Source organism: Paenibacillus sp. FSL R5-0912 (assembly GCF_000758605.1).
Taxonomy (GTDB): domain Bacteria; phylum Bacillota; class Bacilli; order Paenibacillales; family Paenibacillaceae; genus Paenibacillus_AQ.
On record NZ_CP009282.1, the window covers coordinates 5,534,951 to 5,592,621 of the forward strand.

57 protein-coding genes and 1 riboswitch (2 of these 58 running past the window's edge) are annotated in these 57,671 nt (G+C 49.1%); of the genes, 17 read left to right on the forward strand and 40 right to left on the reverse strand.

Annotated elements, in window-relative coordinates; genetic code table 11:
• From R50912_RS23470 to R50912_RS23480, 3 genes are all read right to left on the reverse strand, one after another.
• Positions 1-209 carry the start of an ABC transporter permease gene (locus R50912_RS23470; protein WP_042238291.1) on the reverse strand. The gene continues 682 nt to the left of window position 1, outside the view, so the window shows 209 of its 891 coding nt (coding positions 1-209); its start codon is at positions 207-209; its stop codon lies off the left edge, out of view.
• Positions 206-1,903, reverse strand: a complete 1,698-nt coding sequence (locus R50912_RS23475; protein WP_042238293.1) for an extracellular solute-binding protein — start codon at positions 1,901-1,903, stop codon at positions 206-208. Before R50912_RS23475 ends, R50912_RS23470 begins: the two co-directional genes overlap by 4 nt.
• A 211-nt stretch (positions 1,904-2,114) precedes the next feature.
• Positions 2,115-3,647, reverse strand: a complete 1,533-nt coding sequence (locus R50912_RS23480; RefSeq protein WP_042238294.1) for a response regulator transcription factor — start codon at positions 3,645-3,647, stop codon at positions 2,115-2,117.
• Between the two features lie 82 nt (positions 3,648-3,729).
• Here R50912_RS23480 and R50912_RS23485 point away from each other — a divergent pair, with 82 nt between their 5' ends.
• The 3 genes from R50912_RS23485 (at position 3,730) to R50912_RS23495 (ending at position 7,492) form a co-directional block, all read left to right on the forward strand.
• Positions 3,730-4,626, forward strand: coding sequence for an AraC family transcriptional regulator (locus R50912_RS23485; RefSeq protein WP_042238296.1), 897 nt, complete (start codon positions 3,730-3,732; stop codon positions 4,624-4,626).
• A gap of 111 nt (positions 4,627-4,737) precedes the next feature.
• Positions 4,738-6,564 carry a class I mannose-6-phosphate isomerase gene (locus R50912_RS23490; protein ID WP_042238297.1) on the forward strand — a complete coding sequence of 609 codons (1,827 nt, stop codon included), beginning with the start codon at positions 4,738-4,740 and terminating at the stop codon, positions 6,562-6,564.
• A complete protein-coding gene (locus R50912_RS23495; protein ID WP_052416647.1) occupies positions 6,554-7,492 on the forward strand; it encodes an ROK family protein in 939 nt (312 codons plus the stop codon). The genes R50912_RS23490 and R50912_RS23495 overlap by 11 nt, the downstream gene beginning before the upstream one ends.
• Before the next feature lie 363 nt (positions 7,493-7,855).
• Here R50912_RS23495 and R50912_RS23500 read toward each other — a convergent pair whose 3' ends face one another.
• From R50912_RS23500 to R50912_RS23570, 15 genes are all read right to left on the reverse strand, one after another.
• Positions 7,856-9,409 carry a response regulator transcription factor gene (locus tag R50912_RS23500; protein ID WP_042238298.1) on the reverse strand — a complete coding sequence of 518 codons (1,554 nt, stop codon included), beginning with the start codon at positions 9,407-9,409 and terminating at the stop codon, positions 7,856-7,858.
• A 327-nt stretch (positions 9,410-9,736) separates the two neighbouring features.
• On the reverse strand, positions 9,737-12,181 hold the full coding sequence (locus R50912_RS23505) for a glycoside hydrolase family 38 N-terminal domain-containing protein (RefSeq protein WP_042238299.1): 2,445 nt from the start codon (positions 12,179-12,181) through the stop codon (positions 9,737-9,739).
• 95 nt (positions 12,182-12,276) lie between these two features.
• Entirely contained in the window at positions 12,277-13,794 is a 1,518-nt protein-coding gene (locus R50912_RS23510; RefSeq protein ID WP_042238300.1) for a discoidin domain-containing protein, read from the reverse strand.
• On the reverse strand, positions 13,788-14,039 hold the full coding sequence (locus R50912_RS23515) for an acyl carrier protein (RefSeq protein WP_042238301.1): 252 nt from the start codon (positions 14,037-14,039) through the stop codon (positions 13,788-13,790). The genes R50912_RS23510 and R50912_RS23515 overlap by 7 nt, the downstream gene beginning before the upstream one ends.
• Entirely contained in the window at positions 14,032-15,090 is a 1,059-nt protein-coding gene (locus tag R50912_RS23520; protein WP_042238302.1) for a Gfo/Idh/MocA family protein, read from the reverse strand. The genes R50912_RS23515 and R50912_RS23520 overlap by 8 nt, the downstream gene beginning before the upstream one ends.
• A gap of 27 nt (positions 15,091-15,117) precedes the next feature.
• Positions 15,118-15,921 carry an ABC transporter permease gene (locus R50912_RS23525; protein WP_042243090.1) on the reverse strand — a complete coding sequence of 268 codons (804 nt, stop codon included), beginning with the start codon at positions 15,919-15,921 and terminating at the stop codon, positions 15,118-15,120.
• 9 nt (positions 15,922-15,930) lie between these two features.
• Entirely contained in the window at positions 15,931-16,734 is an 804-nt protein-coding gene (locus tag R50912_RS23530) for an ABC transporter permease (RefSeq protein ID WP_042238303.1), read from the reverse strand.
• Positions 16,731-17,714 carry an ABC transporter ATP-binding protein gene (locus tag R50912_RS23535; protein WP_042238304.1) on the reverse strand — a complete coding sequence of 328 codons (984 nt, stop codon included), beginning with the start codon at positions 17,712-17,714 and terminating at the stop codon, positions 16,731-16,733. The genes R50912_RS23530 and R50912_RS23535 overlap by 4 nt, the downstream gene beginning before the upstream one ends.
• Before the next feature lie 10 nt (positions 17,715-17,724).
• On the reverse strand, positions 17,725-18,636 hold the full coding sequence (locus tag R50912_RS33495) for an FkbM family methyltransferase (protein WP_052416648.1): 912 nt from the start codon (positions 18,634-18,636) through the stop codon (positions 17,725-17,727).
• The gene (locus tag R50912_RS23545) at positions 18,636-19,523 is read right to left on the reverse strand and encodes a hypothetical protein (protein ID WP_042238306.1); all 888 of its coding nucleotides are present in this window, start codon (positions 19,521-19,523) and stop codon (positions 18,636-18,638) included. Before R50912_RS23545 ends, R50912_RS33495 begins: the two co-directional genes overlap by 1 nt.
• Before the next feature lie 2 nt (positions 19,524-19,525).
• A complete protein-coding gene (locus R50912_RS23550) occupies positions 19,526-20,704 on the reverse strand; it encodes a radical SAM protein (protein WP_042238309.1) in 1,179 nt (392 codons plus the stop codon).
• Complete coding sequence (locus tag R50912_RS23555; protein WP_042238311.1) at positions 20,658-21,767, reverse strand: hypothetical protein; 1,110 nt, start codon at positions 21,765-21,767, stop codon at positions 20,658-20,660. The genes R50912_RS23550 and R50912_RS23555 overlap by 47 nt, the downstream gene beginning before the upstream one ends.
• 33 nt (positions 21,768-21,800) lie before the next feature.
• Positions 21,801-23,129 (reverse strand): ATP-grasp domain-containing protein, encoded by a 1,329-nt coding sequence (locus tag R50912_RS23560; RefSeq protein ID WP_052416649.1) that lies wholly within the window; start codon positions 23,127-23,129, stop codon positions 21,801-21,803.
• A 13-nt stretch (positions 23,130-23,142) separates the two neighbouring features.
• A complete protein-coding gene (locus tag R50912_RS23565) occupies positions 23,143-23,388 on the reverse strand; it encodes an acyl carrier protein (protein WP_042238312.1) in 246 nt (81 codons plus the stop codon).
• Positions 23,389-23,574: 186 nt separating this feature from the next.
• Entirely contained in the window at positions 23,575-24,843 is a 1,269-nt protein-coding gene (locus tag R50912_RS23570) for an anaerobic sulfatase maturase (protein ID WP_042238314.1), read from the reverse strand.
• 122 nt (positions 24,844-24,965) lie between these two features.
• On the opposite strand from R50912_RS23570, the gene R50912_RS23575 reads away from it, so the two are divergent.
• Together R50912_RS23575 and R50912_RS23580 are read left to right on the forward strand one after the other, a co-directional pair.
• The gene (locus R50912_RS23575; protein WP_042238315.1) at positions 24,966-25,307 is read left to right on the forward strand and encodes a permease; all 342 of its coding nucleotides are present in this window, start codon (positions 24,966-24,968) and stop codon (positions 25,305-25,307) included.
• 55 nt (positions 25,308-25,362) lie between these two features.
• Positions 25,363-25,590 carry a thioredoxin family protein gene (locus R50912_RS23580; RefSeq protein ID WP_042238317.1) on the forward strand — a complete coding sequence of 76 codons (228 nt, stop codon included), beginning with the start codon at positions 25,363-25,365 and terminating at the stop codon, positions 25,588-25,590.
• Positions 25,591-25,664: 74 nt separating this feature from the next.
• Here R50912_RS23580 and R50912_RS23585 read toward each other — a convergent pair whose 3' ends face one another.
• The 8 genes from R50912_RS23585 to R50912_RS23620 all read right to left on the reverse strand — a co-directional run bounded on the left by R50912_RS23585 (position 25,665) and on the right by R50912_RS23620 (position 31,379).
• A complete protein-coding gene (locus tag R50912_RS23585; RefSeq protein WP_042238320.1) occupies positions 25,665-26,096 on the reverse strand; it encodes a protein-tyrosine phosphatase family protein in 432 nt (143 codons plus the stop codon).
• A gap of 18 nt (positions 26,097-26,114) precedes the next feature.
• Complete coding sequence (gene arsA, locus R50912_RS23590) at positions 26,115-27,902, reverse strand: arsenical pump-driving ATPase (RefSeq protein WP_042238322.1); 1,788 nt, start codon at positions 27,900-27,902, stop codon at positions 26,115-26,117.
• A gap of 20 nt (positions 27,903-27,922) precedes the next feature.
• Positions 27,923-28,282 (reverse strand): arsenite efflux transporter metallochaperone ArsD, encoded by a 360-nt coding sequence (gene arsD, locus R50912_RS23595; protein WP_042238324.1) that lies wholly within the window; start codon positions 28,280-28,282, stop codon positions 27,923-27,925.
• A 55-nt stretch (positions 28,283-28,337) separates the two neighbouring features.
• Positions 28,338-28,757, reverse strand: a complete 420-nt coding sequence (arsC, locus tag R50912_RS23600) for an arsenate reductase (thioredoxin) (protein WP_042238326.1) — start codon at positions 28,755-28,757, stop codon at positions 28,338-28,340.
• 21 nt (positions 28,758-28,778) lie between these two features.
• On the reverse strand, positions 28,779-30,089 hold the full coding sequence (locus tag R50912_RS23605) for an arsenical efflux pump membrane protein ArsB (RefSeq protein WP_042238328.1): 1,311 nt from the start codon (positions 30,087-30,089) through the stop codon (positions 28,779-28,781).
• Complete coding sequence (locus tag R50912_RS23610) at positions 30,090-30,434, reverse strand: ArsR/SmtB family transcription factor (RefSeq protein ID WP_042238330.1); 345 nt, start codon at positions 30,432-30,434, stop codon at positions 30,090-30,092.
• An 83-nt stretch (positions 30,435-30,517) separates the two neighbouring features.
• Positions 30,518-30,841 (reverse strand): ArsR/SmtB family transcription factor, encoded by a 324-nt coding sequence (locus tag R50912_RS23615; protein ID WP_042238333.1) that lies wholly within the window; start codon positions 30,839-30,841, stop codon positions 30,518-30,520.
• A gap of 112 nt (positions 30,842-30,953) precedes the next feature.
• Positions 30,954-31,379 (reverse strand): arsenate reductase ArsC, encoded by a 426-nt coding sequence (locus R50912_RS23620; RefSeq protein WP_042238335.1) that lies wholly within the window; start codon positions 31,377-31,379, stop codon positions 30,954-30,956.
• A 157-nt stretch (positions 31,380-31,536) separates the two neighbouring features.
• Between R50912_RS23620 and R50912_RS23625 the strand changes: the two genes are divergently transcribed.
• From R50912_RS23625 to R50912_RS23635, 3 genes are read left to right on the forward strand one after another with little or no spacing between them, the layout of a single operon-like run.
• The gene (locus R50912_RS23625) at positions 31,537-31,986 is read left to right on the forward strand and encodes a MarR family winged helix-turn-helix transcriptional regulator (protein WP_042238337.1); all 450 of its coding nucleotides are present in this window, start codon (positions 31,537-31,539) and stop codon (positions 31,984-31,986) included.
• A 60-nt stretch (positions 31,987-32,046) separates the two neighbouring features.
• Positions 32,047-32,853, forward strand: coding sequence for an arsenite methyltransferase (locus R50912_RS23630; protein WP_042238339.1), 807 nt, complete (start codon positions 32,047-32,049; stop codon positions 32,851-32,853).
• A gap of 22 nt (positions 32,854-32,875) precedes the next feature.
• Positions 32,876-33,370 carry an arsinothricin resistance N-acetyltransferase ArsN1 family A gene (locus R50912_RS23635; protein WP_156123491.1) on the forward strand — a complete coding sequence of 165 codons (495 nt, stop codon included), beginning with the start codon at positions 32,876-32,878 and terminating at the stop codon, positions 33,368-33,370.
• Positions 33,371-33,448: 78 nt separating this feature from the next.
• On the opposite strand, the gene R50912_RS23640 is transcribed toward R50912_RS23635, so the two are convergent.
• The 9 genes from R50912_RS23640 to R50912_RS23680 all read right to left on the reverse strand — a co-directional run bounded on the left by R50912_RS23640 (position 33,449) and on the right by R50912_RS23680 (position 42,197).
• Entirely contained in the window at positions 33,449-34,681 is a 1,233-nt protein-coding gene (locus tag R50912_RS23640; RefSeq protein WP_042238345.1) for a cation:proton antiporter, read from the reverse strand.
• 108 nt (positions 34,682-34,789) lie between these two features.
• A complete protein-coding gene (locus R50912_RS33500; RefSeq protein WP_052416650.1) occupies positions 34,790-35,605 on the reverse strand; it encodes an alpha/beta fold hydrolase in 816 nt (271 codons plus the stop codon).
• Positions 35,606-35,612: 7 nt separating this feature from the next.
• Positions 35,613-35,746, reverse strand: a riboswitch (cyclic di-AMP (ydaO/yuaA leader).
• Positions 35,745-36,104: a monovalent cation/H(+) antiporter subunit G gene (mnhG, locus tag R50912_RS23650; RefSeq protein WP_081956623.1), complete on the reverse strand. Its 360-nt coding sequence runs from the start codon at positions 36,102-36,104 to the stop codon at positions 35,745-35,747. It overlaps the preceding riboswitch by 2 nt.
• Entirely contained in the window at positions 36,094-36,387 is a 294-nt protein-coding gene (locus tag R50912_RS23655; protein ID WP_042238350.1) for a Na(+)/H(+) antiporter subunit F1, read from the reverse strand. The genes mnhG and R50912_RS23655 overlap by 11 nt, the downstream gene beginning before the upstream one ends.
• On the reverse strand, positions 36,387-36,869 hold the full coding sequence (locus R50912_RS23660; RefSeq protein WP_042238352.1) for a Na+/H+ antiporter subunit E: 483 nt from the start codon (positions 36,867-36,869) through the stop codon (positions 36,387-36,389). The genes R50912_RS23655 and R50912_RS23660 overlap by 1 nt, the downstream gene beginning before the upstream one ends.
• Positions 36,870-36,874: 5 nt before the next feature.
• Entirely contained in the window at positions 36,875-38,350 is a 1,476-nt protein-coding gene (locus R50912_RS23665; protein ID WP_042238356.1) for a Na+/H+ antiporter subunit D, read from the reverse strand.
• Positions 38,347-38,679 (reverse strand): Na(+)/H(+) antiporter subunit C, encoded by a 333-nt coding sequence (locus tag R50912_RS23670; protein ID WP_042238359.1) that lies wholly within the window; start codon positions 38,677-38,679, stop codon positions 38,347-38,349. The genes R50912_RS23665 and R50912_RS23670 overlap by 4 nt, the downstream gene beginning before the upstream one ends.
• Entirely contained in the window at positions 38,667-41,519 is a 2,853-nt protein-coding gene (locus R50912_RS23675; RefSeq protein WP_042243101.1) for a Na+/H+ antiporter subunit A, read from the reverse strand. Before R50912_RS23675 ends, R50912_RS23670 begins: the two co-directional genes overlap by 13 nt.
• Before the next feature lie 45 nt (positions 41,520-41,564).
• Positions 41,565-42,197, reverse strand: a complete 633-nt coding sequence (locus tag R50912_RS23680; protein ID WP_052416651.1) for a universal stress protein — start codon at positions 42,195-42,197, stop codon at positions 41,565-41,567.
• 192 nt (positions 42,198-42,389) lie between these two features.
• On the opposite strand from R50912_RS23680, the gene R50912_RS35245 reads away from it, so the two are divergent.
• The 5 genes from R50912_RS35245 (at position 42,390) to R50912_RS34480 (ending at position 45,789) form a co-directional block, all read left to right on the forward strand.
• Positions 42,390-42,614, forward strand: coding sequence for a hypothetical protein (locus R50912_RS35245; RefSeq protein ID WP_156123285.1), 225 nt, complete (start codon positions 42,390-42,392; stop codon positions 42,612-42,614).
• A gap of 81 nt (positions 42,615-42,695) precedes the next feature.
• Positions 42,696-43,565: an alpha/beta fold hydrolase gene (locus R50912_RS23685; RefSeq protein ID WP_042243108.1), complete on the forward strand. Its 870-nt coding sequence runs from the start codon at positions 42,696-42,698 to the stop codon at positions 43,563-43,565.
• Between the two features lie 138 nt (positions 43,566-43,703).
• The gene (locus tag R50912_RS23690; RefSeq protein ID WP_042238363.1) at positions 43,704-44,183 is read left to right on the forward strand and encodes a cupin domain-containing protein; all 480 of its coding nucleotides are present in this window, start codon (positions 43,704-43,706) and stop codon (positions 44,181-44,183) included.
• A 294-nt stretch (positions 44,184-44,477) separates the two neighbouring features.
• Positions 44,478-45,428 carry a hypothetical protein gene (locus R50912_RS23695; protein WP_042238366.1) on the forward strand — a complete coding sequence of 317 codons (951 nt, stop codon included), beginning with the start codon at positions 44,478-44,480 and terminating at the stop codon, positions 45,426-45,428.
• 133 nt (positions 45,429-45,561) lie between these two features.
• The gene (locus tag R50912_RS34480; RefSeq protein WP_331281931.1) at positions 45,562-45,789 is read left to right on the forward strand and encodes an aldo/keto reductase; all 228 of its coding nucleotides are present in this window, start codon (positions 45,562-45,564) and stop codon (positions 45,787-45,789) included.
• A gap of 269 nt (positions 45,790-46,058) precedes the next feature.
• Here R50912_RS34480 and R50912_RS23700 read toward each other — a convergent pair whose 3' ends face one another.
• Positions 46,059-46,742: a DUF8580 domain-containing lipoprotein gene (locus R50912_RS23700; protein WP_042238368.1), complete on the reverse strand. Its 684-nt coding sequence runs from the start codon at positions 46,740-46,742 to the stop codon at positions 46,059-46,061.
• A gap of 193 nt (positions 46,743-46,935) precedes the next feature.
• Between R50912_RS23700 and R50912_RS23705 the strand changes: the two genes are divergently transcribed.
• From R50912_RS23705 to R50912_RS23715, 3 genes are all read left to right on the forward strand, one after another.
• The gene (locus R50912_RS23705; RefSeq protein ID WP_042238370.1) at positions 46,936-47,691 is read left to right on the forward strand and encodes a LytR/AlgR family response regulator transcription factor; all 756 of its coding nucleotides are present in this window, start codon (positions 46,936-46,938) and stop codon (positions 47,689-47,691) included.
• A complete protein-coding gene (locus R50912_RS23710) occupies positions 47,678-48,976 on the forward strand; it encodes an ATP-binding protein (RefSeq protein ID WP_042238372.1) in 1,299 nt (432 codons plus the stop codon). The genes R50912_RS23705 and R50912_RS23710 overlap by 14 nt, the downstream gene beginning before the upstream one ends.
• A gap of 123 nt (positions 48,977-49,099) precedes the next feature.
• The gene (locus R50912_RS23715; protein ID WP_042238373.1) at positions 49,100-51,139 is read left to right on the forward strand and encodes a serine hydrolase domain-containing protein; all 2,040 of its coding nucleotides are present in this window, start codon (positions 49,100-49,102) and stop codon (positions 51,137-51,139) included.
• A 78-nt stretch (positions 51,140-51,217) separates the two neighbouring features.
• Here the strand turns inward: R50912_RS23715 and R50912_RS23720 are convergent, their stop codons facing one another.
• A complete protein-coding gene (locus R50912_RS23720) occupies positions 51,218-52,387 on the reverse strand; it encodes a hypothetical protein (protein WP_042238375.1) in 1,170 nt (389 codons plus the stop codon).
• Between the two features lie 194 nt (positions 52,388-52,581).
• Between R50912_RS23720 and R50912_RS23725 the strand changes: the two genes are divergently transcribed.
• Positions 52,582-53,115 carry a cupin domain-containing protein gene (locus R50912_RS23725; RefSeq protein ID WP_231637701.1) on the forward strand — a complete coding sequence of 178 codons (534 nt, stop codon included), beginning with the start codon at positions 52,582-52,584 and terminating at the stop codon, positions 53,113-53,115.
• Positions 53,116-53,193: 78 nt separating this feature from the next.
• Here the strand turns inward: R50912_RS23725 and R50912_RS23730 are convergent, their stop codons facing one another.
• From R50912_RS23730 to R50912_RS23740, 3 genes are all read right to left on the reverse strand, one after another.
• On the reverse strand, positions 53,194-55,311 hold the full coding sequence (locus R50912_RS23730) for a serine hydrolase domain-containing protein (protein ID WP_231637702.1): 2,118 nt from the start codon (positions 55,309-55,311) through the stop codon (positions 53,194-53,196).
• Positions 55,312-55,390: 79 nt separating this feature from the next.
• Positions 55,391-56,761, reverse strand: coding sequence for a 3-phosphoshikimate 1-carboxyvinyltransferase (gene aroA / locus R50912_RS23735; RefSeq protein ID WP_081956625.1), 1,371 nt, complete (start codon positions 56,759-56,761; stop codon positions 55,391-55,393).
• Positions 56,718-57,671, reverse strand: partial view of a Coenzyme F420 hydrogenase/dehydrogenase, beta subunit C-terminal domain gene (locus R50912_RS23740; protein WP_042238379.1) — the 3' portion only. The gene runs 285 nt beyond the window's last position; the window shows 954 of its 1,239 coding nt (coding positions 286-1,239); its start codon lies off the right edge, out of view — the gene reads right to left on this strand; it ends in the stop codon at positions 56,718-56,720. The genes aroA and R50912_RS23740 overlap by 44 nt, the downstream gene beginning before the upstream one ends.

The following is a 57,671-nucleotide window of genomic DNA, read 5'->3' on the forward strand; positions in this document are numbered from 1 at the left end:
CCGAGAATCAGCCTGCTGTCAGGCAGGCTGAACATGTAAGCGAAATTCTCCCATCCCACCCACTCAGAGTGGAATATGCCAAGCGTAGGCTGGAAATCCTGAAAGGCAATCACAATCCCGAACATAGGAATTACACTAAACGCTACAAGCAACAATATGCCGGGCAGCAGCATGATGTGGTAATTCCAGATAGAAGCTCTGTTTCTCATGGTGTCTCAACTGCCTCAGCAACTTCTTTGGTGATTTCTTCTCCTCCGATGCTTTTCCAGGTCTCGACGAACTTGTCGAACTCTTCAAGCGGAGAAGTACCGGTGATGATTTTCAAAAAGGTTTCGTTTTCGAGTTTTTCCAGATTGGCTCCCTTTTTGAGCATGGCATCCGTCTTGCCGTAGAAAATAGGCTCCACCTTCACAATTTCTTTCGCTCCGGTGATGGAGGCCGCTGTATAGAAGGCGAGTGAATCCGCATAAGCGGGAATGTCCTGTTTCGGATTTTCATTATTCTTCAATACGGCCTTGACTCTTGGCAGGATACGGGCCGGCAAACCGTCCAGCTTCTTATCCTGAATCGCCTTCTCATAAATCGGAACATCGCGTGCCAGGGAATCCTGATAATCCAGCTGCACATTGATCGGGTAATTGAGCCAGCCCACACCCAAATCCTTATACAGCTCCTGCGCCACCGGATCAATCAGGCGGATACCTTCATACTCCACACTGAGCATTTTCAAGGCGGCTTCCGGATGCTCTGCCTTTTTGTTCACCACAAGGAAGGTTCCGGACGGTGTGGAAGGCACGATATTCCGTTTGCCGTCCCCGTCCAGCGGTACTGCCAGCGGAACCCAGTCCGCTTCCGGATTGGCTTTCACTGCATCAGACAACGCCCAGCCTCCGAACCAGGGGGCAAACAGGATGCCTGCCCGGCCGCCGGACACCAGCCCGGCATTATCCTCGTATTTCCGGGTCAAAAACTCTTTGTCGATCAACCCGTCCGCATACATCTCTCTCAGCTCGGAGAGCGCCTGCTTGGTCTCTGGAGTCGTGGAACCGTAAATGATGTTTCCGCCCTCATCCTTGAACCAATTCTTTGGATAGGCATGATTGGCATTAAAGATCGGATCGAAGGTGAAGAAGCCACCGTCTGCGACCACCGTTTTATCGCCAAGAAGACCAACGGTATCCGCTTTCCCGTTTCCGTCAGGGTCCTGCTCCTTGAACGCTTTAATAACAGTCTTAACCTCATCCATCGTACGAGGCGCCTCAAGCTTCAGCTTGGTCAGCCAATCCTGGCGTATCCACAGGAGCTGGTAATTACCGTCGATATTGGTATTGGGCAGTGCCATCAGCTTGCCGTCAATTCTTCCCGTATTCAGCACCCGGTCTCCCGTATAGGAGCTGTAATAATCTTTGATCAGCGGAGAGGCATATTGATCGTATAATTCGGTCAGATCAGCCAGCATACCCGCTTTGGCCATTCTCTTGAACTGCTGCTCATCCACCACCAGAATGTCAGGCAGGGAATTGCTTGAGATTGCCAGGGTAACCTTCTGGTTGTAGGCGTCCAGGTCCTCCACCGAGAAATCGTATTTCACTTTTACGTTCAGGCGGTCCTCAACATATTTCAGATACTTGTTATTCTCAAGCGTATCTCCTGCCGGCAGATTGTTCCCTGATACCCCCTGTCTCCCCAGAGACACGGTAACGGGTTCTTCATATTTGCTGAAGGGTCCATCGTTCTCCTTGGCGGTGGCGGATGGTTCATTGCCTCCGGCATTCGTGGATTCACTGCCGGCGGGCGCAGCAGCCTTCTCCTCCTTTGGACTGCTGCCGCAAGCTGCCAGCAATCCAAGCATCATCACCATGGACAGCAGCAAAGCCATAACACGAATTTTCTTCAATCTCATAGATGCCCCTCCCGAATCTTTATTATAAAACGCTTTCATGCTTACAGTTAAATTGTAAATTAGCGCGGGATGGAGTGATATCATAATTTTTTTGGATTTGCGTCAAATAATTTGGAACAACAAGCAGACCGGTTAGATCCATAAGCAAAATTCACACCAAACAGCCCTACAAACTAGGGCTGCAGCTTCGGTGATTACTCCTGAAATGATCCTATTCGTCCAGCATTTCACGGTATTTCTGCGGACTGATTCCGTAATATTTCTTAAAGGTCAGGCAGAAGTAGGAGGAGCTCCAATAGCCGACATTCTCAGCGATATCGACGATCTTCATATTGGTGCTGCCCAGTAGATGCTGTGCACGTTCCAGACGCTGCAGGGTGATGAATTTGATCAGGCTTTGCCCGGTTTCTTTCTTGAACACATGGCTCAGATAGGTCGGATTGAGCGATACCCGTCCGGCGATGGCCTCCAGACTGAGATCATCCCTGAAATCCTTCTCCACAATTCTGATGACTTGCTGTACAAGATGGCGTTTGCTTTCACCTTGAGCGCCGCCCTCCGGTTCAATCTCAGAGAGTGCCTGCAGCAGCACTTCCTTCACATCGAGAATGGAATCGCTTTTGAAAATACGCTCCACCGTTTGCTGAAAATCGGTTTTCTGCCTGCGGCCCGATTGTTCAAACGCATTTCTCACCAGGTCGGAACATAGATACTTGACGTATATCGCGGAGGAGCTTCCATTTCTGCTCAAGTGATTGAACAGAAGCTCAATGCTTCTGGAAGCGCCCGCATGCTCTCCGAGATTAATAAACTGGTTGATGTCCGCAATCAGCGTCTCGGCGCTGACAATATCCGGGATACGGCCTGCAAAGTCATCCCCGGCAAACAGTACCACCGTATCCTCAAAAAAGAATTTATAGTCCAAGGTTTGCTCCATCTGCTCGTAGCAGGCTGAAATCTCCTGCCAATCGGAGATCACCGGACTGAATACGATGCAGCAATGCCGGTAAAACCGTTCCGCGATCCGCTCTGCCATCCGTTCGCTCATGCCCCTGATCTTCTCCCGGCCGCCACTGGGCGGGCAAGGGACAATCAGCACACTTTGATATTCATTCAAATTCAGCAGTTCATATTCACCGGCTGTGAGCTGTTGCACCGTTTCCTCAAAAGCCTCGTAATTGCGGTCAAAATAACGCTCTTTGAAATCAATCAGCATTAGCGCAGCCGTCCCCCCTCCAAAGGGCAGCGTGCCAGCATCGCTGATGACATTAACCCCGTTCAGCAAATCTGTCAGCCACTTCTCCTTCTCATATTCCAGACCCTTTTGATACCCCTGCATAATTTCGGCAGTGCGCAGCTGCTGCGTTGCCTTATCGGCACATTTCTGCATCACACCGGACATGACCCCGGCGAACTCATCCATATCAATCGGCTTCAGCAGATAACTGGAAGCATTGGTGTACAAAGCCCGCCTTGCATAGTCAAATTCCCCGTAAGCACTGTATATAATTATTTCCAGGGATGGCTGCGCCAGGCTTGCCTGCTCTGCCAGCTCCAGTCCGCCCATAAATGGCATTTTGATATCTGTGAGCAGAATGTCCACCGGGTTCAGGCGAAGATACTCCAGCGCCTTCTCCCCGTTCTCTGCTTCGATGACGTGAAGCTCATACTTCATTTCGGCTATCAGCCCTCTGATACCGTCCCGTTCAATTTTCTCATCATCCACAATCAATATGGTATACATAGAGTTCCCTCCTGATCTCTGATAGAATCAAAAGCAAACGTTTTCTATTCGTTGAAGCCTTTCATGATGAGGAGGTCCCGCCATGCGTCAGGCGTACCGGAAAGCCAATGCACTTCTCAATCAGCATATCTCAAATCTCAGTGACGGACAAACCTCATTTCATATCCACTACTGGGGCTTCATGCCGAATCATTATAATAATTCCCTCCACCGCCATTCTTTTTTTGAAATCTGCTATGTCCAGCAAGGCACGGGCTCTTACCTGGATGACGATGTCCTCTACCCCCTGGAGCCGGGAGCCCTGTTCTGCTCGCGCCCAGGTATCTGGCACCAGATCCGCAGCGAGCAGGGGCTCGTTCTGTTCTTCATCGCCTTTGAAATTGACGAATCCCGGACCCCTGCGGCTTGCCGCAAGCTGTTTCAGGATATCACCGCCAGTGGACAAGCCATAGCCTCGCATGAGAATGCCGCGCTTTCTGCCCGAATCTGGCTTACCCTCTTCAGTCTTGCCGAAAGCGAGGCTGCAGTGTCCAGGCTGCCGATGAACCATCTGGCGCTTGCCCTGCTGCATTCTTTCACGCAGGCGTTCTCTCCCGAATCTAATCCGCAGGCCGGAGCCATGGAGGAAGTCAGCGGGGAGCACCGCCATTTTGAGCGGGCCAAGCTTTATATCCGCGACAATTTGTCCTCCCCACTGCAGATGGCCCAGGTTGCCCGGGAACTGGATATTTCCCCGCGCCATCTGTCGAGAATCTTCCAGGTTCGGCTGGGCCAGACTTTTGTCCATTATATTCAGGAACGGAGAATCCAACAAGCCAAGGATTTGCTGCTGCACACCGATCTCCCCATCAAAGACATCGCCGAGCGCTGCGGCTTCGAATCTGTGCACTATTTTACACGCGTGTTCACCAAACAGCTGGGTGTCTCCCCCGCCCGGTTCCGCAGACTGCAGTTTGCGGACGGAAGGCAAAACCTGTAGCCAAACCGCCAAATGTCCGGATTGTACAAAAAATCAGACGCCCTTTCCAAAGAAAAACCCAGCCTTACTCCTTACAATGGTTGTAAACCTTTAGAAGGAGTGAGTGCCAAAATGTTTGAGAAACGACCGGTCAACCTTGTACGCAGTCCCCTCCCTGTTCCGCAGGATGGCTTACACTTGCCTGAACCCCCTGCGGTGCTCCGGGAAGGTTATTCCGCAATTGCCGCCTCCCTGCTTCAACTCGCCGGTGAGAAGGGAAGCGGCAGGCGGTATGTTGCTTTTGACGGAACACATGGCGCCCCGTTTCAGGCTGTTCTGCAAAAAGCCGTCGATGCCCTGGAGCAAGGGGGCCATTCGGTGACCCTCATTGGCTCGGGCAGCTATCTCAAGACGAGCGAAGAGCTGCGGACACATTTTGCCGCCAATATTACGGATAACCGCGCCTTTGGTTATTTTACAGAGGGTAGCCTGGAGGACTATTTCCGGGCCGGGGCCAGGGAAGAAGCCGCCCGCAGGCTGGATGAAGCGGCGCCGGGTACGGATCGGGCTTCATTCTGCATTGTTTTTGGCCCGGGGGCTTACTGGCTTGGAGAGGGCCGGTTCGATCTTTCCTATTATCTGGATGTCTCGCGTGAATACCAGCAGGCCGGCCACCGGCAGGAGCTGCTCAATTTCGGACTCAACTGGAACCGGGATGCCGTGGAGAAATATAAAATCGCCCTTTTCGTAGAATGGCCCATTCTGGAAACGTACCGTAAACAAATCTTGGAGCAAATGGACTATTATATTGACCTGAATCAGCCGAAAAATCCGGTCATGACACCAGTGCCGGCCTTGCGCCATATGATTTCGGAGATCGCTAAGTCGCCGCTGCGGGTGAAGCCCTTTTATGCACCGGGAGTATGGGGCGGGCAATTCCTCAAACAACTGGCTGATCTGCCGGAAGAATGGGTGAATTGTGCCTGGAGCTTTGAGCCGATTGCCCCGGAGAATTCAATCCTTTTGGATTATGAAGGCAAGCAGATAGAGATTCCCTTTCTGCTGGTCATGCAGAATGAACATACAACGATCCTGGGGGAACGGCTGACCGGCTTGTTCGGAGATTATTTCCCGATCCGCTTCAACTATCTGGACACGATGGACGGGGACAACTTATCCTGCCAGGTCCACCCCACCCAGGACTATATCCGCAGCCGGTTCAATGAATTCATGGCCCAGCAGGAATCCTATTACATCATGGAGCAGCAGGGAGATTCCGGAGTATATCTGGGACTTACGGAGGCCTGCTCACCGGAGCAGTTCCGCCATGATGTGCTTAAGGCCCAGCAGACGGGTATCCCGCTGCCGCTGACCGATTATGTGAACCGTTACGAATCACGGAAGGGAGATCTGTTCCTGATCCCTCCCGGAACGGTTCATTCCGCTGGAAAAGACAATCTGGTGCTGGAGGTTTCTTCGACCACCTGGTGGTTTACCTTTAAAATCTATGACTTTCTGCGCAAGGACCTGGATGGCAAACCCCGCCCGATCAATATGGACTACGCCTTCGATAATATTGACTTCACCAAGAAGACCGCCTGGGTTGAAGATCAGCTCATGCCCTCACCGGTACTTCTCCACCAGCAGGGTGAGAATGAAGAATATGTCCTGGGCCAACGCGCCGATTTGCTGTTCTATGTTCACCGGCTCCACCTGCGGGACCGGTGGCGCGATCATACACATGGCGAAATGACCATGTATAATCTGGTTGAAGGAGAGGCCGTGCGGATTGTCTCTGCTGCGGACGAAGCGGTGTTTGTTGAACTGCACTACGCCGAATCTTATATTCTCCCGGCTGTGCTTGGCGGATATACGATCATCAATCTGGGCTCAGCCCCCTGCAGACTGATCAAAGCTGGTGTCTCCAAAGCATGGGATGTGAGTTTCCTTGAGCCGTAATATTGTACTTGCGCTGGATGTGGGCGGAACCTTTATTAAGACCTGCGTGCTGGAGGACGGCCTTCCACTGCAAGGCAGTGAAATGGAGTTTCCCGCCCTGGCTGACCGGGACCGGGAAACGATCCTTGACCATTTTATATCTATCTTTCAGGCCCAGTACGACCTGTATCAGCACCAGCGCCGGGACGCGGTAACGGACTGCCTCTATCATATCGGGATGGCCTTTCCCGGCCCCTTCGATTACAGGCAGGGTATTTGCCTTATTCAGGGGCTCGGCAAATTCGAGGCGATTTACGGGCTGAATCTGCTCCATGCCTTCCGTGAACGCTGGCCCGCAGGCAGCTCCGGGAAGGCCGGCCCGCTGCCGGACATGGATATCCGCTTCGAGAATGACGCCCGCCTGTTTGCGCTTGGTGTCAGCGCCGAGTTCCCCCGGGCGCGGTTCATTGCCTTGACGCTCGGAACCGGCCTGGGCTCCGCCTTCATCGACAGCTCCCGGATCATGGAATCCGGACCGGGTATCCCGCCGAACGGCTGGTTGTATGACCAGCCCTATCTTGACGGCAGGGCGGATGACCTGTTCTCCAGGAGAGGCATCCTGAAGCTGGCCCGTGAAGCGGGCATTCTGGAGACGGCTACGGATGTGAAGGAGCTTGCTCATGAAGCCAGGCAGGGGAACGCTTCCGCGCGCGGGGTATTCGCCGAATTCGGAGCCCGGCTCGGAGAGCTGCTCCAGCCTTATGTGGACGGCTACCGTCCTGACTTCATCATGCTGGGCGGGCAAATCTCCAAAAGCCATGACCTGTTCGGCCCTGCCTTGCTGAACCGCTTGCAGAGCTCTTCTTCCCCTGCCTTGACGGTCCGCACGGCAGAGCATGTGCTTGCCTATACCTTCCGCGGCATTGCCCGGATGTTCAGCGAGGTATAGGCGAGGGCTTCGCCATTGCTTCGTCATGTGCTTCGCCGGGCGTTTCGCCATGTGCATTCGCCATGTGCTTTCGCTGTGCGCTTTCGCCATGCCCTTCGTCGTTGCACCCGTCCAGCTCAGGATCACAAGTGGAAAAACGTATCTTAATTTGTCCATTTCCAGGGAATATACGGAAGCAAGTGGATAAACTACATCTGCTATTGTGCGTTTTCGCTGCTTGGGGTGAAATCGGAGAATTTAAGTGCTGTTTATCCAACTACTGCCGCCGCAGGGCTCCATCGTCCATCAGCAAGTGTACAAAATCCAACTATTTCCGGTATCCGTTACAGCGAGAAATAGTTGGATCATGGTGAGGGCGCTAACCTACGGAGAGCCTTCCCTGAACTTGGCCGGAGTGACTCCATGATAATTACGAAAGGTCTGGATAAAGTAGGTCGAGCTTCTGTAGCCCAGCTTCTTATAGATATCGACGATCTTCATATTCGTTGTATTCAGCAGCTCGACAGCTTTGTCCATTCTCACCTGCGTGATGTACCGAATGAGACTCTGGCCCGTCTCCTTCTTGAACAAATAGCTCAGATAACTGGGGGTCAAATAGACCCTCTCCGCGATGCCCTCCAAAGAGAGGTCCTGATCGTATTCCTTGTCGATTACATCTGTAATGGTCCGGATCAGCTTGAGATTGGCGGCCTTCTTGGGGCTCGCTCCGCTGCCGGTTTCCATGAGGGACAGGATCGCAAACATATGATCCTTCAGATCCTGAAGGGAAACGGTCTTATGAATTTGCTCCAAGTAATGATTCATTTCCACAGGCTCATGGTTTTTCTCTCTCGTCACCACCTTTTTCATAATTTCCGAACAGATGAACTTGGTGTACAGGGACGAGAATTGCCCTTTGGTTCTCAGGTAGGTAAACAGCAGCTCTATACTGTATTTCGCACCGGTAAAATCGTTATACTCCAGACACTGGTAGACCTTATCCAGAATCGGCTTCAATTCGATCTCATTGAAGCCCGCTTGCTCAAAGGGTTCATCGGCAAATAGAAGAGTATACTCATCCATGAAAAATTTGAATTCCAGCATCTGCTCCATCTCGGTATAGGCCTCATACAACTGTTCCGGCTGATTCACCGCTCTCCCGATCACCAGACCCACATTCAGATCCAGGCTCCCGGCGGTGCTGCGGATGATCTGATCTCCAAGCATGCGCAGCGTCTCTTTGGGGATGGGGCGGGGGTGCTTGACGAACAGCATACTTTGATGCTCGCTCAAGTTCACATAATCGAAGGCGTAGCTGAGGTTATCGTGTAACAGCCTAATGAATTCATCATTGTGAATATCAAAAAACTTCCGGCGGCAATCCACCAGAATCATATGCAGCCAATGCTTGTGATGGACATATTCCAGCAGTTCCGGAGACATGCATGCCTCCGCATTTATTTTCACTCCGTTTAGAGAGTCCAGCAGCATTTTTTCCTTCTCATACAGAAGTCCCCGGTTATACCCCTCCACCAGCTGTTCGTTCCGCAATTTCTCTGCCGCTTTGTCTTCACAGGCCTGGATCGCCTCGCTTACCACACTGAGAAACTCCGGGATATGAACCGGCTTGAGCAAATAATTCGATATGTTGGTCCGCAAGGCTCTTCTCGCATATTCAAACTCATGGTAAGCGCTGAAGATGATCATTTCAATATCCTGGCCCAGGCTGCTGACCTTCTCCGACAATTCCAGCCCGTCCATAAAGGGCATCTTGATATCTGTAATCAGAATATCGATCTTGTGCTTCCCAAGGATCTCCAGCGCAATCTCGCCATTCGCCGCAAGGAGTGTCTCCAGCTCCAGATGGTGTTCCTGTATTAATTGCTGAATGCCCTCTCTCTCAATGCGTTCGTCATCCACAATCAGAATACGGTACACAGCGCACACCTCCCTTTTTTACACAAGGCTCTCTTCTATATAGAGTGAACTTGTATTTCTTCTGATCCGGGATTGCCGTGACTCCAGAGAATGTTTGGCCCTCCGGCCGCTGTTGTCCCCAGATTTCTCGATTTTAAACTGCTCTTCGCGGTGGAAATCCGGTGACAAAGGCGGACGCTGTCGCTCCTACAGTTCCAAAATTCTCCTCCGTCACTTTTCCCTGTCTGTATTTTTTCCAAGTTCAATCTATATTGCTTGAAGCCTATTAACTAGACAAAAAAAGGGCTTCTCTATTAAAGATTCAGCCCTTCTTATGCCCGCCGGAATTTATGTGGTTCTGAATGCAACCGTGCCTGCATTGGCACTGTGGCACAACTGAATAGCTTGTTCTGCCGTATCTGCTTCGCTTCCCCATTGCAGCATATACCGGAATTCGTAGAATCCCCCGAGGGTCGCCTTGAAGTTCGTCTCCCAATAATTGGTCAGCACCCAGGCATACAATGAGGTATGGGCGTTCTCTTCTTGTTGGCCCTGCACGAGTCTTGGGCCATATTCCAAAGGTCCGGTCTGCATCAGCGGCGTATCCGGGGTCGCAATGGACAGCCCGCCATGAGGGGATATAACCGCAAGCCCTTCCTGAATACAATAGAAATCTGTACAGGTGCCCGGGATCTGATCCACTCCCGGCCTTAGGACAGCCCCGGCCTTCTCGAACCACAGTTCACTGCTGCCGCCTGCACTAAAGGGGAGGGCGACGTACACATTCTCCGGGTCCCACACACTATCCTTATGGATGCGGACGGAGACATCGACTCTCTTCCGGTCCTTGAACACCTTCAGGAATAATGAATAGTGGCTCATTCCTTGAACCTGATATTTCAATTCAATGATGCCATATACCGGTCCATTCGTTATTTCCTTCACACCTGAGAGGACACCCTCAGAACGCTGAACATTCATGCCTTTACGGTTCCTGCCCATGATTCTCCGCACGGTCATCTGGTCGTCTCCGCCGCCGGGGGTCACTTCATACACCGGTGTGAAGGCTCCGTGCGTCTGACGGGGATCAATGAATTCCTGGCCGGTTTGCTTATCTATCCAGGAGACGATGCCTTCACCGGCTCTCCACGCAATACGTACGCAAGGCGATTCAATATGATTCTCCGTGATGAACAGCCGTGGGGTCTCCTCTTGCACAGGAGGGTAGATATCCCGTATATCATGAATCCGGTCGGCTCCCCGCAAGCGGGTGCTGCTTGTCGTCACCGGGACGGTCTTCGAGGCTTCCCGGATACGGAACCGCTTCTCTTCCTTCGCGCCAAGCTTGACCATGACCGCAATCTGGTATCCTCTGCTTACCTTCTCCTGCTGATGGCTGACCACTTCTCCGCTCTGCTCATCGACCACCTCGAGCCCCTGCCGGAAATAATCCGCTTCCCACTGCTCCTCCAGATAGAAATGAGCCAGATCCTCTACGGGGTAATCGAAGGAATTGATTACTTTATAGGTGAATGCCCGGTCTGCCCGTAGCAGCACATCGCCCCGCGCCTTCAGAACCGCATCCAGCGAGGCATGAACCAGTCTGCTGGCATTGGCGGCATACGCCTCTTTGCGGACTGCCAGCTCCTGCACCATGATGTGCCAGGGCTCCGAGATGGAGGAGTGATATCCCCAGGTATGCTCGGCATACATCATTAACTGCTGCTCTGCCTGGGCAATATCGCTTGATGCCGCCATCTTGCGCTCCGGGTCCAGCCGCTTAACTACGTCCAGGGTTCGCTGGGCATTCCTGAAGATCTGGGTGTGCATCGCGGTCGAAGCCACGCCATCGGACCACCAGTCCGGCCAGTCACCGCTATAGACAGGAATCTCGGCCTCCTGCTGCCGCAACCGCTCGAAGTACCGGTTAAGCGTTGTCATTTCAAGCTCTACATGGTCCCCGTGCTTCTGATTCCATTCCTTGATGAAGGTCATGATTCTTGGATTTGGCGCCGAGTTATCCCGCAGCAGCCCCATGACATTCACCAATACAAAATCGTATGGATACTGCTCCTTCTCCAGCTGATCCAGATAGCGGGCAATCCGGGTCTCGGCCAGCTTCCAGTGATCTTTAGAGATCCCCCATACCGGGTCTTCGTCTTTGATGGTATAAGATAATGCCCCATCCGGATTGATCCCCAGATCATTCCCCATCATGTAATGCTCGCCGCTCCATACCAGCAGGCGGTTGCCTTTGGGTGTCTCCCAATAAAAGGGGAATTGCTTGCGCCCGATGGCAAACATCCCGTGATGTGTGTGGATACTGGACAGCAAATTCTCGACTCCTGCGTCTGCCAAAGCCTGTGCATAACCCCAGCTGTATCCATTAATATCTGCGGTCATGGCCGACTTCACCTGAAGCCCCAGCGGCCGGGCGAATTGCCCTGCCCGTGCAAGCATACTGCCCAGCAGCTCAAAATTGATCAGTTCCGTCATATTCAAGTAGGTGCCCGATAACTCGATATCCCCGCGTCTGAGCGCGGCTGCAAATTGTTCCTTCTCTGCTTCCGTGGCTTCCTCCAGAAACTTCTCCACGGCCCAGAAGGTTTCGCAGGTCCACTTAAAGCCCGCCCATTCTTTGCGGGCCTCCGTATGAGAAGCCTCGCATATAGCAACAGCCTGCCGGATAAAATCTACGTGATACTGCTCTATCTTCTCCTGCCGCTCGGTGTAACCAATATCCGTATGGGAATGATGAATAACAAATATTTTCCATTTTTTCTTGTTGTTCATTGTAGATTCTCCATTCAATATGGCATGTATTTTTTACATTTTTATTATAGCTACCAGGCTAAATCCAAAGATATATTACATTCTTTTGAATCATGTCAGTTTTTTGTGGCGTGGGTTACAGCTGGCCCCCATACCTCAAGCTCAAAAATCCGAGCCTGAAAATCATTCTGGGCCGGATAAGTGATATATAGCCTGATGTATCTGAACGAACAGCCGTCAGCCTCATGCGCGGTTAAGACAGACTCATTATTCCGTACAGCCGCTATTTGCTCCCATTGCTCCTTGTCGTTGCTGCCCTGAAGCTCATAATCCATCGTGATATAGCCGGGGGCAGGCGAATGCCTGATCACAAATCTCAGAAGTTCTCTCTGCTTCAGCAGATCCAGCATCAGCCAATGGACTGGCTGGGATTTGTCTGAATGCCAGGAATCCGTGATCCAATTCTCCCGCCTGCCATTTACGGCTTGGCTTGCTCTACATACGGTTTCCGGATCAGGGCTATACTCACTATCTGCCGATACCTCGGCGCAAGCCGCATAGTTAATTAAAGCCTGTGCGGCATTGCCAAGAACCTGCTGATTATGGTGCTGTGAGTGATGTAGGATCAGTTCCTCCAATAGAGAGAACAACTCCGTATCCAGTTGTCTAATCTCCTCTGTAAGCTGAAGAATTCTATCCGGCGGCATCAGCTTCCGTCTCAGCGTATCCGCATGGAGACTGGAGATCAGATGGTATCTGAATTTGATATATTGATCCCGGAACCCGCCGAATATCTGCCCCCATTCTTCATGAGCGGATACCCAGGGCAGCGCCTTCTCGAAGATATCAAACATAATGATCGCCGAGCCGTGATAACTCCTGCGCATGCCTTCAAATTCAACCGCAATGGCATTTGCATCATTAAGCCCCTCCATAAGAGAGACATTGTCATTGAACCGTTCCACAGATTCTATTAAATGGCTGGAACGGTTCTTATAGCACTGTGCGAAATCCTCAACCAGCTCCAGATAGCTGTGAACCTCCGATTCGCCTATTTTCGCTACGCTAAACAGCTTGTTATAACAATAATTCCTGATTTCCTTGAAAGAAGCATTGGATTTATTCCAGATATCCGCTATCATCTCCTCGGTCAGCTGCAGCTTGAAAAAAGGCTCCCCCTTCATCACATTCAAGGTTACCTCTTTGTTCAGCTGATTCTCCCGGATCACGATCAGCCTTCTGGCTGAATCATATTCCGTGATTAACACGGCATGATCATCAATGACCGTCCCGTATTGGCTCAAAAAAAACAGATAGTTGTAGTTGGCAATCATCACGACCGGGCACTGCTGATCAATGTTCATGTGAATCACAGACAGCAGCCCAGCAGCATCCAGAACCTCAGTTACCTTAAGGGTCAAGCCCAGCTTGTTAAGAATGCTGCGTCTGGAGGCCACCCAGTCCCCGCCCGCTGCCTCTCCCCAATTCATCATGATGGCATACAGGAAGGTATAGTAGAAATAGTTCTCATACTGATGAAAGCCTGCGGCACCTGCCATGGGCAAATCCACACAATTGGAGTGCATGGTCCGGTAGCCCTCGCTGAAATAGTCCATCTCCAGGGCTACTAACATACAAGATCCTGTGAATCAATATATTCTCTCCACTTCTGAAGACTGTATAGTTTATCTATATCGAGAAATTCCGGGCTCACCTCTATTGAGAAATGCTCTTCCAGGACCACCGCAAAATGAATAAACAACAAAGAATCCATGCCATAACCTCGCAAATCCGCGTCCATACCTGCATTCTTCAGGTGGGGAGAACCGCCGGGCAATTGAGCGAGTAGCTTACGAATCTCCTGTTCTCTGTCATCCATAATTCACAGCCTCCCCGTCCGGTCTATCTTCCAGGGTAGGCTGCCCAGCATGCTTTTTCCTGGCAATCTCATAGATGGCGTTCATAGTTGCCACCCGTTCATAGGATTCGGATAAGGGGATATTCTCTCTGGTGCCCCCAAGAACCTCTGCCAAGAACCGGAGCTGGTTCACATAGTAATTCTGCGGAGAGTATACAAGCTTGTCTGTTGTTCCTTCTTCCGTATGTTCAACCTGAATGATGATCTTGTAATCCCCATAGCAAGGCTTAAAAAAGCCGCTGATCCTTACCCTAGCCCGCTCAAACTCCAGCCAGTGGGTGGCATTGTTCGGCATTTCAAAGGAACCCAGGAACTCTGCCTCGACGCCCCCCTCATATTGCAGCGCCGCATGAAAGGTCCAGTCGCATTGATTGATGCCGGAGAATGTCGAGAATCCGTCCAGTGTCTGCGGCTTCAAGCCGATAATCTTTTGGATAAACTGCAGCCAGTACGAGCATTCGTCGATGAAGCAGCCACCGCCGTACTCAGGCTTGAACCGGTAATTATCCGCGCTGTAGTTGCTTTGCAGAATTTCAAAGGAGATCCGGGTTTTGATTTTTTTCAATTTGCCGTAGGTTTCAGCTGTAATCATGTCCGTTATATCCTGCTGCCACGAATGATGCTGCACCATTAGCGCTTCAAGGACATGCACACCCTGTTCCCTGGCCCGTTCATTGATGAACAGAACCTCATCGGCAAGCAAGGCTATCGGTTTTTCAATCAAGACATGCTTGCCAGCCTCAATCGCCCTCAGCGTCCATTCCTTATGCAGGAAATTGGATAACGGAATATAGACCACATCAATGTCCGCCGACGCCAGCAGCTTATCGTAGCTTTCAAAAACATGCGGAATCTGATGCTTCAGCGCATAGGCTGCAGACCGGTCCAAATCACGCGACGCTACACCATACGTTACAAATTGATCAAGCTCCCTGACCGGGTTAATGATCGAGAACGGAGCGATTGTGGAGCAGCCCAAAATACCAATCCGATATGGCTTCTGAGTATTCATATCCTTACCTCCTGTGATTCCGGATATCTAGCCGCCAGAGCTGTTGTAATTACGAATCGCTTTGGACCAGATCCATCTCGTGATTCCCAGCAACAGGATGGGAGACAGAATAGCCCAGAGGAAGAGGCCCGGATGTAACCGGTCCAGCACGAATAAGGGTGAGAAGTTAGTAATCAATAGAACAGGGACAACAAATATCCCTATTCGCTGTATCCATTTGGAGTAAATCATCATTGGCATGTTATTCAGCTCGAACAGGCCATTTGAGATGTCATTGACAGCAGCAATCTGAATAAACCAGAACGATAATAATTGCGGGATCAGGAACAAGGTGTAGGTCATGAGCAGCCCCAGTACAAGGAAGCAGATGAACCCGCCTATTGAAGCGGCATCAGCCGGAAGCCCCAGTCTTCTCCAGCCCACCACAACCATGGTCATGCCGCCCAGCACATTCGGAATCGCCAGACCAAAGTCCACATTCCGTAACGTCATCATAAATTGCAGGGAAATCGGCTTCGTTAACAAAATATCAAGTGACCCGGTTCTTACATGCTCCGGGATCTGCACGAAGTTGATGGCAAACAGTCCCCAATATAACCCCGTCATCAAGGTGTAAGTGCCAATAAACAGCAATATCGCATCAATGGGCACTCCATCCAGCGTTAATCCCGCCTCATAGACAATAATCACATACAGGAATTTGGCGAACAGATAGGAGGTCTCCACCAGCAGGCCCATCAGGAAATTAACTCTATACTCCATTTGGGACATCAGGGAATTTTTGATGAACAAGGTATATATGAAACCGTACTTCCGAAGTGATCTGAGCATCGGGTTCACTTAACCCCCTACGGCAATATATTTCTTGATCGCCACTTTCCAAATATAGCGCGTAAGCAACATAATGAGTCCAATCCATAGCAGTTGCAGCTCTATCACATGCAGCGCCTGAAGCAGGGTCAGCTTGCCGTTGATTACATTCACCGGCATGTAGATCGTATACTTGAACGGCAGGTAATCGAAGACAGCCAGCCATGTCGCCCCAAAAATATCGAGCGGGAAAATCCCGCCGCTAAATATCTGAATCAATAACGCTGTAACATGAAAAAAGTAAGAGACATCGGTTAACCAGAAGGCAATCGCGCTGACCGCGAATGAGATCATGAAATTAAGCACAACCGCCAGCATAAGCACGACACCAAAAACCAGTATACGCGATACGCTGATTGGCGCCTTGAAGTAATAAACCATGAACAGCACCACGCCCAGCAGCATGATTAACGTAATGGCAAACGAGAGGACCTTCCCCCCAAGGTAGACACATATTTTATAAGGAAAATAACCGACCGGCCGCACCAGATATTTATTGAGCCCCCCGCTCTTGATATCATGGTTAATGTCATATTCCAGACCCGTAGCCACCAGCCGCGAGATCAGGGCAGCTACGATGGTATAGACGATCATCTGGTGGTAAGTATAGCCATACAAGTTCATATTGGAGGCATGGCTATAGACCGCCTTCCACAGGAAGAGCTGGATGAAGATAGGGAAAAAGAGACTGGCAAAACCCATAAAAAAGTTAAAGCGGTATTCCATGGAGTTCTGGATTCCCAGCGAAAAGCTGACGGCAAATTTATTGTTCATCCGCGCGGCTCCGGCTGTTCATATAAACGTGCAATGGCTTCCTCCAGGGGAATGTCCTCCAGATTCAGATCAATGACGGGAAAGTGATCCATGGCCATTCTGGAATACTCTTTGAACTTCGCGCGCTCCACTTCGAGAATGACGTCATAGCCGCTATATTCTTTAATAGAACCCATAACGGCCAGATCCTTCCGGTCGACGATGGCCGAGAAGGTCAGCTTCATTCGTTTTTTCTCATTCATGACCTCGTTGATTTTGCGGATCTCCCCGTCATACACCAGCTTGCCCTGATTGATCACGATGGTCCGCTTACACAGATCTTCAATATCCTTCATATAGTGGCTCGTCAGCAGCAGCGTTGTGCGGAATTCATGATTGTAAGCCTTGAGGAACTCGCGGATGTTCTTCTGTGACACCAGATCCAGGCCAATCGTCGGCTCATCCAGAAATATAATCCTGGGCCGGTGCAGCAAAGCAGCGATCAGCTCCATCTTCATCCGTTCACCCAAGGACAGTCTTCGGACCTGTACATGCAGCAGGTGCCTGACATCCATCAGCGTCACTAATTCGTCAAGGGTATCCTTATACTTCTGATCGCTGATTTCATAAATACATTTGTTCAGATACAGGGAATCACTTGCCGGCAGATCCAGCCACAGCTGGTTTTTTTGGCCCATGACAATGGAAAATTGCTTCTTGAAGTCATTTTCCCGATCCCAAGGCGTGTAGCCCAGTACCTCAGCACTGCCGCCACTCGGATACAGGATGCCGGAGAGCATTTTCAAAGTGGTGGTTTTGCCTGCTCCGTTCGGCCCCAGAAACGCAACCATCTCGCCTTCATGAATATCGAACGAGACCTTGTTCACGGCATCCTTGGTTAATTTCTCCCTGTGGAACAGATTCTTGATGGAGTTTCGGATTCCCGTTTCTTTTTTGTAGTAGTCAAAGGACTTGCTTAATTGATCCACATGAATGACCATACCGGCATCCCTACTTTGCAATGGTTATCAATCTGATGAACGGGCTGTATATCCGGATATGCTCCGGCTGAAGACCAAATATATTCTGTGCCGTAAGCTCCGCAGCACTGTCCAGCTCCACAAGCTCCTCTGCGGCCAGTTGAAAGAGCTGATACTGATACTGCTGCAAAAACCGGAACAGATCACTTATCGAATTTCCGAACCGCATTGCCAGAGCCTCCGTCGCTTCCAGCATGAGCATGGGCTTCTCATGATGCTGCTGCAAATACTGTTCAAATCCCTTTAATGCTTTTAATTCGCCGCCTTCAATATCGATTTTCATCAGGTCAATGTGACTGATATGCTGCTGCTCAATGTACGTATCCAGAGTTTGCACCCGGCAACGGTAGGTTTCATGCTGCAAGGCCCGGTCAATCACCAACGCAGCATCCTCCGATCCGCTTCGTACAGGCAGGTAGATCTCCGCTTCCCCGTTATAGTCAGACAGCGCAAGCTGATTGAGAACTACATTCTGCAGGTTATTTAATTGGATGTTTCTTGCCAGTTCAGCGAAGGTGGGGCTTACCGGCTCAAAGCTATGAACTCTGCCCCCCTGCCCTACCGCTTGTGCGAATAACGTGGAATACCATCCATAATTCGCCCCGATATCCAATACTTCAAATCCTTCACGGATCAGAATGGACAATAACCGGCTCTCTTCGCGCTCCACAAATCCATCCCGCATGAGAAAACCAAGACTGTTCAAGTGCCCGGTATCCCAAAGAAACCGTCTCCCGTCCGTCAGCCTGATCCGGGTCTCCGCTTGATGAATTTCAATCTGCTCCACCTGCTCTTTAAGCACCCGTCTAAGCAATTGGACAGCCTCGACCCTCTTCTCCCAAAACATCCGCTGGATCTGCTCGTACCTGGTTTCTTCCGGCATCATCGGCCTCCTGTTGCATAGGAATGTAAATAAGCTAGCTCATCCTCCGCAATCTGCTTCAGATGATTCACGGTAGCCGTTACCCCTCTGTCCAAGCTTATCGTCATCTTCATGAAGCTCACTTCAAGCTTCCTCCAGGCTGAGCCGAGATGAGCGTAATCCATGGTGCTGCAGGTGCCGAAATGCCTTAACCGCGATAGAGCAATCGTGCGGATGCAGCCAAACTGTTGTTTGAACACAGGATTATCCATTAAATTCTCCGCCCCCCTATAAGCTCCAACATCCATGATCCGTTCCGAAATTTGGGCATAGGTGCGGGTGACCAACTCTTCATAGGGCTGTGTAGTTAAGTACGGCCGGATAGAGTTCAGGTCAGGATTCAGGCTGAGGGGCGGGCTGATTTCCATAACCGGTTCGCTGAAGGTGCGCCATGCCTGCTCCACACAAGTTCTGTCTGCCAATAGGCTGATTTTGAAATAAGGATCTGTAACTCTCAGGCTCTGATCGTCTGCCGCTTCAGCAAGCACATAATGCAGCATATGGCCGTTCCCGTAAAATTCCTTCATGTAGGGCACATAGTGGGCATCCACCGGCAGCAAATACATACGTCCACTAACCATCGAGTCTAAACGGCAAGGCTCCAATCTAACTCCATAAGCACGCCGGATAAAGCTAAACAGTTCATTCACCGGCACCGTACTGTCGAACCAGTCATAGCCTGCATAATAATTAATGGAGAAATTATACCTGTACAGCGGATTCGGATCGGCATGATGCCTAGACAGCCAGAATGTAACCGTATTCAATAAACAATCATAAGGACCCAGGGGAACCACCCAATCCATCAGCTCGCGGCTTACAGCAGAATTCTTCGTTGTAGCCTCCATCCTTACTTCCCGTGAAGATACAGCAGAATGCATTTGGAGCATACCGGCATCAGGCCGCATTGCAGGGTTTCCCGGACTCTTTCGAAATTCTCGCCATCCCATATCTCTTTAAGATCCTGATCCGCCAGATTCCCCAAGGAGAACTCTGGAAATAATTTGCAGGCACTGACTTCACCGTCAGCCAGCACATCCAGTCTGGTGCGGATCGACAAGCATTGCGTTTTATTCTGGGCGGGCTTCTCTGAACCCAATACAAAGTCCCGTACTTCATCCATTTCAAGCGCAGGCTGATACCGTGTTCTTAAGTTCCAGGTTCGCTGGTTAATCCTCTCCATCTGCGCAAGCAGCGGATCAATCCTGTCAGGGGAGATGCGATACTTGAACGAATGCCAGCTGTTGCGGTGCCCTTCCTCCAGATCATCTGCCAGCCACTTGAAATGCTCGTTGAAATAGCGGTCCATATTACTGGACACTTCGTCCGGCAAATACCACGGGAAGGTAATATACACCGAGTCAATCCCCTTTTGTTCAAAAAACTCAACAAAATCATACAGCTTATCGATCATGACATCGCTAATGGTCAGATGGATGGAGATTTTCCCTTGATAGATACCCTCCTTCTCCAGCTCCAGCAGCTTATCAATGCCCGCCATAACCTTCTTGAAGGTGCCTTTTCCCCGGATCGCATCATTCTCCGCTTCGAAGCCTTCCAGGCTGATCAGACAGACCAGACTTTTGGACATTTTGAGGATGGAATCCAGCTTCTCTATGATTTGAATTCCGTTGGTGCATAACACCGTCCATCTGGGGTCCTGCTCCAGCAGGTCGGCCAGTTCATTGAACCGGCTGTAGTATAGAGGCTCGCCTCCCCAAAGGAACATATTGGCGTTCGTTTCCCTTGTTTGCCGGAACACTTTTTCAATCACTGCAAAATCCAGTTCTTCTCTCTGCTCGGCTCTGCCTAAATCCCGGTGATACCCCTCAGAGTTCCATTCAAAGCAATGCTTGCAGCGCAGATTGCAGCCATTGGTTAATTTAAGCCCGACCTCGACCGGAAGATTCGTAGAATACGTTGGGTCAAGATGAACCTGCTTGTGCGTTACCGACATATGTTTAATGGTTTTCTTCAAGCGCTCAAAGGAATCCCGGTCCAGAACTACGGATGTTTGCGGCTGTCTCATGAAAGCACCTCCCGTAATGTAACACCTGAGTCTTATAGCTTCTTAAGTTCTCACTACATAACTCCAACATCTCAAGCGGACAACCCATACTCATCCAGCGCTCATACCTTATTCCAAAACCCAGCCGCTCCCATAGCTCCGCGTTGCAGGCTTCATGCTCACCCAGCGGCTCCAGGAAAATAACCGGCGTGAAGGATTCCAGCGAATCCAGCAGGGTTCCTCCCCCCGGCTTGCTGATAATAGCCTTCGAGTTACAGATCAGCTGATAGAAGCTATGCTTCACCCCGGTATCCTCGCAAAAACAATGATTGATAACTTCACCGAACGGCGGCAGGGTATATTCATGCTCTTCGTTCTTCATCCAGGGCGACCAGCCCGGCTTCACCATGTAATAACGGTGCTCTTCTCCATAAGCCTGATCATCCGTGAGCTCGTGAATGACGATGTTCAATTCCAGGGAGTGCTTCAGCTCTGCTGCCGTCTCCTTGTAGGTCCCCATTCCCCAGCCGCCGCCATGGATAACGAACCGGTTGTCACGTTCCTTATAGTCCTTAGGGGCAGCATGACCCATCGAAATACTGTAATTCACCCGCCCAGCCGCCCCGTCAAAAAACCAGACATCGTTCACCGTAAACAGATCATTACGGATATTGTTGGAATACAGCTTCCACGAAGGAGATATAAACGCATCCATATGAATCAGCTCTGCATGGACATCCTTGCGGTAATTCCTCGCATACTCCTCTACGACGGGCATCCAGAATCCTGAGAAAACCATAAACACCCTCCGGTTCTCTTCAGCCCACTTGCCTAAAAGCCGGGTTACCAGATGCGGGTCCAGATTCGGTGTGATATCCCTGATCATTCTGTGACCCAGCTTGGCTACTTCAAACCTCGTAGAGAAAACCTTCTTGTTTTCGGTTAATTTCAGTCTTGTTTCGGGCGGATACAGGCTTTCCAGCACTTCCAGATCGGCCTCATATGACCTGCTTAGCTCGTCACGTAACAGGACCGCAGGCGTATAGACTCCCAAAGCGACAGATGAGCATAAAATGGTAATCATTTGTCAGCTCCCTCGTTTTACAATAAAGACTGGTCAGTTATAAATCTTAATCGCCAGAGACTTCAAGACATCCTTTACCCGGTGGATTAGAGTTAATGCTTCACTCACATTAGAGGCATAGGGAGCAGCTACATAAAACTTCCCCTTCCGCCATTCAGACTCCGCGTCAGGAAATGCTGTATTGCCGGAGCCGAAAAGCGTGTTTGCACCCAGTGGTATAATTCCTTGCCTGTTCTCTTCCGTAAACAACAATCCGCCTGCTCTCAGAACCTCTAGAATCTGCAGCATGGTCACTTCCGTGGAGCAGCCTGCCGAGATAAAGGTCAAAAAGCTGGACAAGGAATACTGCTGTAAATAGTTATTGAGATGATGATTAATCAGCCCCATGGACTTTCTGGCATTAATCTCAACGATGGGCACCAGCTCACCGCTTGCCAGCAGCATGGAATCTATACACACCTCGCCGTGATAGCCTGTCTCGAACAAGTCCTTGCAGGCATCTTCCATAATGCTGAAATAACCCTTGTCCCGGAGCATCCGGGTAAACCCGGAACCGGCAGGATAGGAGCCTACATAAGAGAAGGCTTCATTCACCATTCGTTGAACAGACAACAATTCCACTTCCCCCTGCTCTGTTAGGAACAGCTGACAGGAGAAATCCTCCGTTTTATCAAGCAGGGGTTCGATAATGAACTGTGTTTGTTTGCCTCTATTCTCTTGCTCTTGCAGATAGGCCGCAATTCTTCTCAGCATTCTCTCGCTTGAAATTAACATATTGCCTTTGCCTGAGACACCCAGCGGGTCCTTCACCAGCACTTGTCCGGTCCGTAGCAGCTGAAGCCCGTAGGTCAGCAGTTCCTCAGAACTTTCAGCTATCGAGGAACTATTGCGAATGCCCAATCTTTGTCTTAGTTCATGAGAATAAATCTTTGAATTCACAGCTCGAACTGTATCTAAGGAGGGAAACTGATTACCGAAATTGAACCTGCGCACTAACTCACTGGTATCAGAAAGAATAGAATAGGGAGAGATCAGAGCATCTTGCGGGAGTAGCTGCTGGTAGTAGCTTGCATCAGCCATTAGAAGATCAAACACATGCAGCCTGTAGTCATCCGCATGAACGGGATTTCTGCAATGAACATTGGTGAAGGTATAGCCGAGCAGCGATAAATAGCTTCTAAGAAGCTCGTCCATGGGCTGCCGGGTGAACAGAATGTCCTGCTCCTTGCATAACGGAAACAACAATTCATCCATACCCATCGTCACAGCTTGGCTGCTGTTCATAGAAGGAAGCATAGATCCATGCGGACTCCGCCACCACGCCTCTGAATCAAAGGTGCCTAGAACCACGGTTGACTTCATCCATGAAGCCCCCTTAAGAAGCGGTTTGCGTGGCTGTGATGAACCCCATGAAATCCCCGATAGACTGGAAATCCTCATAGGCAAAATGATCAAAATCAAACTCAATTTCGAATTCGTCTTCGATTCGGAGAATGAAATTAATCATTTGCAAGGAATCCAGACCTACATCATTCACAATATCGGTGGCTTCAGTGGCTGTGAGCAACAGCTCCGGATTGTTCTTAATTTCACTCAAGATCCGCACAATGGTATCCTGCATATCACAATTCCCCTCGCATGATGAATTTTAATAAGGAATTCCTTACCAATAATCATACAATCCTACGGCTCCAGCTTCTAACTCACATTTTTATGAAATGTATAGGTTTTTTATTGGATTAAAAAAAGCGTGCCTTAATAGGCAGACTTCATATAAATCAAATTAGGCAGATCAATGAACTCCCGGCTAGGACACGGCAATGTCTGCACAGCAATTCTTGAATTTCCGGCCGCTGCCGCATGCACAAGGATCATTGCGGCCCGGAAGACGACCTTTAAAGTATCGCTGTACATTCTCCGCGAACAGCTGCCGCCGTAGCGATGCTCCCAGCGTCTTCATATGCTCATCGGCATAAGCATAAATGCGCTTGTAGCCGGCGCAGAAATAATCCGGGTCCGATACACTCAGATCATCTGCCCATTTGCGGTTGCGCGGACAGCCTCCGTGGCACAGCGGCTTGTATTCACAGCTGCGGCAAGCTTCAGGCAGCGTCTGCTTCATTCCAAGAAATAACTTCCGTGCGGGATGCGACAGCAATTCGTTCAAGCTGTCCTCGGCCACATTGCCGAGCCTCCAGTCATCGTGAATATAGAAGTCGCAGGGATAGGCGTCCCCGTTCTGTTCCAGTACCAGCATGGTGCTGCATCCGGAGCGGTGAACACATAACTCAGCCTCTCGGCCCGTATAGACACTAAGCATATTGTCGAAGATTCGAATTGATGTCCGCGGCTGCCCGTCATTATACCAGTAATCAAAAGCTTCACACAGGAATTGTCCATACTCCTCGGGTGTGATATCATAGCTGCCAGGCATGCCTGTTTCCTGAGAACGGAAGTCCATACAAGGAATAAATTGTACATATGTAAATTCTTCACGCTCATAGAATTCAATCAGCTCTCTGGCCTTATTGATATTCCCCCGGTGAAGCACTGTAAGAATATTAAAATCCACTTGATGCCGACGCAGGCAATCAATACCCTTCATAACCCGATCAAAGCTCCCTTGCCCTCGGGAATCCTCCCTCCGCTCATCATGAATATCTCTAGGTCCGTCCACGCTAATGCCAATCAAAAACTGGTATTCCCGGAAAAAAGCAGCCCATTTATCTGTGATCAGCGTGCCGTTCGTTTGCAGGGCATTACTGATTTCTGTATGTGCAGGGGCATACGCCGCTTGAAGCATCACGACCTCTTCAAAAAAATCCAGCCCGGCGAGCAGAGGTTCTCCTCCCTGCCAAGCAAAGGAGGCACTTCCCTTGCTCATTTCCATATATTCTTGGATAAATGTATTCAGGACAGCGGAATCAATCCGGTTGATCCGTGGACCGGGCTTCCCTCCACAGGTGCTGTAATAACAATAATCGCAGGCCAAATTACAATCCTCTGAAACGGTCTTCCACAATACGCCAACGTTCCCGTTATTTCCGTAATCGGTTGTTGAACATGTACCGGTCATAATACCCTCCTATACTCATTTGGAAATAATCTTCGGTATTTCAGGTGCCATTATCCAAAAAAATCCTCCATGTCCAGCGGCTGGCCTATAGCGATAAATTCACTTGGCGACATGGAGGTCAGTTGCTTAAACATACGAAAAAAATAGGAGCCATCATAGTGCCTGCGGAGATGCTTGCCAAATACGCCGGACCTGATAATCCCTTTGCGGTATTTATTGCCGTCGTTCTAGGAATCCCCCTTTATTCCAACGCTTTAGGTACAATCCCAATTGCAGAAGCTTTAATTCATAAAGGGGTGGGAATGGGAACCGCACTCGCCTTTATGATGGCGGTCACTGCGCTGTCATTACCTGAGATGATTTTGCTGCGAAAGGTGATCAAACCGAAACTAATCGCCGCTTTTGTACTGATAACTGGTATTGGTATTATTCTGGTCGGTTATTTGTTCAATCTTATTGTTTAGAACAGTAGAAACAAGAACAAGTAATATTATTATCTAACATGGGAGGAATTTATTAATGATTATCAAGATTCTAGGGTCTGGATGCGCAAACTGCAAGAAACTGGAGGGGCATGCTAGAGAAGCAGTTAAACAACTTGGATTGGATGTGACTTTCGAAAAGGTTCAGAATTATAAGGAGATTGTGTCATACGGAGTCATGAAAACACCAGCACTGGTTGTTGACAATCAAGTGAAAATTATGGGCAGAGTGGCATCGGTTGAGGAAATTAAGAAGCTGCTGTAAGTGCATGTATTTCAACTCCATAACAAAAAAGCCATCCCCCTTAGGAAATAGCTCTTTTGAATATGAATTTCACTTTACTTGGATGAATAAAAGCCCTTCAGTATATCACGCATATCCTGCTTGATGTTGATATCCGGACGCTTTTCTTTGGCCAAGGCTTCCGCCTCTTCTACATTCGCAGCATGGCCAAGTTCAAGCAGGACTCCTGTGGCCACAGTTCCTGTACGGTTCCGTCCGCCGGCACAATGGAAATACACAGTTTTCCCATCATTTACTGCTGCCGTAACTGCCTGGATTGCCGCTTGAACAGAATCTTCCTGTCCGCCCTCATCCTCCACGATCGGAAAATGATGACGGGTTACATGCTCAGGGAAGCCTTCTGCCTTCGTTCCGGTATCCCTTAAGTCAAACACATCGGTAATCTCTTGCTCCTGCAGGGCTTCTAGTAGCGCATTCTCCCCGCCGATGTATACTTTACCTTCGATCAATTCATGATAATTCGCCATTATAGTTCTCCCCTATCTCTATTCTCTAGCAGCAGTTGCTTTCCGCCACGAGAGTTCTTTAAGCTGCTCATACCCGGTTACTTCATTAGACTTCCAAGGGATGATTACCACATGCCCCTCAGCATTTTGTTCTACCTTCTGAATCCAATTCAGTTCTGCATGAGCCCGCCCGCTAAGCACTGGATCTGTTGTCCCTGCAGCAGCAAAGCTTTGATTAATCGCCCACCATTTCGTTGGTATACCCGCACGCTTCAGATCCTGTTCCAGGCGGGAGGCTTCATAGACCGGCGTTGCCTCCGCCAGCGTGACAATAACGACGCTTGTCTCCTTCGGATCACGAAGTCTCGGCAGTAAATGCTGCACGGAATCCGGAATGACGCCGGAAGAACGGGCGATTTCCTTATGGTATTCCTGAGTCGCATCCAGCAATAACAGCGTATGTCCGGTTGGTGCTGTATCTATAACTACAATCTCTTCCTCAGAGCGCTCTACCAAGTCAGCAAATGCACGAAACACGGCGATCTCTTCGGTACATGGCGATCTTAAATCCTCTTCCAGGAAGGCAAGCCCCTCTTCATCCAGGGAATCTGCATTCTGGCGGATCACCTCTTGCTGATATTTCTCTAGTTCCACCTTCGGATCCACCCGGCTTACGGAAATCTGATCGGAATGATCACCGAATACATATTCCAGATGAGCCGCCGGATCTGTTGTACTGAGATGAACCCGGTGTCCCCGTTCGGCCAGGCCGACAGCTATAGCAGAGGCTACAGTTGTTTTCCCCACACCGCCTTTACCCATCGTAAAAATCACCCGAATCCCGCTACCCTCCAAATCGGAGATCAAGGCTTCAAGTGAGGGGATGTCAGCGTTTACCTCTACCTGTTGTACATGATCTGGATTCCCTTGGACTGGAGCGAAGAATGCACGCAAGCTTGCGATGCCTGTAACATTAAAGGGAGCTAAGGGGATTGTGTAGCTTGCTAGAGCCTGTAGTTCAGCAGGCATATGTGACAGCGCCTTCTGTTGCCGCTCTACAAAGCTCTTCCCAACTTCATCTTCGTTGATAGATGAAGTAAGTACCCCATTAACCACAAGCAGCTGATTTTTTATCCCGGTTTCTTTTAGTTCAGATGATGCACGTGCGGCTTCCCTTAAGGGAGAAAGCTCCGGACGGGTAACCAGGATTAGGGTAGTCAGATCCTTGTCCGATAAGGATTTAACCGCTTCATGATATAGAACTTTTTTACCTTCCAGACCCGCCAGTGGACCCAGACATGAGGCACCATGCGTACTTTCATCCAGGAAGCCGCTCCAGGCTGAAGGCAGCTGCAACAGCCGCAGCGTGTGTCCTGTTGGCGCAGTGTCAAACAGAATATGATCGAACTGTGCCTTCAATTTCTCATCCGTCAACAGGGTTGTAAACTCATCAAAAGCAGCAATTTCCACCGTACATGCTCCTGATAACTGTTCTTCCATCGACGCGACGACCGAATCAGGCAATACTCCCCGGTAAGGAGCAACCACTTTTGCCTTATATTCTTCGGCGGCAGTCTCCGGATCTAAATTAGCCGCAAAAAGATTGGGAACCTCTTCAATGGGAGTGGGATGGTTAAACAGCTCTACACCGAAAACATCCTGTAGATTGGAGGCGGGGTCTGTGCTCACCAGCAGAACCCGTTTGCCGGAGTCTGCCAGCGCAACTGCTGCCGCACAGGCTGTTGAGGTCTTACCCACCCCGCCTTTCCCTGTAAAGAACAGGTAAGGTGTCGGCAGCATAGTCAGTGGATCAAAGAGTTTAGACATGGTATGCCTTCTTTCTTTCATTATGACTTCGTCTTGATTTCAAGACGGATGCGGGGCTTGGCTGTCAATTCAGCTGCGGCAATCCCTGTCCACTGCTCTAACTCTTCATTCGTGGGGTAGCCCTGTTTCTTAACCACTTTCCCGTCTACAAAAGTAACAGGCAATACTTCAGGACCTTCATCAGCCAGCAATTGTCTGACTTCACCATTCGTAACAAAGGCATCCGGTTCACTGGTCAGATTATATCTGGATACATCTACAGCCTGCTTCTTCAAGTTATGAACTACAGCAGATATACGAATTAATTCAGGATCAGCTACAGGCCCACATACACCGGTGGAGCAGCACATCGCCGGATCATAGATTTCAATTCTTTTCATGAACTCCATCTCCTCCTTAGAAATACAGCCGGGAAGCCCCGGCTGTTACTCTGTCTTATTTTCCTGTTTCAGCGAATTGCTTGATGCGCTCGCCCACTTGATCACGAACCCGCTGGAAGACTGCCCACTTCTCTTCATCTGTTCCTTGCGCTTTCGCAGGGTCATCAAATCCCCAGTGCTCACGTTTCACTTGGGGCGGAGTAATTGGACATTTATCTGCAGCGTCTCCGCACAATGTAATCACAAGGTCAGCATTATTAAGCAGCTGCGGATCAATAATATCAGACGTTTGAGCTGAGATGTCAATTCCTACTTCGTTCATCGCTTGAACAGCTTTCGGATTCAGACCGTGAGCCTCTATACCTGCACTGTACACATTCCATTCCTCGCTCAAGTATTTCTTAGCCCAGCCTTCGGCCATCTGGCTCCGGCAGGAGTTTCCTGTACACAAAAAGTAAATGGTTTTCTTATCCATGAGTTGTAATCTCCTTTGATTTTAAAATAGATTTAACGTTATATAGAGGCCAAGCAGTGTGATAAACAGTGTAGGGATCGTCAGGATAATACCTGTTTTGAAATACGTTCCCCAGGATATCTTCACCCCTTTGGTCGAAAGCACATGCAGCCACAGCAAGGTAGCCAGTGAACCAATCGGTGTAATCTTCGGTCCCAAGTCAGAGCCGATGACATTCGCATATATCAAGGCTTCCTTAATCAGTCCCGAGGTATGCGTAGCATCAATGGCCAGCGCATCAATCATCACCGTAGGCATGTTATTCATTATGGAAGAGATGATTGCAGCAATAAAGCCCATCCCCATCGTTGCGGCGAACAGCCCCTGATCAGCCACAGCCTGGATGACATCGGCAAGGACGTCCGTCAGCCCCGCATTGCGCAGGCCATATACGACGACATACATCCCGATGGAAAAGAATACAATCGCCCAGGGCGCACCCTTCACGACTTCCATCGTGGGAACATTCGGGCTTCTTCTTGCCATGAGAAGGAAGAAAATTGCGATAACCCCGGCTACCACAGACACCGGAATATTCAGGAACTCACTCACAAAGTATCCTACCAGCAGAACCGCTAATACCCACCAGGACAGTTTGAACATCTTCTTATCTTTGATCGCTTCCTGCGGATTTTTCAGCTGGGAGCTGTCGAATTTCTTAGGGATGCTTTTACGGAAAAAGAAGTACAGAACCAGAATACTTGCCCCCAAGGAAAACAGAGTAGGCATCAGCATCCGTCCAGCGTATTCCATAAAGGTAATCCCGAAAAAGTCCGCCGATACGATGTTCACCAGATTACTTACAACCAGCGGCAAAGACGTAGTATCCGCAATGAACCCGCTGGCAATGATAAACGGAAAGACCTTCTTCTCATCAAAATTCAGCGCACGGACCATAGCCAGCACAATTGGAGTCAGAATGAGCGCCGCTCCGTCGTTGGCAAAGAACGCGGCTACAATCGCACCAAGAATGGTGACATAGATGAACATCCGGGTTCCATTCCCCCGGGCAGCTCTGGCCATATGTAGGGCAGCCCATTCGAAGAATCCGATTTTATCGAGGATGAGCGAGATCAGAATGATCGCAACAAAGGCCAATGTGGCATTCCATACAATCAAGGTAACGTCCTTAACATCACTAAAGCTGACTACTCCGGCAAGTAAAGCGAGTACCGCTCCGCCGCAGGCAGACCAGCCAATGGACAAGTTTTTAGGCTGCCAAATGACAAATACTAAGGTAACAATGAAAATGAAACCCGCTAAGAATACAGAAACCAATCCGCTAACCTCCATTTAGTCACATGAAATTCTTAAGCCTTTCTTATCGAGCTCTTCTAATTCATGATCTTGTGAAGGAACGAAGGCAATCAGATTCTGAATTAATTCATGCTGGATGCTGTTTGGATTCACCGAGTAAAAAATCCACTGGCCTTTCCGGTTCTCCTTGACCAGCCCCGCATCCTTGAGCTTCCGCAAGTGCTGGCTCACAGATGGCTGACTAGTCTTGAAAATATCAACAAGCTCGCATACACAGCACTCCTGCTTCTCCAGAAGCTTCATCATCGTCAGCCTAGTTTTATCCCCCAGTAGCTTCAACGTCTGTGATACTTCATCCAGCTCATCCAGATCAAAACTCATCTTCAGCCCCCCTTTCACCACATCATTATATAACTATACGCTTATATAATCAAGTGAGAATATGATTCCCTTCTGTTCAATCCTTAATCACAAGCACATTCCGTGTACTCCCCTTTTAACAAGGACAGTAGCGTTTGGGTGTCAGGCAATGCACTTAGAACGGGTTGAATAAAGGAACCCTCTTCAATATTCAAGGAATAGTATACCCATTGAGCGCGTTTCGTCTCCTTCACTAGTCCCTGTGCCTTTAATTTCCTCAAGTGCTGGCTCACACCAGGTTGAGACATATTTAAGATTTCGACTAAATCACATACACACCATTCTTTATCTTTAAGCAATCCAAGTATCGTTAGCCTGGTTTTGTCACCCAATAATTTCAGCTTCTCTGCCATTTCACTATTGAACATAGGCACAGTCCTCTCCAGAGTACAAACCAAATGATACATAAATATATAATCATATATTAAAGTTCATTTCGTTTAAAATCAAGAAAGGCGAAAGTAGTTTGGCAAGAAAGCCTTATTCGTTAACAGGGACATTCATTTCCTTTAGTAACTGAAGCACCCGCAGCTGGATGTGGTCACGTGCAGCCCTCACATCTTCCAGACGGCCCTCATGGGTTAATGGATCCGTAATATCCCATTGTACATTCTTGATGGCAAAAGGAACAATCGGGCATTTTTCATTAACTTGTTCACATAATTTAATAATGACTTTCGATTGCATAAATGTTGTCATATCAATCGTTTTGGAGCTGTTGCCTGAAATATCAATCCCTACTTCTTTCATGACTTTGACCGTATAGGGATGAATCTCTCCGGATTCAAGTCCTGCACTTTCAGCGATCACATGCTCACCGCCATAATGTCTGGCAAAAGCCTCGGCAATTTGACTGCGGCAACGATTCTGGATACAGAGGAAATACAGACGAATGGGTTGTTCCATTTTCTCAGGCCCCTTTCTATTTATAGTTCATTATATAATTGAATGTTTATATTCAAGTCATTCTTTTTGTTTCCGTAATGTAAAACTTCCAATCAGATGATATTTAACTTGCAATTTGCAAGTATCTGAGTTATAACTAATACATGAGGTGAAAACAATGGAAACTCCACGAGAATTACTCCAAATCATGAGCAGGCGTTTGGGACTACTCAATAAGGATTGCTGCAGCGTAGGCGGATGTGATCTTTCTGCGACCCAAAGCCATCTATTGTATGAAATTGATCGAAGCCACAATCCCTCTATGCAACAGGTCGCCGAAACACTCGGGACAGATATTACTACCTTTAGCAGACAAGTCCAGTCTTTGGTGAAAATGAATTTAGTTAAGAAGACACCTGACCCTGCGGATCGAAGAGTCTATAACCTGTCGCTTACTCCCGAAGGGAAAATGGTGGCTACAACGATTGATCAACAAATGAATGAATACCTGAATGAAGCCTTCTCACACATGAGCGAATTTGAAGTAGAAACATTACTACGATCCATTAAGCTTTTCAATGAAGCCATGGGGAAATCCAGCAATTGCTGCGCACCTGTAAAAGGGTGATTTCTCTAGTCTTATATTTGCAATTTGCAAGTTATTCCACTATACAAGGAGTGTTTAATCATGAACAAACTTACTAATGACCAGATCCGCCAGAATGTACGGGGGCGCTATCAGACAATCGCTGTAAAAAAGGTCGAAGCTGCCTCTTCCTGCTGCGGACCTGCTGACAGCAGCTGCTGTGACTCCCCATCTGATTTTGATGCCATATCCGCTAAGCTGGGTTATTCCAGCGAGGATCTGTCTGCAGCTCCTGAAGGCGCAAATTTAGGCCTTGGATGCGGTAACCCTCAGGCTATTGCTGAACTGCAGGCGGGTGAACATGTTCTGGACCTTGGGAGCGGTGGTGGATTCGATTGTTTCCTCGCTTCCCGGCAGGTAGGTGAGCAAGGCCATGTTATCGGTGTGGATATGACACCTGAAATGATCAGCCGCGCAAGAGATAATGCCATTAAAGGAAAATTCAACAACACGGAATTCAGATTGGGCGAAATTGAACATCTCCCCGTCGCTGACAATTCAATAAACGTGATTATCTCTAACTGCGTGATTAACCTCTCACCAGACAAACAGCAAGTATTCCGTGAGGCCTATCGTGCCCTTCAGCCTGGCGGGCGTCTGGCGATCTCTGATATTGTAACTACAGCTGAGCTTCCCCCTGAGATCAAAAATGACCTGGGCGAACTATATTCTGGTTGTATCTCCGGAGCCTCTTCCATCGCTGATGTAGAGCAGATGCTTCGGGAAAGCGGCTTCTCTGAGATTAGCATTGAGCCCAAAGATGAATCCAGAGCATTCATCAAAGATTGGGTTCCCGGTGCGAACGTTGACCAATTCATTGTATCTGCTGTAATTAAAGCGAGAAAGTAAGCATTTGGAGGCTGTTCATATGATCACTACATTAACTGTTCGTCAGGCCACTTCAAAGGATACGGAAAGCATCCTTCGTATCTACAACCAGGGGATCGAGGACCGGATCGCTACGCTCGAAACGGAGACGAAAGACTCCTCCTATATGAAGGCATGGTTCAACGATCACCAAGGCCGCTTTAGTGTTGTGGTCGCTGAACTAGAGGGTGAAGTCATTGGCTGGGCCTCCCTAAATCCTTATTCGCACCGCTGTGCCTATCATGGAGTCGCTGACCTCTCCGTTTACATTGACCGCAGCTTTCGTGGGCAGGGTGTGGGTAGTTTTCTCCTAGAGTCCTTACACAAGATAGCCAAGGAAAACAGCTTTTATAAAATTGTTCTCTTTACTTTTCCGTTCAACCAAAGCGGTCAAGGGCTATACAAGAAAATGGGTTATCGGCAGGTTGGTGTATTTGAGAAGCAGGGGATTCTGAATGGAGAGTTTATTGACGTGATGATTATGGAGAAACTGCTTTAATTGTACCGTTCTCCCGGTGTTTAATAACCAACTTATCGATCACTCCAATGGCAGAAACATAATAGATATGAGCATTTTTCACTTCTCCATTACATTATCCTGGGTCAAATCCAGTTTCTTTACCAGCGGCTTGATGGTCAACCCTTGAACCAGCAGGGAGAACAAGACAATACTGAAGGTTAAGACCAGGATATTCTCCCTGCCTTCAAATGATGCCGGCAGACTCAATGCGAGTGCAATGGAGAGACTTCCCTTTAATCCGCCCCAATTCAAAACAATCTTCCAGGAGGCCGGAAAATTCTTCAGAAACCTGAGACTGGCATACAACGCAATGGTCCGTCCTGCCAGTACGATAAGAATCGAAGCGACAATAAGCAGCCATTTATCAGTAAAATCAATATTTCTAATCTCAAGTCCAATCATCAGGAAGATCAATGAGTTAGCCACCAGGGTGATGACATCCCAAAATGAATTGATATTTACCTTCGTGGTCTCTGACATACCTATCCGCGAACCGTAATTTCCAAAGATCAGCCCGCTTACCGCGACAGCAATAACTCCGGATACATGAAAGTGCTCCGCGATAAAATAGCTTCCAAAAAACAGCAGCATGGAGAATCCGATCTCCAATGGGAAATCATCATAAAGACGAATTAATTGCGAGAACAAATATCCCATTATCGCTCCGATAAGGATACCGCCTAAAGAAAATTTTAGGAACAGCAGAATTCCGCTGCCAACCCCTACCCAGCCCATTTCCATATAAGACAGCAGGTACACCGAAGAGATTTGAAACAGCACTACAGCAATCCCATCATTAAAAAGAGATTCTCCTTCTATAATAGTAACAATATTCTTCGGGACACCCAAAGATTTAAAAATCGAAATCACACTAATGGGGTCTGTCGCACTCATCAGCGCAGCAAAGGTGAAGGAAACAATAAGCGGAAGGCCCAGCCCCCAATACACAGCCAAGCCGATGATGAGAAATGACAACAAGGTTCCTCCAAAAGCCAAAGCCAGCACCGGCTTATGTTGCTCCCGAAGATGGGAGAAAGGAAGCTTTAAGGTGGCATCCCCCAAGAGAATCGGTAAGAATAATGAGATGATGATCGCCTGAAAGACATGCGACTGGGTGATGAAAGCCTCTGCTTCCACCAAAATAGGAATATGCACAAACCCCAGCAGCAGCCCCACCACTACAAGCGCGATGGAATAGGGCTGATTCATTTTTTTGGCAACTGCAATGACTCCCATGGATATGGCAAGCAGAATTAATATCTGAATAAATACATCATCAAACTGATTCATATAACACCCCATATATTGTTTTTTAGAGGAAAGATTTCTTCAGCGAATCAGTATCCACATCTATTCTATTATTAGCAAATCAGCTGGCAATAATCATCTATCTCCCTCCTACTTGCCGGCCGCCGCCCGCTGAAAACTATGCTGTTCCCTAAGATAATCCAGCAATATACGGTTGAAGAGCTGGGGTTGACACAAGTGACTCGGATACATGGCATCTTCAAGGATCGCTAGGCGGGCAGACGGATACTTGCCGGCTGTTCTTTTCACCTGCTCCAATGCCCATTCATTCTGATTCCCGGATACAACAAGAACAGGAACCTGCAGCCGTAACGCGAATCCGTAGCTGTCCGTTTGTCTAAGTGCCAGCCGCTGCATAATTAATTCAGTGGTCCGTTCATGCACAAGCTCTTTCCTGAGAATATGATAAGCTGAGAGCCATTTATTGTAGGTGATGCGTAAAGAACGGATAAACATTTCGGCAGGAAGATAATGGGCGGCCCATGCGCAGACCTCGAAGATTCCTTTCACTTTCCCGCCTCTAGCTGTGTATTCTCCCTGGAAATAGCTGTCCACCAATACCATATTAATCACCCGCTCAGGGTACAGATAGGCGAATTTCTGGGCGAGCACAGCACCACTGGAACAAGCTACGATAACAGCCCTCTCTACAGCCAAAGCGTCCAACAACAGCTTCAAATCTTCACATTGTGTGTCTACGATCCGGCTAATCTCCACATCCATTTTCCCCGATTGTCCGTTCCCTCTTAAATCGAATACGACCACTTTCGCACGCTTGCTGAAATAATCCGCTTGCGGGTCAAACAGATGATGGGAGGTCGAATAATCATGAATAAAAACAATGGGCAGACCGCTGCCCGACATCTCGTAATACAGCGACGTTCCATTCACTTCAATATGCGGCATAACCAATGCATCCTCTCATGAACGCTTGCGGGGTTAGCTGCCGGATTCGGGCCCTGAAAGTAGCCCTACTCGTTTATCCGAGATTCACCCCATATAACCTGGTTCCCCCGCTTCCTATAAGGAATTCAGCGATTAAGTATTATTTTGCAGACGTTTCCTGACTTTCTTCCCCCAGGACCTTCAGATCATCCTGTATGCTCCCCTTCCACAAGGGGACTCCGGAACGGTAGGCTGCCCGGCCATTTAAATGGCCTGCCACCGGTGAAGTGATGAATACAAAAACAATCGCCAGCAGCAGCTTGACATTAACCGTTCCGTCTTTAAACCAAAAGTACAGGAAGCCTCCTGTCAGCAAGCACAGTACCCCGAAGGTTGCACTTTTGGTAGCCGCATGTGAACGCAGGTACACATCAGGCAGCCGGACTAAGCCGAAGGCACTTAAACCGCAGAAGACTGCACCAATTACCACAATAATGGAGCTAATCAGTTCACCTGTCATTCGGGTTCCCTCCATCTTCTATAACGGCTCCCCGTTCAATATATCTGGCCAGTGCCGTTGTTCCAATAAACGTAAGAATACCGATAACCAGAATGACTTCTAGAAAATCCTGGGTATCCAGCAGCATACAGAAAACGGTGATCATAGCGAGTATATGAATGCCTATCGTATCGAGTGCGGTAACCCTGTCTGAACGGGTTGGCCCTTTCAGGAGACGGAACAGGCATGCCAGCATCGCCAGCGCCAGAATGATCATGGCCACAGTTAGTATAACTTGGATCATTACCGGGTCACCTCCATAATTGCCTGTTCGAAAGTGCCTCTAATCTGCGTGACCAACAGCTCTGCATCTTTAATATCAATAGCATGAATGTACAGCGTCTTGCCATCCTTCGAAACATCAAGGGTCAGGGTTCCCGGTGTCAGACAGATCAGGCACGATAACAGCGTAACCTCCCAAGCCGAGGTCAAGGCAGTCTCATAAGCAAAGATGCCGGGACGTATAGCCAGCTTCGGACGGATGATATGGCCGATGACCACGAAATTCGAGACCGTAAGTTCACGGGCAAAGATCAGCAGAAGCTTCAGTATAGCCCATATACGTATGAGATAGAATGGCCGGGTCCGGGCCAGGGATTTCGTCAAAATCAGCAATAATATAATACCGAGCACATAGCCTACGATGAAGCTTGAACCAGAGCCATTGTTATTTATCGCCATCCACAGAAAGGCAATCAACAGATTTAACAGGAATTGTAGGGCCATCTTCTCTACTCCTTCATTATGGCTTCAATGTATAGCGCAGGTGAAGCCAATACCTCTCCAGCCTGCGATACATAAGTATACACGGACTCGGCACCAACCCCCATTGCAATCACAAGCAGCAGGAGTCCGGCGGCAACAGCCGATGCAGCCTTCAAGCTCACTTTAGGCAGCTCTTTCACAGGTTCATTTCCCCAGAATGCCAGCCTGAACACCTTCATCAGGGAATACAGCACCAGTAAGCTCGATCCTAGTCCAATTAAGGACAACGTCAGCATTCCCTCAGCCAGAGCTCCGCGGATGATCAGGATTTTGCCGGCAAACCCGCTCAGCGGCGGAATACCTGTCAGGGCAAGCGCAAGAGTAAAGAACATCCAGCCGATGAACGGATACTTTTTAATCATCCCGCCCATACTGCCTAGCCGGTCAGTTCCAGCTGCGGATATAATTATCCCGCCCAGAATAAACATGAGTCCCTTGGCCAGCATATCGTGCAGCAGATAGAAGACCGCCCCATTCAATGAATCTGCTGTCCCAACAGCAAGTCCAAAGGCTACAAACCCAACGCTGATAATGACGTTATAATTCAGAATCCGCGGGATATCCTTATACGCGACTGCCCCCAGGCTACCGAGGATCATGGTAGCAGCAGCCATCCAGGCAATCCAGGCATGGGTGAAGCCGGGATCGTTAACAAACAGCAGCGTGAAGGTGCGGATGATTGCATAGAGTCCAACTTTGGTCAGTAGAGCACCGAATAATGCTCTGACAGCCGGCGGAGGCGCACTGTATGACCCTGGAAGCCAGAAGAACAGGAACAGCCCTGCCTTTAGGGAAAATACAATCAAGAACAAAACAGCAATCACATTAAGCACACCGCCTTGTCCCGCTTCAGCGATACGCTGGGACAGGTGTGCCATGTTGAGTGTTCCTACTGCTGCATAGAGATAAGCTACCGCTGCTACAAACAGTGTCGAGGATACGATATTAATGAGCAGATATTTCGACGTTTCTCTTAGCTGAAGTTTGGTCCCTCCGAGTGAGATAAGCGCATAAGAAGAAATCAGCATAACCTCAAAGAAGACAAACAGGTTGAAAATATCCCCGGTAAGAAACGAGCCGTATACCCCGACCAGCAAAAACTGAAAGAACGTATAATAATAGAACCTCTCCCGCTTCTCTCCGATGCTGCCGAAAGAATACAACAGAATCGCAAAACTGACGATCGAAGCCATCATTACCAGCAACACAGCAAACATATCACCTACAAATACAATGCCGTACGGAGGAGCCCAGCCCCCCATCTGCAAGGTCTGTATGCCCTCAGAGTGGACACGTGAAACCAGCAGCACTGCAACCAGAATGTTCAGCAGACCGCTGAGCGCACTAATCACGCGCTGAAGCCGGATCTTCTCTTTGAGAAAAATCAGGATGACAGCCGTAGTCAGCGGAATGAGAATCGGGAGTACCAATAGATTGCTCATTCGTTGTCCTCCTTAATGCTGTCCATTTCGTCAGTACCCAGCGTCTGGTAAGACCGGTACGCGAGTACGAAGTAGAAGGCGGTAACCCCAAAGCTGATTACTATGGAGGTTAGAATCAATGCCTGCGGCAGCGGATCAACATAAGTATCCGCTTTGCCCAGCACAGGGGCCGCACCCTTTTTGAGCCCGGCCATTGTGAGCAGCAGCAGATGGACACCATGCGTCAGCAGGGAGGTTCCCAGCACAATGCGCAGCAGGCTTTTGGACAGAATCAGGTATACACCGATCGTGAAGAGAATGCCGACCGCCACCGCCATTAGGAGTTCCATTTCTTTTCCCCTCCGATCGATAAAATGATGTTCATCGTCACACCGACTACGGCCAGGTATACGCCAAGGTCAAACAGGACGGCAGTCGCCAGCTCCGTATCACCAAGCACAGGCAGATGAAAATGGCCGAAAGCATGACTTAGAAAAGGAGCATCAAACAGGAATGAGCCTGACGCTGTTAGAATCGCCAGCAGGAGTCCGGAAGCTGTAAGCAGCCGGTAATTCACAGGGAGTACCTTGCGTACCTGATCCATTCCAAATGCGATTGTAATGAGGATCAGCGCAGCAGAAGTCATCAATGCCCCGATAAAGCCTCCCCCCGGATGATTATGTCCGGCAAAGAACAAATACAGGGAGAATATCAGAATAATGAGGACAATCCCCTTAGACATCGTCTGCAGAATCACGTCATTGCTGCGCAGCGGTAACGTCCCCTTCTTGGCGGGCTGGAGCGGCGGCAACTCCTCCTCCATTCTCAAATGAATCAGACCATAAATGGCCAGTGAGGCGATGCCAAGCACCATGATTTCAAACAAGGTATCAAACCCGCGGAAATCTACCAGGATGACGTTGACAACATTCTTGCCGCCAGCCAGGTTGTAGCTTTCTTTCAGGAAAAACTCGGAGATAGGTTCAAAAGGACTGGTACCCATAGCCGCCAGAGCGATCAACGTCATTGTAATACCGGCTCCAAGCGCAATGATCAGATTAGGCAGCTTAAAGCGCAGCGGCTCCCTCTGCTTCTTCAGCTTCGGTAAATACCGGAAACAAAGAAGGAACAGAATGACCGATACGGTCTCTATAATCATTTGGGTGAGTGCAAGATCCGGTGCCCGGAAAAGAACGAAAAGCAGCGTCACCATATACCCTACACCACCGGTGAATAGAATCGCGTTGACACGTGACTTGGCAAATGGAACCGCAAAGGCAGCCAGCAGCATTGCTGCTACAACAGCCGTTTCATAAAAAGACAATGAGGCATACTGCTCCATGCCGAAGCTTATGCCTGGCTGCCGCAGCAGAACTGTGAGTAACGAAATGATGAAAAAGCTGAAGATATAGAGCAGGTAATGGCGATTGGAACCTGTCATATAAGCATCGGTCAAACGTCTTGAACCATTCTCGAGCAGTCTTAGCGAGAAGTCATAGATACGGTTCAGCGTATTGCGTCCGCTTGCTTCGCGGTCCAGTACCCGCAGCCGGGTATAGATTCTAAATAACAGCGTACCTGCTGCTATAACGCCGAGGGTCATGAAGATTTCCGGTGTCCAGCCATGCCAGAAATGAATAGATACCTCAAAGGCTTCTTCCGGTGCGAGTAATCCCGTATGGATGGAAGACATTGCCGGTTCAATCAGCGTAGCAGAGACCAGGTCAGGGAAGAAAGCAAACACTACAGCAAGTGAAATTAGAATCACCGGTGACAGCAAGAGACCCAGTGGAGCTTCATGCGGAACTTTATCCAGTTTGTCTTCCCTCAGCTTGCCGCGGAAGGTCTTGAAGACAAAGATCATGCTATATACAAAGGTAAACACACTGGCAATCCAGGCAATTACCGGAAAGAGCTGCATCCAGTATCCTGAGCTCAGGATGTCAAACTCCCGGATATTGAGCACAGAGGTGAAGAACATTTCTTTACTTAGGAATCCGCTGAATGGCGGCAATCCAGCCATGGAGAACGCCCCGATCAATGCGACAGAGAAGGTGACCGGCATGAGAGACATGAGCCCTCCAAGCTTGCGCAGATCGCGGGTACCCGTCTCGTGGTCAATAATGCCCACAACCATAAACAGACTGCCTTTAAATACAGCATGATTAATGAGATGAAAGAGCGCTGCTGTAGTAGCCATCGTATAAAACACTGCATCCCCCGTGCCGGTAAAGAAGGCTGCCGCCGACCCGAGTCCCAGCAAAGACATGATCAAGCCGAGTTGGCTGATCGTGGAGTACGCCAGTAAGGCCTTGAGATCCGTTTGCCGGATGGCTTTGAACGACCCATAGATTAGAGTTACTAGCCCTGTGACAGAAACGAGCCAGAACCACTCGGATTGTCCGGCATATAGAGGGGTGAGCCGTGCTACCAGATAGATCCCCGCCTTAACCATGGTAGCCGAGTGAAGATACGCACTGACCGGAGTCGGCGCTTCCATGGCATCAGGCAGCCAGATATGAAATGGAAACTGGGCGGATTTCGTAAAGGCACCCAGGAGAATAAGCAGCATGGACGGGATAAACATGGCACTTTCTGTCAAGGCTCCTGCCTGTGCAACAATCTCGCGGATACTATAAGTGCCGGTCATTACATAGAGCAGATTAAATCCGGCAAGCATCGCCAGACCGCCAAACACAGTAATCAGCATGGACTTCATTGCCCCATAAGAGGATCTTTCCCGGCGGTGCCAGAAGGCAATAAGCAGGAACGAAGAAACACTCGTCAATTCCCAGAATCCGTACAGCACCATCAGATTATCTGACAGGACAACGCCCAGCATTGCTCCCATAAACATGAGCAGGTACATATAAAACTGGCGGATTCCCTCCATCAGCTTATCAAGATAATAAATGGAATAGAGCACAACCAGGGCACCCATTCCGGTAATGAGCAGGACAAAGAGCAAGCTGAGTCCATCCAGCACCAGAGATATATTCACCCCAAAGGACGGCATCCAGGTGATATTGTTTACAATAGGATCTCCAGCCCGGATGGCTGGAATTCTCGTCAGGAAATAAATGAAGAGAGCCGCGGGAAGGGGCAGAGCGATCCAGCCCAGGTGAAAACGTTTATTTCGCTTCAGCAGCAGCATAAGCGCAGCCAGCAAAAACGGAAGTAGGATAATCATATGCAGCAAGGCTTAATCCCCCTTTCTAGTTTTGGTATAATCCGCTTAACGGGGCTTAACCCATTCGTTCTGTACAATTCTCAAATATTGCGCTTCACCGTTTCTGACGATTTTGAACAGGCCGGTATTGAAATCCGTATCGAGCTCACGAAAGAAAACCCCCTTTATGGGTTCAACTCCATCCGGTTCATCCATAAGGATATGGCGGTCGCCCTCTTTGACTAGATACGCAGAGAATCCTTGCTCATGGGACTTTTCGAGCAGCTCCGGATATCGCTGCACCGCAACGATATGAAGATCAATCGGTCCCATCCGCTCCAGCAGCTCATTGATGAAGCTTCCCCTCGTAATCTCCTGCCATAGCGTTTGGCTTGACTGTCCGAGTACAATTTGCGTTATTTTGTTATCCTTTGCAGTCTCCACAATCACATCAGCCGTTTTTTTGCCATTACATTTGCGGATCACAAATTGTCCGCCGGCCTCCTGGGTCTGTTTCTCCCAGCCAGACAGGTACTGCTGCTTCTCCCGGTTATATTCATTGTCTCCGGATGCATCTACTGTAAGCACAATCAGCGGAGCATTGAGCAATTTAGCCAATTGTCCTCCACGCTGTATTAACCGCTGCCCGTGGGGGCCATAATGCACACACACCATGATGCTCTCATTGTTCATTTCCATTTCAAAACCTCCGTGACAGTAAATTTATTCCAGAAAAAAAGCACAAAAAGAGCCCGCTGTTGGCAGGCTCCTCCGGTTAACTCCGTATACAATTATTGCAATTATATAGTCACCGGAGGAGAATGTAAAGGAATTTGCAGTGAATAATCCGGGAAGCATCAGGGGAGCCTGTGTGAAAAGGAGGAATCCCTCATGTTAATACGTAAAATAATATGCTGCCTTTCCCTGTTCGCCGCCATGTTGATACTTGGCTGGAAAATGGAAAATTTATTAATTTCTCATACGGCAGTATCACAAATAAGCAGCTTTTCCGTTGAAGAATTTAGTTTCCATACCGAAGGCTTTACTGATACGCCCCCAATCAGCGTACCCTATCTCCCCAGGGAATATGTGAGAATTAGACGTACGCTAAGATAAAGTGATTATGCTTCCCTCTGTTCACTTATTTCGGGTAAGATAGGGGTTAACCCTTGAATAGAATGGGAGCAGAGAGATATGTTGAGAAGAAGTACCCGGATATTAGAGCTAGAAAATGGGACAATCCTTGAATATACAATAGCCGGATCAGGGAAGCCCATTTTGCTTCTTCACGGTGGGCACTCCAATTGTCATGAAGAGTTTGGATACAAGAATCTGTTAGAGCAGGGCTATTCGATTATTACTCCTTCGCGGGCTGGTTACGGCTCAACAAGCAAAGAACTAGGGCTTTCGTTAAATACGGCTTGTGAGGCTTATCTGCAATTGATCAATCACCTTGATGTATGTACAGTTCATGTCGTTGCTGTATCCGCTGGCGGACCCAGCGGCCTAACCTTCGCATCCCTCTACCCCCACCGCGTCAGCAGTCTTGTCCTTCAATCTGCCGTATCCAAAGAATGGCATACTCCTAAAGACACTATTTATAGAATGGCCAAACTATTGTTCCATCCGGCCACAGAAAAATATACCTGGAAACTTGTCTCCTTCTTCAGCCGTACATTTCCAAATTTCATTCTAAAACAGATGGTACCTTCATTCAGTATCCTTCCTGTACCTGAGGTCTTGCAACAGTTCAGCCAAGAGGATATCGAACAATTTATCGCCATGAATCAGCGCCAGCGCTCCGGCCATGGGTTTATACTTGATCTTGAACAGAGTGCAGCCTTTACCCCCTCCAAACTACAGAAAATTCTGTGTCCGGCCCTGATCATGCACAGTAAAAATGATAAGGCTGTTTTACCGGAGCATGCATTGTCTGCTCATCACCATATCCCCCAATCCACACTATGCCTTCTTGACTCATGGGGACATTTGATATGGCTGGGCAGTGGAGCCCGGAGCGTTGACACGGAAATGAATAAGTTTTTGAGCTCATTACCTACTGTCTGAGTCTTATAATGATTACTTTCAATCAATATCTGCTTCCAGTTTTTAGGCTCTAGCCCATTTTTGCAAGCTTTGCAATCTTTTATATAGGCAGATGCATATGATTAAAGTACACACTAAATCGTAAGAGGAGAATTGAGTATGTACCCTAATTCATGCAATCAAAGTTATCAGCCTCAATACTATAATAATTGTTACCCTGATGAAAAAATAAAATTAAGAGATTATGGACAATGTCCACTTGTAGTGAATATTGACCAGGCAGCACGTCAAAACCAAAATTACCGTACGGCCTTATGGACAGGGAAATATTTCCAAGTAACTCTAATGAGCATCAATGTTGGCGATGACATCGGTTTAGAAGTCCATCCGACAACAGATCAATTCATACGTATTGAAGAAGGCCAGGGACTTGTTCAGATGGGTGATAGGAAAGACCATTTAGATTTTAAAGTGATGGCCAATGATGACTATGCAATAATGATACCTGCTGGAAAATGGCACAATTTAACGAATACAGGAAACAAACCCCTTAAAATTTACGTTATCTATGCCCCACCTGAGCATCCCTATGGTACAGTTCATGAAACAAAGGCAATTGCCATGAGTGCTGAAGGGTAGTATATGTTCATACAAAAACAATCTTATTTCGTCCCAGCCAGAGCTGTGGGCGATTTTTTTCATCTTATTACAGTGCTCACATATAAAACCACACCGTTAACGATAGGGTTAGCTAAATCTGGTAATATCCATCTGAAGCATTCACAGAGGTCAGCATGATCGATAACGGTTAAATAACTTGAGCACCTTGGTAGACAGGCTATCCATATTGGCAATGCAGAACGTATTCGCCGGGATTTTATGATACATTATTAATGATGCGCTGCACGAAATGCAATGAGAATGGAGAATAGAATGAGAAATTTCACGAATGATACCGCCCACAAAATATTAGCCAACGAAATTAGCGTAGAAACGTTATTACAACAGTATCCGGAGTATCAGGCGGAGGTACTACAAGAACTAAGTATACTGAAAAGCACCAGGAATTCTAATCTTATCCCTGCCATTCTTGATAAATATACGGCAAGTGCAAAGATGGCCAATCATAAAATTTCCAAAAGCGGCTTCAATGAAAAAACCGTAAATGCCTTTCTGCCTAATGTGATTAAGGCCCGGTTTGCCATCCATCTGCTGGAGCAGCTAAATATAACGGCGTCTTCAAAAACTCCTGCCGGAAATGTAAAGTTCAACCTCTGGGACGGCGTGATCTTACAAAAGCTTTTATTCAAAAAGGGGCTTGAACGAAAGCCGGTTTCTCTGGGCCTGTTCAGGATGTGTTGGAGGATTCTCCTAAATAAAAAGATATTAATGCCACTTGTCAATAAAAAAGGCATCTATTGTTTCTATTCAAAACCTTTAATTAACGAACTCTCAAGCTTGATAGGCGATAAAAAATGTCTTGAAATAGCTGCAGGCGATGGTACGTTAACCAAGTTTTTGAACCAAAAAAACATCAACTGCACAGCAACAGACGACTATAGCTGGAAGCACTATATCGATTACCCCGGCTTCGTGGAACAGGCAGATGCCAAAGCTGCCCTTCATAAATACAGCCCGGTAGTAGTACTCTGCTCTTGGCCTGTACCCAAAAACCCGTATGAAAAACATGTATTTAAAACCGATTCGGTTGACTTATATATCGTTCTTGGCACAAAAGATCCTGCGGTGACTGGAGATTTCGACGCTTATTACAGCGCGGATAAGTTCACCATGGAGCTCAGCGAACGATTGTCCTCCCTCCTGTTACCCCCTTCGCCTGATAATGCTGTTTATATTTTCAGGCGGAAATCGGTTACCTCCTAGGATCGAAGCTTCAAAGTGACGCTGCAGGAATGATCTTCTGCAGCCTGACTTCATTCATACATTTCAGCATGGGTATGGTAAATGTTAAAAAAGGCTTTTGGTCACTTTTTGAGTTAAATGTTCTATTTTCGGCATCAACAAAGGTGAGAACTTCCAAAAGAATATTAAAATCGTTGATAAACTAGCGGAAATCGCCAAAGAAAAGAACTGTACGGTACCTCAACTAACAATTGCATGGACAGTAGAAAGAGGCACATTGCCGATTCCTGGTACGAAACGCCGTAATTATTTGGAGGATAATATCAAGGCACTTGACCGTATTGATGCTGTTAGTCCAAATGCATTTGGTGGTCGTTATTAATGTAATCGTCAAGGAGACTACGAGGCTTCTCTCAGTTATCTGCACCTTCTATTCCATCCATCCTGACCCTAATCACGTCGATGAGCCCTACAGGTAATTTCCCTTTGATTGTTTTCCTGTAAGATATACGTTCTTGTATAGGCTCCGTTTTTCGGGCGGGTCGCCCGACATCGCCGCCACCTCTGGTTCACTGCATTCCGGGCTGGACTTTGCCTGCAGGCCCCTCGGATTCTTCCTCATGGAAGAACCCTGTCTATCCGAGCAACCTTTTAATTTCTTTCAAGTGTCGCCAAGGAAACCATTACCCAGGGAGAAAACTTATTGGATAAAGTGCCCTTAGGATTGTGTATCCGGAAAAGAAAAGCTTCCCCCGCCTGATTCTTCCATACCATGTAATCCACAACTCCTTTATCACCTGTAGCCTGCAAATACAATTCTGCAAACCCGAGCGGATGTTCAACCAATTCCCCGCTATAATCTTTAGCACTGCCTGTAGCGGAAAGCTCAGTTTTACCTTGTTGCTTCAGCGCAGTGAGATCGTATTCAGAAGCCAAGCTTTCAATTTCCGCATAGTAGGCCGGATCCTCCGTAAGTGATAAACGGTTAGTCTGTACATTCAATGTGAAATCCCCAGTGATATATAGGGAGTATCCATCACCTTGCTCCAGTGTAGCCGTTTGCCCGCTAACCCCGCCCTCCTGTTCACTGAATTCCCGGGTCTCTGGCCGTTCAGAGGTCTGAGGATCAGTAGGGTCAGGAGCGGCAGACGCCGCCTCCGTGGCTGAAGGAGTGGCCGATGGTACAGGAGTGGCTGTAGCTTCGGCCACAGGCATAGTCGCTGCACTTGTTGCTGTTGGCTCTGTCTCATTTGTAGCTTCATTGTTGCTGCACGCGCCTAGAATTGAGGCGGATAGAATAATAGTGGCAGCTGCCGTAACTAATTGTTTGTTCATTGTATACCTCCTCCATCTGGATAATAGTTATTACCCAATATCTACAATCTCCCCCCAGAGCCCGCATCCGTCTGCATTCCAAGGATTCCATTTTGCATTTGATCCCCATGGTTGTTTGTTCTCTTTAAAAATGCTATATACTGTTGTGAATCTATTTATAGGACATTGCGCCGGAACGAAAGGGGTGGCATTCATGTATAGAGTAGCGATATGTGATGATGAGGAGAAGCAGCGAGAGCTTGTTAAGAGGACTCTGATAGGCTTATCCATCAAGACAAATATTGAATTCGAGATAGAGTTGTTTCACTCGGGCGAGCAACTGGCTGCTCATTATGAGCGTGGCGAAGCACCCTTCCATATTCTAATTCTTGACGTGGAGATGGGTGGAATGAATGGGATTCAGACGGCACGGAGAATCAGGGAGCTGAAGCACTTTGATGAACAGATTATTTTCCTTACCAGCTACCCTCAATATATGGTGGAGAGCTTCGATGTCATCACATTCCAGTATTTAATCAAACCGGTAGTGCCTCTCCTCCTGGAAGAGAAGATCACCAAGCTATGCCAATATTTTCAGGCCCAAGATAAGAAATTCATGGTCATTAAATCCGGTTATGATGAAGTTGTATTAAGATATGATGATATCCTTGCGATTGAGGTTGCCAAAAGCCTAACGATAAAAAGCAAGCTGCATGTGATCACCGAAGCCCAAATCTATGAGAGCAAGGGTATTATTGCAGATTATGCCGCAGCTCTAAAAGACAGTAACTTCCTGCACATCCACCGTTCGATTATTATCAACCTGCTGCATGTGAAGAAGTTCGCCAGCGGCTCCGTTCTCATGTCGAATGGGATGGAGCTTCCTATAGGCCGGTCCAAGATCAAAGAGGTTAAAGATTACTACACCAAATTTATGATCATGAAGGGTAATTCGTATGATTCTATATAACCTGCCTATAGTCCTCTGTGTGCTGCTGGTGATGTGCTTTCAAACCAACTTTTTCTTCACTTCCGTCTTTGACAAGTCCGCCAGGAAGACTAACCGGATCGTTTACTTCATCATTTACGGTTTGCTTTGTTTCATCTATTTAGTCATTCCGATGAATTCCTATGCAGCCTCTTGTGTCGCATTGCTGATGATCTTTGGTTTGGCGCAATCCTATGAGGTGGAGATTAAGACCAAGGTCATTTTTTCTATCCTGTATGCGGTTTTGATGACGATGGTCAGTTTTATCTCGCTTTATATTTTCTCAACCTTGGATGCCATAGATTTCACTACCCTGGATTCGGGTAACGGGCAGGACCGGCTGACCTTTACGAAGGCGTTAAGCCTTAGCTGTGTGATTATGTTTGCTGTGATTCAGGTGATCAGATTCATTTCCAAACGCAGAAGCTTCTCTTTGCCTTACCGCTACTACATTTTCTTCTTGATCGTCCCCCTGATCAGTATCTATCAGATCAATGTACTTACTGTCACCAGTGAGAAAAACATCTATTATTTCATGGCAATTATCGGATTCCTGTTCCTGAATGTGATGGTCGTCTATATTTTCGATACGATTATTGATAAATTTCAATTCATGCATGAGAATACGCAATTGCAGCACCAGATGAATTATCAGGATGCGAATTATGAGAAAACGGTGCACAGCTTCAAATCCATTAAGCGGATTATTCACGACACCCACCAGCAGTTTCTCTACATTGAAGAATGTATTAAACGTAATGATTCAGCGGCGGCACTGGAGCATATCAGCGTTACCTTAAATAAAGTCGAGGACGCCTACCAGCGGGTGAACACCGGACATCTCGTTATAGATGCGCTTGTCACGAATACCCTTAATATTGGACAGGCCAACGGGATCAGAATGGATACCAGGCTTCAGCTCTATTCGCTGGAAGTGAATATTGACCGTTATGACCTATGTGTCGTTCTTGGAAATATGCTGGATAATGCGATAGAAGCCTCTAAGAAGGTTAGGGTGGCAGAGGACCGGTACATGCTCATCCAGATTCATTCGAATGAATCGGCGCTGTTCATCCACATCCTTAATCATATGGACAAAGAGACCGCCCCCTTGCACAGCCAGAAGCCGGACCCGGAGTATCATGGCATCGGCTTAACCAATATAGCCAGAATATGTGATAAGTACGGCGGCAACATGACCATCGAGTCCGGACATAAAGTCTTTAACAATATGGTCGTCCTCCCCTTTCACACGGACAATCCTTAGACAATACTATTGTTTAGGGATTGTTTTTTTCGTTTCAGGGTACTTCGGATCTTCTCCCTCCTTCTTGCTTGTATGATGAACCCAGATTTAAATTTCGAGCAGCAACAGGAGGAGGAAATAAGGATGAAGAAGTTGATTGCAGCCGTATTGGCTTCGGTGTTAGTAATCCCCATGGCTCAGGCCTCGGCACAGGAGAAGGGGACCACCGTGGAAGACAAGGCCCGCGCGCTGGCTTCGGAGATCATCTCCAATTATGGGGTAAGCGGACTACAGTATGCCATCAGGGATAAAGGTTCTATCACCCTGTCCGGGGGTGCCGGTGTGTACGATAAAGCCACTCAGGCACCGGTAACGAAGGATACGATGTTTGGGATTGGCTCGGTCAGCAAAATGCATGTCTCTGCCGGGGCGATGATCCTGGCGGATTCCAAGGCTATTAATATCGACAAGCCCCTCACTACGTATTTACCGCAGTTTAAGATGGCCGATGCCAGATATAAGGACATTACACCGCGGATGCTAATGAATCATTCGTCAGGTCTTTACGGCAGCCACTATGGCAACAGCATGCTGCTGGATGACAACGACACACAGAATCATGATGAATTACTGTCAAGGCTGGAGTCCGAACATCTGAAATCCAATCCCGGAGAATATTCGGTCTATTGCAACGATGGCTTCCAGCTGCTCGAGCTCATGATTGAGCAGGTGAGCGGATTAAGCTATTCCGAATTCCTGGACCGGTACCTAAGCAGTCCGCTGCAGTTAAGCTCGACCCAAACGCCGCTCGATACGTTTGACAGACAGCAGCTGGCCAGAACCTATTTCCCGGGGCTGGAGCAGGCTCTGCCCGTTGAGAATGCCAACGTCATTGGAGCAGGTGGAATCTATTCCACGGCAGAAGAATTGACCGAGTTTGCTGAAGTGCTGATCGGAAACCGTACGGATATTTTATCCGAAGCCTCGGCCAAGGCTATGCAGGCGCCTGAATATAAGAATGGAATCTGGGTACCGGATGAACGAAATACCTTCAGCTATGGTCTGGGCTGGGATGCTGTGAGCCTGGCCCCGTTCAGCGATTACGGAATCACCGCACTAACCAAAGGCGGGGATACCATTATGTATCATGCTGCGCTAACTGCAATACCCGAATCCGATATTTCGATTGCTGTACTCTCCTCCGGCGGGAGCTCGATCTTCAATACGATTTTCGCCTCGAATGTCCTGCTGGAGTACTTGAAGGATACCGGGAAGATTGACAAGCTCCTGCCGGCCCCAACCTTCGTGCCCCCGGTAAAAGCGGCCATGCCCGCTGAGCTACAATCCTATTCCGGATTATACGGTACAGTGGGCGCAACAACTGCTATAGCAGTTAAGGATGGAGAGCTTGACCTGCCTGCTCTGGAAGGCGGACTGATCCCCGCACAGAAATATATTTATACAGGCAACGGGCAATTTAAGAGCAGCGATGGCCGTTCCGCCGTAAGCTTCGATCCGCAGAAGAACGGCAAAACCTACCTAAAGCTTAGTGCCGAGTTGGATTTCCCCGGAGCCGGCCAGATGGTGATGGTAACCTACGAATATCAGAAGCTGGAGTCCAATCCTCTAACCCCCGTGACGAAGCAGGCCTGGGAAAAGAGAAACGGGAAAAATTACTATGCTTTGGATGAGAAAATCAATTCATTATTTTATCTGTCCCCTGCGATCCTAACGAAGAATATCGCTGTGGATGAGGGATATGCCTCGGGCACCCGGATTGTGGATGAGCACCAAGCTGTCAATGCGGCTGAAATACCGGTCATGAACGGAAGAGATGCGTTTGATTTGAACTTCTATACGAAGAATGAAGCGGAGTATTTAAGCATTGATGGCAATGCTTATATCAGCGAAGATGCGGTTCAGCCTATCTATGGGGGCCGGTCATCAATCAGTACGGTATCTGCTAATGGTCAAGGGATATGGTTCAAGATCGGTGAGAAATCAGCCGGAAAAACAATGACTGTGACGGCTCCGGCAAGCGGCGGCTTCGCTGTCTACGATGCCGATGGAATGATCGTAAACTTCTCTGTGGTGACCAAGAACCCTTCGGCAGTCTTGCCGCAAGTCGGTATGGTTGTCTTTGGCGGTCAAGCAGGAGATGTATTTAAGATTAATATGAAATGACAGTTCCACTCTAAGCGAGCAATATCATAACAGTCGCAGGGTACCGGCATGATGACGGTACTCTGCGACTGTTTCATACTAAGGATTCATAAAGACAACCTCGTAATCGGGAAAGTCTTCCGTCCATTTGGCAATCGTCTTCGGCAGCTCAGTTGTATTCGGCACGTTGGTGTAGAACCGGACAATGGCAATATCGAATTCCTCCAGGCTGTTCTCCTCATCCGTGTCGAGCACCGCTGCCCAATAGTGGCCCTGTTTGTCATACATAATAATCGCTTCTGTCAGTGTAAACAGTCCGCGCACGCCGCCTGAGATTACGCTTGCACCCAGACCATCCAGATCCTTCGGCTTATCCAGCAGCTGCATGCTGTACAAGAACAGATCATAATCATCGCCTACCACTGTGCGGAAGGCCTTGTCTGCTGCAGCTGTCTTGAAGACACCTGTATCCTTCAGCGTGTAGACACCCTCTTTGTATGGACCTCGGGCATATTCGCCGGTGTAGGTTACATTCGCTCCCGCAGAGTACACTGGCGAAGGGCTGGTTACATACAGCTGGCCGTTCAGCAGGTAGAAAAAGACAACAGAACCGTCCTCTTCCTTATATACAGCCATCCGTTTGCGGACCACGGCCGACTCCTCATACAGCTGGCCGGAATGGCCGCCATCGAACGCATCGATGGAAAAGGTCAGCTTATCGCTCTTGACGTAGCTGAATGTTGCATATCCCCCATAGAAAGGCGATTTGCTCGCCATATACCATTCGCCGTTCCACTCGGCAGCTGCCGGAACCTTGACACTCTTGGAAGCTGTTGCCGTCAACGCCTCTACCGGCAGCTGGCGGGTACCGTCCGGATTGCTCCATACCCCGGCAAAACCGGTGCCGGCAATCCACCAGCCCTCGAAGCGGCCCGTTTCCTTGCCCTTGGCATCATATTCATACATATTGACTATTTTGCCGCTGACATCACCTGAGAGCTTGATCGTCTTTTTGTATTTGTCGTAATAATAACTGCCTGTCAGCTTCCCGCTGCTCTCAATCTTGACCGACATATGAATCGGCAGATTCCCGTTAATTGCGCCGGTCAGCGGCACCAGTCCGTTCGTGGCCGGACTCTGGGTTGTCGCCGCTGCGACCTGAACCGGAGCAGCCTTGTCTTGTACCGGAGCGGCAGCCGCCGCCGGGATAATGAAGAGTGCGGGCAGCAGCAGCGCGGCAGCCAGCAGTGTACCTATTTTACGTATCATAATGAACCCTCCCTTTCACGCCATCTACAACAGATATATTACACTGTATGCCATGAATTACCCTATAGTTGTCAGATAGACCCTCAGATTATCAAGACCCGGGAGAAAATTATCAGCAAGAGGGAACTATAGGATAGGCCAGGAAAGAGTTTGGGTAATGACAACTAAAAACAAGGACAAGGAGATGATTAGGGTTGCCAGAATCTCATCATGACAGACCGAAGCAGGATGGCTCCATAGAAACCTTCGCCTTCAAAGCCGACAAGCTGCTGCCGAATAATCCGGAGCTTCCGGCAGTTCTGTATAAAGGTGCATTTCAGGAGAATCCGGAAAGCGCAGAACAGATCTTCAATGACAACGGCTGGCTGAACAGCTGGGTGAACGGGGTATTCAGCTATCACCATTACCATAGCAATGCGCATGAGGTGCTCGGCGTAATGTCCGGCAGCGTCAGCCTGCAGCTGGGCGGCGATGCCGGCCGCAGGGTTGAGGTATCGGCCGGAGACGTACTGGTGCTGCCTGCCGGTACGGCGCATAAGCGGCTCACCTCCTCGCAGGACTTCCGCATCGCCGGTGCTTATCCCGGCGGAGCAGATTACAACACCCGCCGGGCCACGCCGGACGACTTCGAAGCGGCGCTCCCTGAAATCGGCCAAGTGCCGCTGCCGGATAGTGATCCTGTTTATGGTGAGGCAGGTCCGCTGTTGAAGGTATGGGGAAAGAGTTGAGCTTCCGGATAGTTGAAAGACTTTGCGAACCCAAAGAAAGAGCACATCCCTTAGAATGTGCTCTTCTTTGAGTCAAGATTATTTACCCGCTTCGCCGGATTTCTCCGCCAGTCCGGCTACGATCTGATTCATCGGATTCGTGAACAGGGCATACAGAATGGCAGCATTCTCCTGTTTACTTAGGGCTTCTCTGGACTTGAAGTCAACAGCGCCTTTGGCATCCGCCTTGATGTCCGGTCCGTATAATCCCAGAGCCACAGCCATCTTCACTGCCGGAACTGCCCATTTATCCGTATTCCCCGCCAGCTTCACATCCTGGAACAGTTTATCCGGGTATTGTGCACTTAGCAGTCTCCATACCATGACCGCCGCCTCCTGGCGGGAGATGACCCGGTCAGGCTGGAATTCTCCGCCCGCTGTTCCCTCCACCATTCCGAGTTCTACAGCCATTTGTATATAGCCGGCATCCGGATGTCCCTGCAGATCAGGGAACGCCAGCTTGGTAGTCTTGCTCGCTTTGACACCGCTGCTCTCCAGCATCAGCCGCACATACTCGGCACGCGTGATTCCCGCCTCAGGCTGAAAGCTGAGCGCCGCATCATTCGGCAGATAGCCCAGCGACTGCAGCATCATAACCGGGGTCGCATAAGGATGGCTTGCTGTGACATCGGAATAACCAACGCCGTCCGGCCCTTTCTGCTCATAGCCGTAAGGATTAAGGTACGGCTCTTTCAGATAAGCTCCTTGTCCGCCCGGCGTCAATTCAAAGCCGGTAAATTTCTTGGTAAGCTCATCGATGAACAGATTATCATCTACCTGGCGCAGCTGGCGGGTGCCAAGGAAGGCGTCACTAATGGTAAGTGCACCCTCTTGCATAGCAACTGTAGAGACCAGGCTCTTGAGCCGGAGATCCGCATAGTATCCGGTGAACGCATCCAGAGCTTCAGCGCTCAGCGGCTGGAAGGCGTCCAGCTTCGCCGGTGCGGCATATTGCGGGAAGAATGCCTGAATGAACGCCGGGTAGAACAGCTCCCGCAGTGCGCTCTGCTGATTATAGGCAATGAACACCCCGGTGTTCTGCTCCGGGATCAGGAACATATAAGTGCTGAAGCCGATTAAATCGCCTGCTTTGGTGATAATCTTGGAGCTGCTGCCGGCACCGGGAAGCTGAATCGGTGCTTCGAAGCCGTAGGTGGTATTCGGCAGCAACGGGTGGATGGAGGAACGGTATTCCTCCATGGCATCTACGGTACTTGCAGCCAGAATGCGGTTATTCCCGGAAACGCCCCCATTCAGAAAAGCCGTCATGAACTTGCCGATATCATCCGCAGTAGAGAGCATCCCTCCTTGCGGCATAACAGTCGGAGTTACTGTATACAGATCAAGCGCCTTGCCGGTGGCATCATAGGCGGTAGCAAGCTCATCTTTCAGCTTGCCTTCCAGCAGGAAGCCGCTTGAATCCATATTCAGCGGGGCAAACACATGCTTCTCCAAGTAATCCTCATAGGGCTCGCCGCTGGCTTTTTCCACCACCAGACCGAGCAGCATTGAAGCGAAGTTGTCATACATGTAGGAAGTCCCCGGCTCTCGGACAACCGGCGGCATATTCCGCAGCACATAATCCTCGATCGACACCTTGGTTTCGAAATCATCGTTGATATCTTCCGGCTGCGGGTCCTGAATCCGGAAGCCGGTGGTATGGGTCAGCAGATCCTCCACCGTTACCGGAACGCCGAAGGGATTGTCGAAGACAATAGGTCCGGTATAGACTTGAAAATCCGCTTTCAAATCGATTTTGCCTTGCTCTACCAGCTGCATGGCAGCAGCGGCAGTGAAGGTTTTGGATACCGAGGCCATGCGGAAGACCGTTTCATCCGGGTCTACCGCTGTTTTGGCAGCCTTGTCTGCGTAGCCGAAGCCTTCTTCAATCACCGTCTTGCCATCCTTGACCACAATGACAACCGCGCCGGCAAGCTGCGCTTTCACCTCATCCGAGCTGAAGAATTGCTTGAGGAATGCTGCGGCATTCTCCTTTGTTAGCGGCTTGGCTTGTCCGGCTACAGACGCCGGAGGTGCAGATACCGCAGGAGCGGCAGACGCTTGTACCGCCGGGGCCGCCAACGTTAGAATCAGGGCAGCAGCAAGCACTGTCCTCGTCCAAAAGGCCGAACGGTTACGCAATATAGACAACTTCACTAACATCACTCCATTTCCATTGAATTAACAGGCATAGTTGTTTCTACGCCATTTCATGGAAATGGGTTCAATTATTTCCCTACAATGGATGCAAAATATCAATATGCGCAAACTGTGAGAGATCCTCTACGAAGCCTGGATAAGAAATATTGATACAGCCGCAGTTACGGATGATCGAAGGCTCCTCCAGGCTGCTGGCCAATACAGCGGCGGTCATGGCGATCCGGTGATCGCCGCAGCTGTCTACAATGGCAGGCGATAGACGCTGTCCGCCATGAATGACCATTTCGTCCTCACTGCAGGTAGTTTCCACGCCGAATGCTCTTAGCACCCCTGCAGTGGTCTGAATCCGGTTCGTATCCTTGTCTCTCAATTCCCGGCAGTTCCTGATCACAGAATCCCCTTCAGCGAATACCGATACCGCAGCGAGCAGAGGAACCTCGTCTATCAAGCTCTGTATTTGCCCGTTGCCTTCAGCACAGACAGGGGACAAACGGGTTCCCGGCGTGCAACAGATATCTGCGATGGGCTCCCCGGATATCAGCTCCTGTTCCGCTTGCAGCGTCAAAGGAAGCCCCATCTCTGTGAGCAGACGGATGAATCCGCTCCGGGTTGGATTAACACCCACCCCCTTAATCAACAGGCTGCCCTTGCGCTCCATTCCCCGGATAGCATAGGCAGCCAGCAGAAAAGCCGCTGAGGACAGATCCCCCGGAACCCTTACATCTTTGGCGGAAAAGGCACTTCCTCCCTTCAGGAAGGTAACATCATTATCAGAATGAATATCTATGCCGAAATACTGCATCAGGCGTTCGGTGTGATCCCGGCTTTGACAGTTTTGCCGGTAACATGTGATTCCGTCCGCGTATAATCCCGCGAACAGCAGGGCGGACTTTTCCTGTGCACTGAATACGGTGGCTTCCATTTCTATGGGGGACAAGGGTGATGCCCCCTGAATCCGCAGAGGCAGACAGCCCTTCACCCCAAGATATTCAATCACAGCCCCCATGTCTGTAAGCGGCTGAACAACCCAGTCCATCGGTCTTGCCGAGAGCAGTGAGTTTCCCCCGAGTTCCGCTGCAAAGGACTGTCCTGCCAGGACGGACAACATCAACCGGGCCGATGTGGCCGTATTCCCGACCTCAAGTCTGCCCGCCGGTGCCTGCAAGCCCCGCAGCCCTCTTCCATTCACAGACAGATCATCCCCATTCCATGCAAACGTTACACCTAATTGGCGGAGAATCGCGATACAGCTCTGAGTGTCTCGGGAACGCAGCACATTATACACCGTGGCTTGGCCTTCAGCGATAGCATTCAGGACGATCGCCCGCTGGGAAATTGATTTGTCTCCGGGAACCGAATCGAATTGGAAGGAACCCAACTCCTGCTTCGCCTTAATCCGCAAATCACATTTGGCCGGTAGCCCGACCCTGCTTCGTCCCAATTCCAATTCTGATCACCTCGTCATCCGAGAGTATTTGCGAGTAATCCATATCTCTTCCGGGAGCCAGCGGAATCCTCCGGTCGCCCATTGCTGCATAGCTGCGGTACCGCTGCCGTTTCCGCTCCAGTCCAAGGTTATTCTCAAAGGTGTAATCGTACAGCTTGACCGCGTTCCGGCGCACCGCAAGCTCAAGCAGGTCAGCTCCTGTCTTCGTTCGCACCATTACCGTGGAAGAGGCTTTGGCAGATATCCCTTCCCTGCTGGAATCAAAAATATTAGGATCTCCATCCGAAATCGAAATATCAGCAATGCCTGACCACCAGTCCGGACAAGCAAGACAGCGAAAGGTTTTAAACTTTTTGAATTCCTCCACCAGCCGGTAAAAGGGCAGATAATGCTCCTGCCCCTGACGGGTCCTGACCATGAACTGTCCCGGATATTCTCCTTCCCGGTATCGCATCAAAACTACGTCAGCCAATTCGATCCCCAAGATCTCCGTAATCAGATGCTCGGTCCCCCCCAGTGAAGTGTTGGAGGCGCATCCAAGCTCAATCGTGAACGCCACTTTGTCTGCCAATACAGTGGACGGCGAGTGTTCCGGCAGATTTAGCAGCTTATGGATGCCTTGAATCTGGCAAGGTACGCCTATAATGCCGATCTTGTCATATCTGCGATCCTGCAGCAGATCCAGATTGGGGGTGATACAGTAGCTGGTCTGGGCACATTCGATAATCCGGTCCACTGAATCGGCAAGGTAGGCCTTCGGCACCCAGGGACGCTCCTTATCTCTTCCCACAACAATCACCGCGTCAGCAAGCTTCTCCTCCAGCGCGGTAACCGCCAGGATTGTCCCTGCCCCGCCGGCTGCCGCCCGCCCGAGAATCTCCGGGTCTGCCGCCGACAATTGACAGGTAGA

Excerpts from the sequence above, each read along its gene's own strand:
- R50912_RS23710 (WP_042238372.1), top strand. The coding sequence starts at position 47,678 with ATGATTCTATATAACCTGCCTATAGTCCTCTGTGTGCTGCTGGTGATG.
- R50912_RS23665 (WP_042238356.1), bottom strand. The coding sequence starts at position 38,350 with ATGAGCAATCTATTGGTACTCCCGATTCTCATTCCGCTGACTACGGCT.
- R50912_RS23690 (WP_042238363.1), top strand. The coding sequence starts at position 43,704 with ATGTACCCTAATTCATGCAATCAAAGTTATCAGCCTCAATACTATAAT.
- arsC (WP_042238326.1), bottom strand. The coding sequence starts at position 28,757 with ATGGATAAGAAAACCATTTACTTTTTGTGTACAGGAAACTCCTGCCGG.
- R50912_RS23560 (WP_052416649.1), bottom strand. The coding sequence starts at position 23,129 with ATGAAGTCAACCGTGGTTCTAGGCACCTTTGATTCAGAGGCGTGGTGG.
- R50912_RS23720 (WP_042238375.1), bottom strand. The coding sequence starts at position 52,387 with ATGATACGTAAAATAGGTACACTGCTGGCTGCCGCGCTGCTGCTGCCC.
- R50912_RS23675 (WP_042243101.1), bottom strand. The coding sequence starts at position 41,519 with ATGATTATCCTACTTCCGTTTTTGCTGGCTGCGCTTATGCTGCTGCTG.
- R50912_RS23670 (WP_042238359.1), bottom strand. The coding sequence starts at position 38,679 with ATGGAACTCCTAATGGCGGTGGCGGTCGGCATTCTCTTCACGATCGGT.
- R50912_RS23630 (WP_042238339.1), top strand. The coding sequence starts at position 32,047 with ATGAACAAACTTACTAATGACCAGATCCGCCAGAATGTACGGGGGCGC.
- R50912_RS23520 (WP_042238302.1), bottom strand. The coding sequence starts at position 15,090 with ATGAATACTCAGAAGCCATATCGGATTGGTATTTTGGGCTGCTCCACA.
- R50912_RS23505 (WP_042238299.1), bottom strand. The coding sequence starts at position 12,181 with ATGAACAACAAGAAAAAATGGAAAATATTTGTTATTCATCATTCCCAT.
- R50912_RS23610 (WP_042238330.1), bottom strand. The coding sequence starts at position 30,434 with ATGAGTTTTGATCTGGATGAGCTGGATGAAGTATCACAGACGTTGAAG.
- R50912_RS33500 (WP_052416650.1), bottom strand. The coding sequence starts at position 35,605 with ATGCCGCATATTGAAGTGAATGGAACGTCGCTGTATTACGAGATGTCG.
- R50912_RS23700 (WP_042238368.1), bottom strand. The coding sequence starts at position 46,742 with ATGAACAAACAATTAGTTACGGCAGCTGCCACTATTATTCTATCCGCC.
- R50912_RS23570 (WP_042238314.1), bottom strand. The coding sequence starts at position 24,843 with ATGACCGGTACATGTTCAACAACCGATTACGGAAATAACGGGAACGTT.
- R50912_RS33495 (WP_052416648.1), bottom strand. The coding sequence starts at position 18,636 with ATGCCGGAAGAAACCAGGTACGAGCAGATCCAGCGGATGTTTTGGGAG.
- R50912_RS23515 (WP_042238301.1), bottom strand. The coding sequence starts at position 14,039 with ATGGATGACAGAGAACAGGAGATTCGTAAGCTACTCGCTCAATTGCCC.
- mnhG (WP_081956623.1), bottom strand. The coding sequence starts at position 36,104 with ATGACAGGTGAACTGATTAGCTCCATTATTGTGGTAATTGGTGCAGTC.
- R50912_RS23565 (WP_042238312.1), bottom strand. The coding sequence starts at position 23,388 with ATGCAGGATACCATTGTGCGGATCTTGAGTGAAATTAAGAACAATCCG.
- R50912_RS23585 (WP_042238320.1), bottom strand. The coding sequence starts at position 26,096 with ATGGCGAATTATCATGAATTGATCGAAGGTAAAGTATACATCGGCGGG.
- R50912_RS23695 (WP_042238366.1), top strand. The coding sequence starts at position 44,478 with ATGAGAAATTTCACGAATGATACCGCCCACAAAATATTAGCCAACGAA.
- R50912_RS23705 (WP_042238370.1), top strand. The coding sequence starts at position 46,936 with ATGTATAGAGTAGCGATATGTGATGATGAGGAGAAGCAGCGAGAGCTT.
- R50912_RS23680 (WP_052416651.1), bottom strand. The coding sequence starts at position 42,197 with ATGGAAATGAACAATGAGAGCATCATGGTGTGTGTGCATTATGGCCCC.
- R50912_RS23620 (WP_042238335.1), bottom strand. The coding sequence starts at position 31,379 with ATGGAACAACCCATTCGTCTGTATTTCCTCTGTATCCAGAATCGTTGC.
- R50912_RS23525 (WP_042243090.1), bottom strand. The coding sequence starts at position 15,921 with ATGCTCAGATCACTTCGGAAGTACGGTTTCATATATACCTTGTTCATC.
- R50912_RS23510 (WP_042238300.1), bottom strand. The coding sequence starts at position 13,794 with ATGTTAGTAGCCCTGGAGATGGACTATTTCAGCGAGGGCTACCGGACC.
- arsA (WP_042238322.1), bottom strand. The coding sequence starts at position 27,902 with ATGTCTAAACTCTTTGATCCACTGACTATGCTGCCGACACCTTACCTG.
- R50912_RS23550 (WP_042238309.1), bottom strand. The coding sequence starts at position 20,704 with ATGAGACAGCCGCAAACATCCGTAGTTCTGGACCGGGATTCCTTTGAG.
- R50912_RS35245 (WP_156123285.1), top strand. The coding sequence starts at position 42,390 with ATGTTAATACGTAAAATAATATGCTGCCTTTCCCTGTTCGCCGCCATG.
- R50912_RS23485 (WP_042238296.1), top strand. The coding sequence starts at position 3,730 with ATGCGTCAGGCGTACCGGAAAGCCAATGCACTTCTCAATCAGCATATC.
- R50912_RS23555 (WP_042238311.1), bottom strand. The coding sequence starts at position 21,767 with ATGATTACCATTTTATGCTCATCTGTCGCTTTGGGAGTCTATACGCCT.
- R50912_RS23475 (WP_042238293.1), bottom strand. The coding sequence starts at position 1,903 with ATGAGATTGAAGAAAATTCGTGTTATGGCTTTGCTGCTGTCCATGGTG.
- R50912_RS23625 (WP_042238337.1), top strand. The coding sequence starts at position 31,537 with ATGGAAACTCCACGAGAATTACTCCAAATCATGAGCAGGCGTTTGGGA.
- arsD (WP_042238324.1), bottom strand. The coding sequence starts at position 28,282 with ATGAAAAGAATTGAAATCTATGATCCGGCGATGTGCTGCTCCACCGGT.
- R50912_RS23545 (WP_042238306.1), bottom strand. The coding sequence starts at position 19,523 with ATGGAGGCTACAACGAAGAATTCTGCTGTAAGCCGCGAGCTGATGGAT.
- R50912_RS23655 (WP_042238350.1), bottom strand. The coding sequence starts at position 36,387 with ATGATCCAAGTTATACTAACTGTGGCCATGATCATTCTGGCGCTGGCG.
- R50912_RS23660 (WP_042238352.1), bottom strand. The coding sequence starts at position 36,869 with ATGGCCCTACAATTCCTGTTAAATCTGTTGATTGCCTTTCTGTGGATG.
- R50912_RS23715 (WP_042238373.1), top strand. The coding sequence starts at position 49,100 with ATGAAGAAGTTGATTGCAGCCGTATTGGCTTCGGTGTTAGTAATCCCC.
- R50912_RS23640 (WP_042238345.1), bottom strand. The coding sequence starts at position 34,681 with ATGAATCAGTTTGATGATGTATTTATTCAGATATTAATTCTGCTTGCC.
- R50912_RS23535 (WP_042238304.1), bottom strand. The coding sequence starts at position 17,714 with ATGGTCATTCATGTGGATCAATTAAGCAAGTCCTTTGACTACTACAAA.
- R50912_RS23490 (WP_042238297.1), top strand. The coding sequence starts at position 4,738 with ATGTTTGAGAAACGACCGGTCAACCTTGTACGCAGTCCCCTCCCTGTT.
- R50912_RS23480 (WP_042238294.1), bottom strand. The coding sequence starts at position 3,647 with ATGTATACCATATTGATTGTGGATGATGAGAAAATTGAACGGGACGGT.
- R50912_RS23615 (WP_042238333.1), bottom strand. The coding sequence starts at position 30,841 with ATGTTCAATAGTGAAATGGCAGAGAAGCTGAAATTATTGGGTGACAAA.
- R50912_RS23605 (WP_042238328.1), bottom strand. The coding sequence starts at position 30,089 with ATGGAGGTTAGCGGATTGGTTTCTGTATTCTTAGCGGGTTTCATTTTC.
- R50912_RS23530 (WP_042238303.1), bottom strand. The coding sequence starts at position 16,734 with ATGAACAATAAATTTGCCGTCAGCTTTTCGCTGGGAATCCAGAACTCC.
- R50912_RS23580 (WP_042238317.1), top strand. The coding sequence starts at position 25,363 with ATGATTATCAAGATTCTAGGGTCTGGATGCGCAAACTGCAAGAAACTG.